Annotated in this window: 47 protein-coding genes; 21 read left to right on the plus strand and 26 right to left on the minus strand. The window is 47.0% G+C overall.

Annotation, left to right across the window (positions count from 1 at the left end; translation table 11 throughout):
• Positions 1–98: 98 nt before the first annotated feature.
• A complete protein-coding gene (locus tag ACEW9O_RS06190; RefSeq protein WP_373549267.1) occupies positions 99–746 on the plus strand; it encodes a DUF6498-containing protein in 648 nt (215 codons plus the stop codon).
• A 211-nt stretch (positions 747–957) separates the two neighbouring features.
• Here ACEW9O_RS06190 and ACEW9O_RS06195 read toward each other — a convergent pair whose 3' ends face one another.
• The 5 genes from ACEW9O_RS06195 to ubiE all read right to left on the minus strand — a co-directional run bounded on the left by ACEW9O_RS06195 (position 958) and on the right by ubiE (position 5,578).
• Positions 958–2,355 carry an NAD(P)(+) transhydrogenase (Re/Si-specific) subunit beta gene (locus ACEW9O_RS06195; protein WP_373549268.1) on the minus strand — a complete coding sequence of 466 codons (1,398 nt, stop codon included), beginning with the start codon at positions 2,353–2,355 and terminating at the stop codon, positions 958–960.
• 6 nt (positions 2,356–2,361) lie between these two features.
• Positions 2,362–2,664: an NAD(P) transhydrogenase subunit alpha gene (locus tag ACEW9O_RS06200; RefSeq protein WP_373549269.1), complete on the minus strand. Its 303-nt coding sequence runs from the start codon at positions 2,662–2,664 to the stop codon at positions 2,362–2,364.
• Between the two features lie 123 nt (positions 2,665–2,787).
• On the minus strand, positions 2,788–3,891 hold the full coding sequence (locus tag ACEW9O_RS06205) for a Re/Si-specific NAD(P)(+) transhydrogenase subunit alpha (protein ID WP_373549270.1): 1,104 nt from the start codon (positions 3,889–3,891) through the stop codon (positions 2,788–2,790).
• 278 nt (positions 3,892–4,169) lie between these two features.
• Positions 4,170–4,880: an outer membrane beta-barrel protein gene (locus ACEW9O_RS06210; protein WP_373549271.1), complete on the minus strand. Its 711-nt coding sequence runs from the start codon at positions 4,878–4,880 to the stop codon at positions 4,170–4,172.
• Positions 4,853–5,578, minus strand: coding sequence for a bifunctional demethylmenaquinone methyltransferase/2-methoxy-6-polyprenyl-1,4-benzoquinol methylase UbiE (gene ubiE, locus ACEW9O_RS06215; RefSeq protein ID WP_373549272.1), 726 nt, complete (start codon positions 5,576–5,578; stop codon positions 4,853–4,855). The genes ACEW9O_RS06210 and ubiE overlap by 28 nt, the downstream gene beginning before the upstream one ends.
• A gap of 140 nt (positions 5,579–5,718) precedes the next feature.
• Between ubiE and ACEW9O_RS06220 the strand changes: the two genes are divergently transcribed.
• Positions 5,719–7,347 (plus strand): CotH kinase family protein, encoded by a 1,629-nt coding sequence (locus tag ACEW9O_RS06220; RefSeq protein WP_373549273.1) that lies wholly within the window; start codon positions 5,719–5,721, stop codon positions 7,345–7,347.
• A gap of 140 nt (positions 7,348–7,487) precedes the next feature.
• A complete protein-coding gene (locus tag ACEW9O_RS06225) occupies positions 7,488–9,029 on the plus strand; it encodes a sulfatase (protein ID WP_373549274.1) in 1,542 nt (513 codons plus the stop codon).
• Positions 9,030–9,237: 208 nt separating this feature from the next.
• On the opposite strand, the gene ACEW9O_RS06230 is transcribed toward ACEW9O_RS06225, so the two are convergent.
• From ACEW9O_RS06230 to ACEW9O_RS06250, 5 genes are all read right to left on the minus strand, one after another.
• Positions 9,238–10,344, minus strand: coding sequence for an alkene reductase (locus ACEW9O_RS06230; protein WP_373549275.1), 1,107 nt, complete (start codon positions 10,342–10,344; stop codon positions 9,238–9,240).
• Positions 10,345–10,452: 108 nt separating this feature from the next.
• Positions 10,453–11,463 (minus strand): MlaD family protein, encoded by a 1,011-nt coding sequence (locus ACEW9O_RS06235; RefSeq protein ID WP_373549276.1) that lies wholly within the window; start codon positions 11,461–11,463, stop codon positions 10,453–10,455.
• Between the two features lie 3 nt (positions 11,464–11,466).
• Positions 11,467–12,246, minus strand: coding sequence for an ABC transporter ATP-binding protein (locus ACEW9O_RS06240; protein WP_373549277.1), 780 nt, complete (start codon positions 12,244–12,246; stop codon positions 11,467–11,469).
• Positions 12,247–12,250: 4 nt separating this feature from the next.
• Positions 12,251–13,045, minus strand: coding sequence for an MlaE family ABC transporter permease (locus tag ACEW9O_RS06245; protein WP_373549278.1), 795 nt, complete (start codon positions 13,043–13,045; stop codon positions 12,251–12,253).
• A complete protein-coding gene (locus tag ACEW9O_RS06250; RefSeq protein WP_373549279.1) occupies positions 13,038–13,661 on the minus strand; it encodes a heme-binding protein in 624 nt (207 codons plus the stop codon). The genes ACEW9O_RS06245 and ACEW9O_RS06250 overlap by 8 nt, the downstream gene beginning before the upstream one ends.
• A 385-nt stretch (positions 13,662–14,046) precedes the next feature.
• On the opposite strand from ACEW9O_RS06250, the gene dnaK reads away from it, so the two are divergent.
• A complete protein-coding gene (gene dnaK, locus ACEW9O_RS06255; RefSeq protein WP_373549280.1) occupies positions 14,047–15,963 on the plus strand; it encodes a molecular chaperone DnaK in 1,917 nt (638 codons plus the stop codon).
• 112 nt (positions 15,964–16,075) lie between these two features.
• On the opposite strand, the gene ACEW9O_RS06260 is transcribed toward dnaK, so the two are convergent.
• The 7 genes from ACEW9O_RS06260 to ACEW9O_RS06290 form a co-directional block, all read right to left on the minus strand.
• Positions 16,076–16,789: a polyprenol monophosphomannose synthase gene (locus ACEW9O_RS06260; protein WP_373549281.1), complete on the minus strand. Its 714-nt coding sequence runs from the start codon at positions 16,787–16,789 to the stop codon at positions 16,076–16,078.
• A gap of 169 nt (positions 16,790–16,958) precedes the next feature.
• Positions 16,959–17,369, minus strand: a complete 411-nt coding sequence (locus ACEW9O_RS06265; RefSeq protein WP_373549282.1) for a 2TM domain-containing protein — start codon at positions 17,367–17,369, stop codon at positions 16,959–16,961.
• Between the two features lie 107 nt (positions 17,370–17,476).
• On the minus strand, positions 17,477–17,848 hold the full coding sequence (locus ACEW9O_RS06270) for a 2TM domain-containing protein (protein WP_373549283.1): 372 nt from the start codon (positions 17,846–17,848) through the stop codon (positions 17,477–17,479).
• Between the two features lie 115 nt (positions 17,849–17,963).
• The gene (locus ACEW9O_RS06275; RefSeq protein ID WP_373549284.1) at positions 17,964–19,253 is read right to left on the minus strand and encodes a serine hydrolase; all 1,290 of its coding nucleotides are present in this window, start codon (positions 19,251–19,253) and stop codon (positions 17,964–17,966) included.
• An 80-nt stretch (positions 19,254–19,333) separates the two neighbouring features.
• Positions 19,334–20,296, minus strand: coding sequence for a ThuA domain-containing protein (locus ACEW9O_RS06280; protein ID WP_373549285.1), 963 nt, complete (start codon positions 20,294–20,296; stop codon positions 19,334–19,336).
• Between the two features lie 174 nt (positions 20,297–20,470).
• Positions 20,471–21,901 carry a Gfo/Idh/MocA family protein gene (locus ACEW9O_RS06285; RefSeq protein WP_373549286.1) on the minus strand — a complete coding sequence of 477 codons (1,431 nt, stop codon included), beginning with the start codon at positions 21,899–21,901 and terminating at the stop codon, positions 20,471–20,473.
• A 158-nt stretch (positions 21,902–22,059) separates the two neighbouring features.
• Positions 22,060–23,856 (minus strand): serine hydrolase, encoded by a 1,797-nt coding sequence (locus ACEW9O_RS06290; protein ID WP_373549287.1) that lies wholly within the window; start codon positions 23,854–23,856, stop codon positions 22,060–22,062.
• Positions 23,857–24,056: 200 nt separating this feature from the next.
• Between ACEW9O_RS06290 and ACEW9O_RS06295 the strand changes: the two genes are divergently transcribed.
• The 6 genes from ACEW9O_RS06295 (at position 24,057) to ACEW9O_RS06320 (ending at position 31,189) form a co-directional block, all read left to right on the plus strand.
• Entirely contained in the window at positions 24,057–25,355 is a 1,299-nt protein-coding gene (locus ACEW9O_RS06295) for an LVIVD repeat-containing protein (RefSeq protein WP_373549288.1), read from the plus strand.
• An 88-nt stretch (positions 25,356–25,443) separates the two neighbouring features.
• On the plus strand, positions 25,444–26,247 hold the full coding sequence (locus ACEW9O_RS06300) for a hypothetical protein (protein WP_373549289.1): 804 nt from the start codon (positions 25,444–25,446) through the stop codon (positions 26,245–26,247).
• A 67-nt stretch (positions 26,248–26,314) separates the two neighbouring features.
• On the plus strand, positions 26,315–26,884 hold the full coding sequence (locus ACEW9O_RS06305) for an RNA polymerase sigma factor (RefSeq protein ID WP_373549290.1): 570 nt from the start codon (positions 26,315–26,317) through the stop codon (positions 26,882–26,884).
• Positions 26,874–28,226: a hypothetical protein gene (locus ACEW9O_RS06310; RefSeq protein ID WP_373549291.1), complete on the plus strand. Its 1,353-nt coding sequence runs from the start codon at positions 26,874–26,876 to the stop codon at positions 28,224–28,226. Before ACEW9O_RS06305 ends, ACEW9O_RS06310 begins: the two co-directional genes overlap by 11 nt.
• Positions 28,227–28,484: 258 nt before the next feature.
• Positions 28,485–29,279 (plus strand): patatin-like phospholipase family protein, encoded by a 795-nt coding sequence (locus ACEW9O_RS06315; protein ID WP_373549292.1) that lies wholly within the window; start codon positions 28,485–28,487, stop codon positions 29,277–29,279.
• A gap of 80 nt (positions 29,280–29,359) precedes the next feature.
• On the plus strand, positions 29,360–31,189 hold the full coding sequence (locus tag ACEW9O_RS06320; protein ID WP_373549293.1) for a CocE/NonD family hydrolase: 1,830 nt from the start codon (positions 29,360–29,362) through the stop codon (positions 31,187–31,189).
• 74 nt (positions 31,190–31,263) lie between these two features.
• Here the strand turns inward: ACEW9O_RS06320 and ACEW9O_RS06325 are convergent, their stop codons facing one another.
• On the minus strand, positions 31,264–31,842 hold the full coding sequence (locus ACEW9O_RS06325; protein WP_373549294.1) for a Crp/Fnr family transcriptional regulator: 579 nt from the start codon (positions 31,840–31,842) through the stop codon (positions 31,264–31,266).
• Between the two features lie 179 nt (positions 31,843–32,021).
• Here ACEW9O_RS06325 and ACEW9O_RS06330 point away from each other — a divergent pair, with 179 nt between their 5' ends.
• Positions 32,022–34,901: a glycosyl hydrolase gene (locus tag ACEW9O_RS06330; RefSeq protein ID WP_373549295.1), complete on the plus strand. Its 2,880-nt coding sequence runs from the start codon at positions 32,022–32,024 to the stop codon at positions 34,899–34,901.
• 422 nt (positions 34,902–35,323) lie between these two features.
• The gene (locus tag ACEW9O_RS06335) at positions 35,324–35,563 is read left to right on the plus strand and encodes a hypothetical protein (RefSeq protein WP_373549296.1); all 240 of its coding nucleotides are present in this window, start codon (positions 35,324–35,326) and stop codon (positions 35,561–35,563) included.
• Positions 35,564–35,703: 140 nt separating this feature from the next.
• On the opposite strand, the gene leuB is transcribed toward ACEW9O_RS06335, so the two are convergent.
• Positions 35,704–36,816, minus strand: coding sequence for a 3-isopropylmalate dehydrogenase (gene leuB, locus ACEW9O_RS06340; RefSeq protein ID WP_373549297.1), 1,113 nt, complete (start codon positions 36,814–36,816; stop codon positions 35,704–35,706).
• A 345-nt stretch (positions 36,817–37,161) separates the two neighbouring features.
• Positions 37,162–38,331, minus strand: a complete 1,170-nt coding sequence (locus ACEW9O_RS06345; RefSeq protein WP_373549298.1) for a 2-isopropylmalate synthase — start codon at positions 38,329–38,331, stop codon at positions 37,162–37,164.
• Positions 38,332–38,480: 149 nt separating this feature from the next.
• Between ACEW9O_RS06345 and ACEW9O_RS06350 the strand changes: the two genes are divergently transcribed.
• Positions 38,481–40,031 carry a hypothetical protein gene (locus tag ACEW9O_RS06350; RefSeq protein WP_373549299.1) on the plus strand — a complete coding sequence of 517 codons (1,551 nt, stop codon included), beginning with the start codon at positions 38,481–38,483 and terminating at the stop codon, positions 40,029–40,031.
• 126 nt (positions 40,032–40,157) lie between these two features.
• Positions 40,158–40,796, plus strand: a complete 639-nt coding sequence (locus ACEW9O_RS06355; protein ID WP_373549300.1) for a TerB family tellurite resistance protein — start codon at positions 40,158–40,160, stop codon at positions 40,794–40,796.
• A 57-nt stretch (positions 40,797–40,853) separates the two neighbouring features.
• Here ACEW9O_RS06355 and ACEW9O_RS06360 read toward each other — a convergent pair whose 3' ends face one another.
• The gene (locus ACEW9O_RS06360; RefSeq protein ID WP_373549301.1) at positions 40,854–41,696 is read right to left on the minus strand and encodes an O-methyltransferase; all 843 of its coding nucleotides are present in this window, start codon (positions 41,694–41,696) and stop codon (positions 40,854–40,856) included.
• 104 nt (positions 41,697–41,800) lie between these two features.
• Here ACEW9O_RS06360 and ACEW9O_RS06365 point away from each other — a divergent pair, with 104 nt between their 5' ends.
• From ACEW9O_RS06365 to ACEW9O_RS06375, 3 genes are all read left to right on the plus strand, one after another.
• Positions 41,801–43,462, plus strand: a complete 1,662-nt coding sequence (locus ACEW9O_RS06365; protein ID WP_373549302.1) for a S8 family peptidase — start codon at positions 41,801–41,803, stop codon at positions 43,460–43,462.
• 285 nt (positions 43,463–43,747) lie between these two features.
• Positions 43,748–44,782 carry a sensor histidine kinase gene (locus ACEW9O_RS06370; protein ID WP_373549303.1) on the plus strand — a complete coding sequence of 345 codons (1,035 nt, stop codon included), beginning with the start codon at positions 43,748–43,750 and terminating at the stop codon, positions 44,780–44,782.
• On the plus strand, positions 44,779–45,534 hold the full coding sequence (locus ACEW9O_RS06375) for a LytR/AlgR family response regulator transcription factor (protein WP_373549304.1): 756 nt from the start codon (positions 44,779–44,781) through the stop codon (positions 45,532–45,534). The genes ACEW9O_RS06370 and ACEW9O_RS06375 overlap by 4 nt, the downstream gene beginning before the upstream one ends.
• 13 nt (positions 45,535–45,547) lie before the next feature.
• On the opposite strand, the gene ACEW9O_RS06380 is transcribed toward ACEW9O_RS06375, so the two are convergent.
• From ACEW9O_RS06380 to kdsB, 3 genes are all read right to left on the minus strand, one after another.
• A complete protein-coding gene (locus ACEW9O_RS06380) occupies positions 45,548–46,285 on the minus strand; it encodes a sulfite exporter TauE/SafE family protein (RefSeq protein WP_373549305.1) in 738 nt (245 codons plus the stop codon).
• Between the two features lie 163 nt (positions 46,286–46,448).
• Positions 46,449–47,594, minus strand: a complete 1,146-nt coding sequence (locus tag ACEW9O_RS06385; RefSeq protein WP_373549306.1) for a DUF2252 family protein — start codon at positions 47,592–47,594, stop codon at positions 46,449–46,451.
• Between the two features lie 127 nt (positions 47,595–47,721).
• On the minus strand, positions 47,722–48,462 hold the full coding sequence (gene kdsB, locus ACEW9O_RS06390; protein WP_373549307.1) for a 3-deoxy-manno-octulosonate cytidylyltransferase: 741 nt from the start codon (positions 48,460–48,462) through the stop codon (positions 47,722–47,724).
• 66 nt (positions 48,463–48,528) lie between these two features.
• Here kdsB and ACEW9O_RS06395 point away from each other — a divergent pair, with 66 nt between their 5' ends.
• Together ACEW9O_RS06395 and ACEW9O_RS06400 are read left to right on the plus strand one after the other, a co-directional pair.
• Entirely contained in the window at positions 48,529–49,377 is an 849-nt protein-coding gene (locus ACEW9O_RS06395; protein ID WP_373549308.1) for a LysM peptidoglycan-binding domain-containing protein, read from the plus strand.
• Between the two features lie 4 nt (positions 49,378–49,381).
• Complete coding sequence (locus ACEW9O_RS06400) at positions 49,382–50,740, plus strand: pyridoxal-phosphate dependent enzyme (protein WP_373549309.1); 1,359 nt, start codon at positions 49,382–49,384, stop codon at positions 50,738–50,740.
• 246 nt (positions 50,741–50,986) lie between these two features.
• Here ACEW9O_RS06400 and ACEW9O_RS06405 read toward each other — a convergent pair whose 3' ends face one another.
• Both ACEW9O_RS06405 and ACEW9O_RS06410 read right to left on the minus strand, forming a co-directional pair.
• The gene (locus ACEW9O_RS06405) at positions 50,987–53,092 is read right to left on the minus strand and encodes a heavy metal translocating P-type ATPase (protein WP_373549310.1); all 2,106 of its coding nucleotides are present in this window, start codon (positions 53,090–53,092) and stop codon (positions 50,987–50,989) included.
• 125 nt (positions 53,093–53,217) lie between these two features.
• Positions 53,218–53,958 (minus strand): superoxide dismutase, encoded by a 741-nt coding sequence (locus tag ACEW9O_RS06410; protein ID WP_373549311.1) that lies wholly within the window; start codon positions 53,956–53,958, stop codon positions 53,218–53,220.
• A gap of 234 nt (positions 53,959–54,192) precedes the next feature.
• On the opposite strand from ACEW9O_RS06410, the gene ACEW9O_RS06415 reads away from it, so the two are divergent.
• Together ACEW9O_RS06415 and nhaD are read left to right on the plus strand one after the other, a co-directional pair.
• Complete coding sequence (locus ACEW9O_RS06415; protein ID WP_373549312.1) at positions 54,193–54,627, plus strand: CBS domain-containing protein; 435 nt, start codon at positions 54,193–54,195, stop codon at positions 54,625–54,627.
• Positions 54,628–54,733: 106 nt separating this feature from the next.
• On the plus strand, positions 54,734–56,044 hold the full coding sequence (nhaD, locus tag ACEW9O_RS06420) for a sodium:proton antiporter NhaD (RefSeq protein ID WP_373549313.1): 1,311 nt from the start codon (positions 54,734–54,736) through the stop codon (positions 56,042–56,044).
• Positions 56,045–56,297 lie beyond the last annotated feature (253 nt).

Here is a 56,297-nt window from a genome sequence, read left to right on the forward strand (position 1 = left end):
GCTACCGCAGCGACTTGGACAATGCCCTTGTCTAAGTCGCTGCGGTAGCCTCAACCTCCCTCAACCTCCCCAACCTTCTCAACTTTCAAAGCTATCTTATGAAGGCAGAATTACACGACAAACCGTGGTTCAATACCCCCACTATGCACCCATTCTGGATGGGGGTGATTGGTTTTTTGGTCAATCTATTTGGCCTCTTTTTTCTAGGCTGGAAACTTCAGACGGTGATCTGGTTGTTGTGGTTTGAGGTGATTTTTATTTTGGCGGCCAGTTTGATTCGGGCCTTTTTTGCCTTACAGGGGCAGCCATTTTTCACGAATCTGCTTTTTCGGATTTTCTGGACGGGAGCGGGTGCCGCTATGGGCATTGCTTTTTTAATGCTCACGGTCACCTTTACCATCAATGGCATTGATACCGACAGCATAACTAGCAGCAGCATGGTAGGCTTACAGGCACAAATCATTGTGTTGTTGTTGAATCACCTGGCTGGGCTGGTGTTGAATTATTTCGCAAACGAGAGTTTTAAAACCGCTCACCCGACTGAGGAGTTGATGAAAACGTTTGTGTACCTACTGGTTTTGTTGGCCATTATTATGCCCGTGACCATGCATTTGTTGCCAAAATATCCGACCTGGTCGGATTCCAAGTGGGTAGGATTGGCAGTGGCTGGCGCAAAATTTTTGGTGGACATGGGCTTTAGCCGGGCTGGTAGGACGAAGGAAGTGCAAGTGAGCAATCAGAATTAATTCGATTCAAAGGTGGGTTGAAGCAGCTTCGCTGCTTGTTTTTAACACGACGACGGAACGACGACACGACGATTTGGCTACCGCCGCAACATGACGCAAAGCGTCATGTTCTTTAAGCGCGAAGCGCGAAAATCGTCGTGTCGTCGTTCCGTCGTGTCGTCGTGTTAAAAAAATTTGGCGAAGCCGAATCAAAAAACATCGTGTCGAAACCCTACGCCGAAGCCTTCAACTCATTCACCAATTCCGTCATCATCTTTTTAGCATCGCCAAAAAGCATCCGGGTTTTAGGGGAATAAAACAGCTCATTTTCAATGCCCGCATAACCCGAGCGCATACTCCGCTTCATGACGATGACATTCGCAGCATCTTCCACATCCAGGATCGGCATGCCGTAAATGGGCGAAGTAGGATCGGTTTTGGCCGCAGGATTCACCACGTCATTGGCACCCACTACGAGCACCACATCCGTCGTTTTGAACTCAGGATTGATCGACTCCATTTCCACCAATTTATCGTAACTCACATTGCTTTCTGCCAGCAAGATGTTCATGTGCCCTGGCATCCGCCCGGCTACTGGGTGAATGGCGTATTTGAGTTCTACACCTTCCGCTTCCAGACAGATTTCTAACTCATGGCAAACGTGCTGGGCTTGCGCCACCGCTAATCCATAACCCGGCACGACGATTACTTTTTTGCTGTACTTCATCAAAATCGCCGCATCCGAAGCGCTGACTTCTTTGATGGAACCCGTGATCGTTTTGCCCGCTGAGGCTGCCTTACTTCCGCTGCCAAAATTGCCCAACAGTACATTGGTCAGGGAGCGGTTCATGGCTTTGCACATCATGACAGTGAGCAAGGTACCCGCACTGCCGACCAGGATACCGCCAAAAAGCATCACCTTATTGTCGTACAAAAAGCCACCGAAGGCAGTTGCCACCCCGGTAAAGGAGTTTAAGAGCGAAATCACCACCGGCATGTCGGCACCCCCAATCGGAAACACGAACAACAAACCGTAAATCAAACTCAGGCCCAAAATCAGGTAAATGAAAGCAGGATTGCTCAAATAGCCTCCCGCCATCCCGACCTCCAGGCCGACAATGGCGAGCAAAACCACCATGTTGATCACTTGTTGAGCTGGCAGGTGTAAGTCTTTGATCTTTTCTTCCAGTTTGCCAAAGGCGATCATGGAACCCGAAAAAGACACCGAACCAATGATCAAACCCAGCAGCAAAATCACGATCCTGGCGGAATCGCTACTTGCAGTATGGTGCAAAAAATGATCGTATTCCACAATCGAAATCAAGGCCGCGCAGGCGCCCCCCATTCCGTTGAAAAAGGAGACCATTTGCGGCATCTGGGTCATTTGTACCCGTTTGGCCATCAAGGTTCCGATGATGGAGCCAAGAATCAAGGCCCCAAAAATCCAGGGATAGTTTTTTACCATCACCGATTCGTTGAGGAAAATGGTACCCACAATGGCGGCAGTCATCCCCACGGCAGCGATCGTGTTGCCTCGCCGAGCCGTGCTGGGTTTGCCCAACAGCTTGATGCCAAATACAAAGCTGAAGGCAGAAAGGATATAGATTAAATCAAGAATTGATAGTTTCACGGCGGCTTATTTTTTCTTTTTGAACATTTCCAACATGCGGTCGGTCACTACAAATCCTCCTACTACGTTGAGGGTACCCAGAAACACGGCAATGAAGCCCAGGATGGAGGCGAAGAGGTTTTCTGCTTGCCCCATCACAATGATGGATCCAATGATAATGACGCCGTGAATGGCATTGGCCCCACTCATCAGCGGGGTATGCAACACGGACGGAACTTTTCCGATGAGTTCAACGCCCACAAAAATCATCAGGACGATCAGGTAAATCATCAACTGGTGATCGGATATGAATTGAAAAATTGCTTGCATCTGATGTTTGTTTAGGTTGAGGGAGGTTGAGAAGGTTGAGAGAGGTTGAGGCTACCGCGAGCGTCATTGTCAAAACCGCTCGCGGTAGCCTCAACCTTCTCAACTTCCCTCAACCTTCTCAACTTATTTTAGAATTTGGCCATCGCGGCAAATGAGGGTTCCCGCCGTGATTTCATCGGTCATGTCCCATTTGAAGCCCTCATTGCTGGCCAAATGGGTCACAAACGCGTACACGTTTTTGGCATAACTTTCACTGGCGTTGGGCGCCAGCATGGACGGTAAATTGGAGTAACCGATAATTTTTACGCCGTGTTTCACCACTATTTTCCCCACTTCGCTCAGCTCACAGTTGCCACCCTGTTCTACGGCCATGTCCACGATGACAGAACCTAATTTCATCACCTTGACCATGTCTTCGGTAACCAAAACCGGTGCTTTGCGCCCGGGTACTTGTGCCGTGGTGATCACCACATCGGCGAGGGCGAGGTGCTTTTTGAGGATTTCCCGTTGGCGGGTCAGCACATCTTCGCCGGCTTCTTTGACGTAGCCCCCTTCGATTTTTACGCCATCTCCAGTATCAAAAGAAATGAACTTGCCCCCGAGGGATTCCACTTCTTCTTTGGTTTGGGGCCTAATGTCGGTCACTTCCACCACGGCACCCAAACGCCGGGCTGTACCGATGGCTTGCAGTCCGGCCACCCCAGCCCCAAAGATGAGCACTTTGGAAGGTGTAATGGTGCCCGCTGCAGTCATCAGCATTGGAAAAATTTTACCCGATTCGTTGGCGGCGATGGTTACGGCTTTGTATCCGGCGAGGTTGGCCTGGGAACTCAGGGCATCCATCGTTTGTGCGCGGGAGATGCGCGGGATGGCGTCCATGCTAAACAGGGCTACTTGGCGGACATTGATCTTTTCTACCAAGGCCTTATTGGTCATGTGGTAAACGAACGTGATCAGGACTGTACCTGCGCGGAGTTTTTCAATCTCCTCCTCGTTGGGAGGGTTTAGCTTACACAACACGTCTGCGGAACTGAATACTTCACTGGCAGAAGAAAGGATTGTTGCACCCGCTTCAACGTAGGCTTCGTCGGAAAAGAAGGAATTGAGCCCGGCACCACTTTCGATGACACATTCAAATCCGTTCTTAATCAATTGTTTGCACACAGTTGGCGATAGAGCAACCCTGTTTTCATCTGGCCTAGTTTCCTTAATGGCACCTATTTTCATAGAATTAAAAAAAGTTAGGTTAGGATCAGAGTTGAAATCAATTACAATGTTAGCATCTATATTGACAAATCCACATTTTTAGGGAAATAAAATTGGGCAAATTCGCGGCTTTTTGCTTGATTGTTTTATCAACGGTACAAAAGACCAATTTTGAGTAAATGTGAATTCAGATGCGAAAGCTAGGCCAATTTGTAGGGAGGAAAGATGAAAAAAAGAATGGGCCACGGTGACAAATTTCACCGTGGCCCATTCTTTTTTTACAGGCAGATAAAAACAGATCAGCCTTCGAAGTGAATCGATATGGTAAAGGTCCGGGAAAGTAACTTTTCCAGTACCGTTGATTCTTGCAGTGCAGGATTATAAATCAAGGTGTTGCCAATGCCTTGGGAAATCTTCAACTCGGGTGAAAAGATGAAGAAAGGGAAAAAGAACTGCATACCAGCCCCATATTCCAACTGAAAGTCGGAAGGGGAAATACGCACCAGCGTTTCGGCCTGTTTAGAACGGGAATCACTCGCCACGTCGAAAGAGTATTTAACGCCAGCAATCACAAACACCCGTTTGTCGTGAAAAGGCGCCGATTTGTACCGCACCTGAAAGGGCATTTCTACAAAAACAGATTCTACAGTGCGTTGGCTGAAATCGCGGAAACGGCTGGCTTTATCGTAATTGATGTTGCGCTCGGCAAAGGAGAGGGTTGGCAAAAAACGAAAATCGAAATAATCACCCATTTTCAGGTTGGTCACGATTCCGAGGTTGAAGCCAGGCCCGGTTACTGATTCCACAGTTTGAATGCTGTCGCTCATCAAAAACTGCTTGGAGCGAAAGGGTTTGAAATTGGAAGAGTTGATCCCCAGCGTAATACCGAAATAGTATGGTTTTTGATTGAAATCCAAAAAGTTGGGGTTGCCACGGTATTTCTGCGCTTGTAGGCTACCTACTGCCAAAACCACTACAACTATTACTTGAAACCCACGTAGATGGAACAAACGCCTAAAGTTAATACGGTGCATCGGTTCGATTTAAATCCAGTTTTCTCAAATATGTTCAGGAATGCATGACCTTCGGGGAATGCCTGCACGGATTCGTACAAGTAGGAATACGCCCTTTGATCATTGGAGGTAAAACGCCCAACCAGCGGCAACAGGTATTTGAAGTAGGCATTAAATATTTGTTTGAAGGGAAAAAGTTTGGGCCGAGAGAATTCCAATACGACAATTTTGCCGCCTGGTTTTAGCACGCGGAACATTTCGGAGAGCCCTAATTCCAGGTTTTCAAAGTTGCGCACACCAAAAGCGGCAGTGACGACATCGAATTGATCGTCTTGGAAATGAAGTTCTTGTGAGTCGCCGTCTTCCAGGCGGACAATTTTATTCAAGCCCTTGTCGCGCACTTTTATCCGACCGATTTCCAGCATCTTCGGGGCGATGTCTACCCCAATGACTTCAGCAGGTTTGATCTTCTCAGCCATAGCAATGGCTAAATCTGCGGTGCCCGTGGCAATGTCAAGGATGCGTTGAGGGTCATTTTGAGCGGCTTCCGCAATGGCTTTGCGCCGCCAACCCCGATCGATGCCCAAAGACAAAAAGTGGTTGAGAAAATCGTAATAGGGAGCAATCCGGTCAAACATGCGGGAAACCTGCTTGGTTTTGGATTCTTGCTCGTTGTAAGGGTTAATCTGACCCATGCTGGAAAAAAATTTGTGCAAAATTACATTAATGAAGCCAAAGAGTAACAGAAACCACCAATTTTAGTTCTAAATCAGTAAATGTTATTTAGGCGGCAGACTTTTTGGAGGCGATTCTCTATTTTCGGCTCTAAAAATGTATGAAACGACTTTTACCTGCATGGATTGCCATTTTTTCCCTTTGTTCAGCCTTCGGAGTCGCCCAAGTTAAATTGGAAAAATCCAGCCTTCCTATTTTTTCCGTCACCCTTGATCAAGGCGCTATCCTCAACCGCAATACGGATGTGCCCGCCAGCTACCAGTTGCGCGCCAATACAACTGGCAAAGACAATACGGTCAACGACCAGCCCAGTTTATCGGGCCGGCTAGGCATTCGTTACCGGGGCAAATCTTCCTTTGACCTCAGCGACAAAAAGCCTTATTCCATCGAGTTTTTGGACGCTAAAGGAGAAGAACAAGACGTAGCCATTTTAGGCATGCCCGGGCATAGCGATTGGGCGCTGATTGGTCCTTTTGCTGACAAGTCCTTGATTCGAGACGCCGTTTTGTACCGTATGGGCCAACAAATAATGCCCTGGGCTCCCAAATACCGGTTTGTGGATGTGCAGGTGAATGGGCAATACCAGGGCGTATTTATGCTCACCGAACGCATCAAACGCAACAAAGTACGGGTCAACATCAACAAGATCGGTACCAAAGACACCACAGGACAAAAAGTGACCGGCGGTTACATCATCGCTCTGGACAAACTGGATCCCGGTGACATCACTTTCCGCTCCGCTTTCAACATGCCGGGCAAAACCTACCCTCCAGATTACCGCGTGGTATACCCGAACGAGGATGATTTGCGGCCCGCCCAGTTGCAATACATCAAAGAGCACATGCGGGCTTTTGAACGGGTGATGGATTCTCCCACTTACAACGATCCCAAAGCAGGTTATGCCAAGTGGATCGATGTGCCTTCCTTTGTCGACATGGTTTTGTTGAATGAATTGTCCAAAAATGTAGACGGCTATCGTTTGAGTACCTATTTTTATAAAGACAATGATGCCACCAATTCTAAAATTTTTGCTGGCCCCCTCTGGGATTACAACCTCGCCTTTGGCAATGCCAATTATTGCAATGGCCAATACCCGGTGGGCTGGGCCTACGATTTTAATAAGGTTTGCCCGGAGGATTATTGGGTGATCCATTTTTGGTGGGATAAACTGGTCAACGACCCTGCTTTTCGGGTAAAAATGAAACAACGTTGGTTTGAATTGCGCAAAAATGTGTTCGCTACCGATCGGGTAATCGGCCATATTGACTCACTGGCCAATGTGATTGGCCCGGCGCAAGCGCTTAATTTTCAATTGTATCCGATCCTGAATAAAGCCGTGTGGCCGAATAGTTACGTGGGTGGTACCTACGCCAATGAAATAACCTATCTAAAAAACTGGACGCGGGACCGCATCACCTGGTTGGATGGTGCCATGGCGGAAATCCCCGATCGAGTTAGCAATGTGGCATTTGGTGAAGTGAAATTGTACCCCAATCCGGGCCGCGAATCGGTTACTTTTGAATACCGTTTGGCTGGTTTGGGTGAAACGGCAGAGTTGCTGATTGTGGATGCGAATGGGCGCGAAGTGTACAGTTTTTCCAAAAAATTCATCGGGAGTGGCCCACAAATATTGCCGCTTGATGTGTCGCGTTTTTCGCCGGGGATGTACTTTTATAAGCTGAAGCCGGGGAATGGAGCACCGATTACTGGGCGCTTGGTGCGGCAGTAAACCTTAGGTGAATCTTAAGTGTCTCAGGTTTCTTAGGTGGTGAAATAATGTGTTCTTTTCACCACCTAAGAAACCTAAGACACTTAAGGCACACCTAAGCAATGACAGATGATTTTTTAAGTCTATAAAATTGTGCTTTTATGTTCAAAAAAAACACCTTCACACCCTACGTAGCCTGGTTTTCATTGTTGTTCTTTCTGGGCAATTCCGCTTTGTTGCCGCCCACCGTTTTGCAAAAAACCGCCGCCCAACCCAATATCCTGATCATCTTCTCCGACGATCACGCTTTGAACGCCATCAGTGCTTACGGCAGCCCTTACATCCAGACACCCAACATTGACCGCATTGGCCGTGAAGGCGCCATCTTCCAGCATATGTTTTGCACCAATTCCTTGTGTGCACCCAGCCGTGCGGCCCTGCTCACTGGCAAACTGAGCCACATCAATGGCCACCGCGACAACCTCTCGCGCTTCAACGCCGGGCAAGACATGTTTCCCAAACGCCTCCAAGCCATTGGCTACCAAACCAGCTGGATCGGCAAATGGCACCTGGAAGCGACTCCGCAATATTTCGATTATTGGACTGTACTACCCGGTCAAGGCCAGTATTACAACCCCGATTTTATCGAAATGGATGGCCAAACCCGCCGCTACGAGGGTTACGCGACCACCATCACCACCGACAAGGCCATTCAATGGCTGGACAAAGACCGCGATAAAAACAAACCTTTTTGTATGGTGGTGGGGCAAAAAGCGCCCCATCGGAATTGGTTGCCTGACACCATGGATTTTCACGCGTTTGATGGGGTGAAATTCAAAATGCCACCCACTTTTTACGACGATTATGCGGGTCGGATTGCCGCCGGAAAACAGGAAATGAACGTTTACCGTGACCTGCGCATCCTGGAAGACCTCAAAGTAGACTATGACCTCAAACGTATGACCGAGGCCCAACGCCGCGCCTGGCAAGCCTACTATCAGCCCATGTCTGAGAACTTCAAACGGCAAAACTTAACAGGCAAGGCACTGGATGAATGGAAATTCCAGCGCTACATGAACGATTATCTAGGCTGTGTGCTTTCTCTGGATCGCAACATTGGCCGCTTGCTCGATTACCTCGATCAGCAAAAAATGCGTGAAAACACCGTGGTGATATACGCTTCGGATCAGGGCTTTTACCTGGGTGAACACGGCTGGTTCGACAAACGGTTCATGTACGAAGAATCGGAGCACATGCCTTTTTTGATGCGTTACCCCAAATTGATCAAACCGGGCACCGTGGTGAACGAATTGTTGATGGGCATTGATTTTGCGCCGACTTTTTTGGATTTGGCTGGTGCCACAATTCCCGCCGATATTCAAGGCAAATCCATCCTGCCTTTGCTCCGCAAAAAACGCAGCAAAGACTGGCGGCAACAGGTATACTACCATTATTATGAAAAGGCGGAGCACAACGTGATGAAACATTTTGGCATGCGGACTAAACGATATAAGCTAATCCGTTTTTACGGAGAGGGCGACTTTTGGGAGTTGTACGATTTGCAAAAAGACCCACAGGAGATGAAAAATGTGTACGCTGATCCGGCGAATCAGGAGCTGATTGTGGACTTGAAGCGGCAGTTGAAGGAAATGGCGGCGGGGTATCGGGATGCTGAGGCCTTAAGCCTAATGGATCAAAACTGATATTTGGAACCTATTTGACCGATTACTAAGCATATACAATCTAAGGTGCTCTAAGGTGTCTAAGGTGGTTCAATAAATATATCGCTTTGGTTTTCATTGCCTTGCTAGTTTTTATTGAACCACATTAGACACCTTAGGGCACCTTAGGAATGATACGCCTAAAAGCTTATGTAAACTAAACTAGAGATTCTCCGCTACGCCGTATTCCTTACCCGGCCAGCACCGGACTCTCCGCATGCGCCGGATAATCCGTATATCCCTTTTCACCTGCCGAATAAAACAAATCCATATTTAGCTCTGTTGACAAGGGCCAATTGTGTTCAAATCGATAAACCAGATCGGGATTGTTGATGAATGGCCGTCCAAATGCGATGAGGTCGGCTAGTCCACTTTGGATCTCGGCTTCGGCGCTTTCCAGGTTGTAGTTTCCACAAAGGATGAGTGCGTTTTTGAAATTGTTGCGGATGAGCTGTTTGATGGAAAGAGGCACTTTTGGTGCACCCATCCCGGAATGGTCTACAAGGTGGATATAGGCAATGTCAAGATCGTTGAGTTGTTTGGAAAGGTAATCGTAGGTATCCTCAATCTCCGGATAATGGGGCATGTCACTGGCCGTTCCGTATGGGGATAAACGAATGCCGGTTTTTTCTTTCCCAATGGCCTCTGCTACCGCAGTCACCACGTCGATCACAAACCGACAACGATTTTTGATGCTTCCACCGAAGTGATCTTTCCGGATGTTGCTGACTGGAGAAATAAATTGTTCCAGTAAATATCCATTCGCGCCATGCAGTTCGACGCCATCAAATCCAGCTTCAATCGCATTTTTAGCCGCATTGACGAATTCCGCTTTGGTTTGCCAAATGTCTTCGGCGGTCATTTCCTGGGGCACGATGAAATCTTGCAATTGTTTCGCATCCGTCCACATTTGTCCTGCTGCCTGGATGGGGGAGGGGGCAAAAATCCGGGAACTTTGGGGCATGTTGAGCGGATGGCTGATCCTGCCGGTATGCATCAACTGGACAAATATTTTACTACCAGCCTGGTGCACCGCCACGGTAGTTTTTTTCCAGCCTTCAATTTGTTTTTGGCTAAACATTCCAGGTATGCGGGCATAGCCAAGTCCGTTTGGTGAGGGTGAGGTACCTTCGGTGATGATCAAGCCAGCGCCGGAACGCTGCTCATAATAGGTCCTCATTAGGTCATTGGGAATGTTGGCAATGGCCCTGCAACGGGTCATCGGGGCCATTACGACGGCGTTTTTCAAAGGGATTGTGCCTAGTTTTTTTGGGTTCAGTAATTTGTAGTTTTGCATGTTTTTTGTTTATGGTGAATTTATTTGATAAGTAAGGGGGGACAAAAAAATAAGTGTTCCTTTTGCCAAAGGATTAGATAAATAAACGGTTGAATTAAAGTGCCTTAGCTAATTTTTTGGCAAAATAAATACTTGTTTTTGCGCCACTGCTAAAGAGTCTTGCTTCGCTTTTTTAGCCTTCTTTTTAAAAAAGCCGCGCAGCAAAAAATTGTGTTGCAATGCTTCCATACTTTCCTCCAATTTTTGTGAACTACCTTCCAGGTTGTCGATGATTCCTTTCATCTGGGTACCCGATTTTTCGTTCTGGATCATAACACCCAAGGGGGTATTGGGATTGCTACTTACGGCCTTAAGATTAGCCACCATGGCTGCGGCATTTTGGCTAGCTTGGTTCAATTGAAAAACCGAAGCTTTTACAGATTTGAACACCGTTGTGTCAGTTGTCAATTCAGATGCCAGGGTTCCTTTTTTATTGAGGCCCGAACTGAAATCTACCAGGGAGTTGACCAGTACCTCCGCCCTGGTCGAGGTGTTTTGTAGGGAAGCAGTAGTGGCATTTAGCTGCTCATACAAGGTGTTTTCGGTCAACAATTTTCCAATGGTGCCTTCGCCTTCCACTATTTTTTTACTGATTTTTTTAAAATCAGAGGTGATGGCCAACACGTTTTTATTGTTTTCCTGGAACATGTTGAGGATTTCCTCTGAGGAAAAAGTTTTTTCAACCAACAAGGTGTCACCTTCTTCCACTGCTCCAGAGCGGGTGGTGCCTCCAACGATCACCAATAGTTTGTTGCCAATGAGCCCATCGGCACTGATTTTGATTCTGGAATCCTTTTTAATGTATTGTCGGTGTTTTGTGTCAATTTTGATGCCCACAGCAACCTGGGATTTGCCATAAAAAGCCAGGCTGCTTACCGTCCCGATTTTCACCCCTGAAAACCAGATGTTGTTGCCCTCTTCCAAGCCGTTTACATCGTCAAAAAGGGAAACAAGTTCTATTTTTCTTTTAAAGGTATCGTGGATGTCGCCGACCATAAAGATAGCGACGACGAGTAGTAAGAGCCCTGCTAAAACAAAGACTCCCACCATTACTGCGTGTTTATTTTGTGGATCTTGCATGGTCTATTGGATGAAATTGTAATTGAAAAAATCTTTAACCTGTTGGTTATCGGTTTTAAATAGTTCTTCAAATTTCCCACTTGGTAAAAATTGACCTTCAACCAGCATGACGATGCGATTGCAAGTATTTTTGGCACAAGTAAGGTCGTGAGTAATGATGATGGAACTGGTATTGTATTTTTCCTGCACTTCGTTGATCAACTCATTGATTTCGGCAGAAGTAATCGGGTCTAAGCCAGCAGTAGGTTCATCGTACAACATGATTTCCGGTTTCAAAATTAAAGCGCGGGCGATGCCGATTCTTTTCCGTTGGCCACCTGACAACTCAGCGGGCATTCGCTCCGCTTTGTCTTTCAAACCCACCGCTTCCAGCGCTTCTTCCACGGCATCTGCTACTTCCTTTTTAGTGAGATGTTTCACATTCATGATCAAGGGAAAGGCCAGGTTTTGGAATACACTCATGCTGTCGTACAAGGCACTGCCTTGAAAGGAAAAACCGATGCGCAAGCGCAGTTCATCCAGCTCTTTTCCGTTCAATTGTTCAACTTCCTTTTCCAGCACATTTAAAGTACCTTTATCTGGCTTCAGCAAACCCACAATAATTTTGATTAGCACCGACTTTCCGGAGCCGGATTTACCGAGTACGGCTACATTTTCGCCTTTGCAAACGGTCAAATCAATGCCTTTTAAAACATCTAGTGTACCAAAAGATTTATAGAGCCCTTGGATGGAGATCACTGGTTCTCCTTTGTTTTTATCCGGTTTACATTTGGTTTTTTCCATGGTTTTAAAAGTAACGTATCCAGTTGGATACCTGAACAATGATCACTTCTTCCAGAAAAACAAGGAACATGGCCAAAACCACCGCTTCATTGGCTGCTTTGCCCACGCCGTGGGTTCCTTTGGTGGCATTGAATCCTTTGTAAGAGCCAATGATGCCAATCGTAAACCCATACACGGTTGCTTTGGCTGTGGCTGCAAATAGATCTACAAAAGTGATGCTCGAAAAGGCGTCCTTAAAAAAAGTGGTGAAGCTGGTCGTTTCTGCAGCGTGTACGTTGATGTAAGAACCCATCAGTCCAATAAAAACACAATACATCGCCAACAAGGGAACCATGATGGTGGCCGCAACTACGCGGGTAACGACCAGATACTTAAAGGGATTGATGGCCGAAACTTCCATGGCTTCAATTTGCTCGGTAACTTTCATTGAGCTCAATTCGGCCCCAATGCTCGACCCCACTTTTCCGGCACAAATGAGCGCAGTCAGGACTGGTCCCAAAGCTCTAATGATGGCAATTCCCACCAAATTGGGCAACCAGGACGCTGCACCAAAATCTTCGAGAGAAGGACGCGATTGTTTGGTAAAAACGATACCAATGATGAAGCCTGTGACAGAAATGAGTGCAAGCGATTTGATGCCAATTTCGTAAGACTGGGTAATGATGGCGCGTAAGTGAAAAGGAGGTACAAATACTTCTTTAAAAAAGCGGAGTACAAATTTATAGGCGCTATAAACGCCTATAAAATATTCGTCAATGCGCTCCGAAAATACAGCTTTTTTGGTTTGGTCTTTAATCATTTGATGCTTGGTCAACTTGTTGATGCCCCCAATTCACATTTACGATGATCTCATTTTTTCTACCCGAGAGTTGATAGGGAGGATTGTATCCCAGAAAGCGGAAACTTCCATAATAGGCAATTGATGCTGCTTTGAGGGCTTTTTCCAACTTGCGGGTGTTTATTTTGATGTCATCTTCGGAAGCAAAGCCACCAAACCCAACAGCAGCTACGAATTCATCGCCTATGGTTTCGAGGATGACTTCCGTGTTGATGGGTTTTGGTAAATTTTCTTGTACATATTTGGCGGGCATCACAAAACTCATCGACGAGGTAAAGTCATTGATGTCCATGTGTACAGGGGAGGTCATGGCAATGCGCAAATTGCGTTCATTCCCTCCAAAAATGTAATTGGCCAGTTTCCCAAATCCAGAACTGCCCAACTCCTGGTAAGTCTTTGCGGATGAAATGACTGTAGCCATGGCCACTGCAGGGTAAAAACGAATTTCAAAGCCTTTGCCCTTAAAAACCATTTGATAATTTTGGGTTGCTGAGATGGCGGAGACTACCCGCAGATACAATTGAAAAAGCAGTAGGGAAGCAATCAGAAGTAGGCTGAGGATTAAAAAAATTTTCATGGGATGAGAGACTGCATTGTAAACGAGTTTTCACAATTCACAAAGATGGCTTGTTTCAAGAGGGAATGTGTTACACAATTGAAAGGGATTGTTGCACAATTCACAGGTAGCTGATGCCACTACCGAATTCAAGCATGCAACCAAAGATTTACCATACATCATTTGATTTGTGCCATTTTGGCCTGCGTTATTTAATGAATTGACCCTTTTGGCCGATTTTTTCGATCAAGGCCATTTCCTTCTGCCTAAATGTCATTCCTGTCCTGCCACTTCCCCCTTTGGCACATCCCTTGCTATCCATTGCTCGTAAACAAGAATTTCTGAGTTCAATCCTGCAACACAATGCAAGAACGAGCTCTTCATAAACAACATAAAGTACAAGAACATGGGAAAAATTATCGGAATTGACCTTGGTACCACTAACTCATGTGTGGCGGTAATGGAAGGGAACGAACCGGTGGTAATTCCGAACGATGAAGGTCGGCGGACTACGCCATCTGTTGTTGGTTTTCAAGACAATGGAGAACGTAAAATTGGTGACCCTGCCAAACGCCAGGCCATTACGAACCCTAGGCGCACAATTGCTTCCATCAAGCGCTTCATGGGTCGTCGCGCTTCGGAAGTACAAGGTGAAATCAGCCGCATGGCCTACACCATTGCGAAAGGCGACAACGACACCCTGCGTGTCGACATCGACGGCCGCATGTATACCCCCCAGGAAATTTCTGCAATGGTACTGCAGAAAATGAAAAAAATTGCTGAGGATTACCTCGGTCAGGAAGTAACTGAAGCGGTAGTTACCGTTCCCGCTTACTTCAACGACTCGCAACGTCAGGCAACCAAAGAAGCAGGTGAAATTGCTGGCCTCAAAATCAGCCGGATCATCAATGAGCCTACGGCAGCTGCCTTGGCTTATGGCCTCGACAAGCGTAACAAAGACATGACCATCGCCGTATACGACTTGGGTGGTGGTACCTTTGATATCTCGATCTTGGACATGGGCGAAGGTTTGTTCGAAGTAAAATCGACCAACGGTGATACTCACCTGGGTGGCGACGACTTCGACGGTGTGATCATTGACTGGTTGGCTGAACTGTTCAAACAACAAGAAAACATCGATTTGCGCAAGGACCCAATGGCCCTGCAACGTCTGAAAGACGCGGCTGAAAAAGCAAAAATCGATTTGTCTTCCTCAACCGAAACGGACATTACCCTACCTTACATCACCGCAGTAGACGGTGTGCCCAAACACTTGACCACCAAGTTGACCCGCGCACAGTTTGAAAAGATGATCGATGTACTGGTACAACGTTCACTGGAGCCCTGCCGCAAAGCTTTGCAAGATGCTGGGTTGACCAAAAACGACATCGATGAGGTCATCCTCGTAGGTGGTTCTACCCGTATCCCGCGCATCCAGCAAGCTGTTGAAGATTTCTTTGGCAAAAAACCAAACAAAGGGGTGAACCCCGATGAAGTAGTGGCCATTGGTGCTTCTATTCAGGGTGGTGTATTGAGCGGTGACGTGAAAGACGTACTCTTGCTCGACGTAACACCGCTGTCATTGGGTATCGAAACCATGGGCAATATGTACGACGTAGTCATCGAGTCCAATACCACGATTCCTACTAAGAAGTCGAAAGTGTATTCTACTGCATCGGACAATCAGCCCAGCGTAGAAATCCATGTATTGCAAGGCGAGCGCCCGATGGCGAAAGACAACCGTACGGTTGGTCGCTTCATCCTCGGTGACATTCCACCCGCTCCACGTGGTCTGCCACAAATTGAAGTAATTTTCGACATCGATGCCAACGGTATTCTAAGTGTAACTGCACGCGACAAAGGCACGGGCAAAGAGCAAAGTGTGCGTATCGAAGCTTCTACTGGTCTCGACCAAAAAGAAATCGAACGGATGCGCGCCGAAGCTGCAGCCAACGCTGATACTGACCGGAAGGCTCGCGAACGTGCTGAAAAGTTGAACCAAGCCGACGGTTTAGTCTTCAACACAGAAAAACAGCTTAAAGAATACGGCGACAAGATTCCAGCGGACAAAAAAGCTGCCATTGAGTCAGCCCTAAGCGAACTCAACGAAGCCCACAAAGCCCAGGATCTGGATGCCATCGACAATGCTACGCAAAAGTTGAATACTGCATGGCAGGCGGCCAGCCAAGACTTGTACCAGGCCTCCAATGAAGCTGGTGTAGATGACAATGCACCAAACGCGAACGAGGCAGGTGGTTCCAGCAAAACTGGAGGCGCTGATGATGTGACCGATGTTGAATACGAAGAAGTAGATAAGAAATAACCGTACGGGCAATCCTACGTGATTGCCCTTTCACGCGATAAATATTGTAATGGCAACCCTTTCGGTTGCCATTTTTTTTGAAACTTTTAAGGGCAACCACGCAGGGTTGCCCCTACCGTTTTTGCCACCGCATCTGAAACACCCCCACAATTGCTTCCTGAATAATATTGGCTGACATTTTTGACACGCCCGCCACCCGATCCACAAAGGTAATGGGCACCTCCACGATTTTGAAACCCAAGAGATGGGCCGCATATTTCATTTCAATCTGGAACGCATACCCCACAAAGCGGATATTGTCCAAATCAATACTTTCCAACACTTTCCGCCGGTAACAAATAAAGCCAGCAGTAGGATCTTTCACGGGCATCCAGGTCATCAGGCGCACATACATGGAAGCACCATACGACAACACAATGCGATCCCAGGACCAATTGCTGACTTTACCTCCCTTAGTGTACCGAGAACCCACCGCCAAATCAGCACCTTTTTGGGCACAAGCCTCATACAAACGGGGCAAATCCTGCGGATTATGGGAAAAATCAGCATCCATTTCAAAGATGTATTCGTACCCATGCCCCAAGCCCCACTTGAAGCCTGCAATGTAAGCCGTACCCAGCCCCAGTTTTCCACTTCGTTCCAGCAAGTGCAATTGACCAGGATAAACTTGTTGTAAATTCTTGACAATCTGACCAGTGCCGTCTGGCGAACCATCGTCGACGATCAATACGTGAAAAGCACGCGGCAAAGAAAATACCGTATTGAGCATGCGCTCAATGTTTTCTAGCTCATTATAGGTAGGGATAATAACCAGACTATCTGACAAAACCTTAAATTTGGGTGATGAACAATGTTCTTGATGGAACGCTAAACGGATTGATTTAGGTTCGGCAAAGATAAGCTTATTCAATAAATGACGAATTTTTCGAATGACGAATGACGAATTTTAAGGCTACTCCTAAAATTCGTCATTCGTCATTCGAAAAATTCGTCATTTAAACGAGTTCATTATCGTCCCAGGATTCGCGCTTGCGCTTTTCTATCTCCTTGAGTTCTAGCGGAGGCTCTTCCTTGGGCGTAGGGCGAGAAATATCCATTCCTTTTTTCTCCAAGCGGCGTAGTTCAGCTTGGATTTGTTTTTCTTCCCATTCCGGCGACATTTCTTCAATGATGCCGGGGATGCCAAAAATATTCACATAATGAAAGGCAAGTCCAACACCCCAGACTAACATTGGCCAATAAAACCACCACTCGCCAGGGCTGACCAAATAATTGAACATGTAAAAAAAGAGACCAATCACCACGTATGAAGAAAGGTGGCGATAAAACTTCTTTTTTTCTTCTACCCGTTGTTTGGCAATTTCAAATGCCGTAAGTGGCTCTTTGTTTTTACGATTTCTTCCCATGGGTTCTACGGTTCGCGAGTGATAGGGCTGGCTGGGGCGGTGTACCTCAGCTCAGCTGGCCGCAAATTTACGCAGATAAGTTGACATCTGAATCCAAAAAAAGGATCTTAAACCAAGTCTTTATCTGACCAGTTTGGCCCTTTATCTTCGGGTTCATCATCCATGTCATCATCCTGATCTGGCTTATTGGGTTTTTGCTCATTTGGCCACCCAAACACGGAGAAGTAATGAATGGCCACCCCAATCCCCCAAAAGAAAGCAATCGGAAAGAAGCTAAATACATTGCCATGGTTTTTGTACAAAAAGAAACCCATAATGGCCATGTACCAGGTCAAGTGTTTGTAAAACTTGGACTCAGGACTTTCTTGTTTGCGTTTGTACCGTCGAAACTCGCGCCACTCCTTTTCGTTGATGGGGCCACGGTTGAAAAATTCGGATTTTTCGTCGTAGCGGTCTTTATAGCGTGATTGTCCACACATAGCTATTGATTTTATACTGAATTGATTTAACAAACTCTTAGTCCAAAAGTCTCTTCAATTCGGACAAGGATCAATTTTTATAGACGAGTTTCTCGTAAAGATCGGTCAATACACTTCAACTTTTAAGAATGACCACTTTTGCGGTGCCCCAAGCAGATTGTAGAAAATAAAGCCCCGGTGGCAAATGTTGCACATCCAAGCCTTGTTTGAGGGTTTCCAGGTTAAAGCGCATCACTACCCGGCCCATCGCATTGACCAAAGTAGCTGGCCCGCTTTTCACTGTTTGGCTATACAACTGACCTGTACGAACCGGATTGGGAAAAACAGGAATATTTTCCTTTGATCGGATATCCACGGTGCTCGTGGTCAGACTTACCGCATCGCGAATGGCATCCACAATCTGGAAAGTGGCATTGCGGGTGATGGCGCCAAGGGATAAAGTAAAAATGACCCCCGTAAGCCCGCGCACCCGATCGACCCAGAAATAGGTACCAAAGGCACCCGCTCCACTGATTTGCTCCTGGTACTGGGTAGTTGGGTTGTAAATGTCTTGCCAGGTGCCGATGCCATAATAGATGGTTTGAGCGCCGTAGGGGTTATTGTATTTGGGGCTATCAGGATAAGGCGATGCAAGTTGAGGGGCTTTATTGGTCTGGTCTTTCCACAATTCCTCCATGGTATTGGCGCTGATGATTTGTTTGCCCTGGTGTTTGCCCTTGTTGAGGATAAATTCAGCTAGGATCATCAGGTCTTTGGGCGAAGTACAAGCTCCTCCGGCGATACGTGGATTGCTGGCGCTATTGAGGCAAAAAATGGTTTGAGTCAAGCCAAGGGGATCTGCCAAATATTCACGAAAGGCCTGATTCCAGGACTTGCCCGTTACCACCTCCGCAATTCTACCTGCGATTTGCATGGACACCCCGCCGTAGGCAAATCCCTTGCCTGGCTCGTAGTCAAAGTTTTCTGTTTGAGCAATGGTATTCGCTACCTCTTCCAAGGTCATCGTTCGACTGGTCAAATAATCCTCCGTTTCGCTGCCTGGAAAGCCACTACTGTGGGAAAACAATTGCCGGATAGTCGGTTTACCTTTGCCGTATTGGGTGAAAATGGGCAGGTGTTTGCCCAGGGTATCGTCCAGGCTGAGGAGCCCTTTGTCGGCCAGAGCCAGGATCAAAATTCCACTAAAGGTTTTGCTCACCGAAGCTACTGCCGCCACCGATAGAGAGTCATAATCCCCCAAACCCCGGTAGTAGATAGGCTTGCTCTGCTGGTTGACCATCACACATACGTCATTGCGGTACAGACCGAGGCTTTTTTGCAGAATGGCGTCAACTTCGCTAAAGTTCTGAGCCTGGCACAGGTACGCGCCCAACAAAAACGGAAACAAGAAGTAAGTATATTTCATAAAACAGGCTTTTGGCGTTGGACTGCCAAAAGCCTGTTAGGTTTATTTCTGCTGTGCAAGTGAGGAGCTTTTTTATGGGCTTATTCCTTAAAAGCCCTGACTTTCAACTCTTTCTCCGTTGGGAAATCTTTCGGAATTGGAATCGTCACCTTACCAGTAGCAGCCCATTGTGCGCCACGCTGCAAGCAGGTGATGAAGCCTACACACTCAACCGAATAATCCGCATGCCCCAGCGGAGTATGGAAAACCCTGCCTTTGCCGTATTTGATGGTCATCAGCATGGGTTCGTGGTGATCGGTGCCCCGATTGGATTTTGGGGAAAAAGCGGTAGCCAGTACTTGCATATTTTCAGCTGGGCCACGCAGACGATCGTACATTTCATCCTTGCTGTGCATCCATTGGAGGGGCATACCTTTTGTGATGGGGTGTTTGCTGTCGCGGACGGTGATCATGAATTCGGCTTGGGCACCGTGGGAACCCGCTCGGCCCGGGACCATGTCGCGTACCAACTGGCCTTTGTCGTCGTAATACACGTAAGGGCCATCTTTTTCGGTGCGGTCGCCCCAACCACCCAGGCCAATCATTTGGTTGTAAGCGGGCCAGTTGGGAAAGGAGTTGTCGGCAGCGTGAATGACTACTAGGCCGCCACCTTTTTTCATAAAGGCATCAAAATTGGCTTGGGTAGTCTCGGGCCAGGGGGCGGCATTCCAGCCAAAATTGCAAATCACGAGGTCATACTTGGAAAAGTCAATGAGGTAGCTGGAGTCTGCACGCGACTTGGTCAATTCCACGGTGCTGCGCAAACCAGCGATGGGGTATTTCTGGATATATTCCCCACCGTTCCAGGTGTAGTAACTGCGCTGCACATCGACGGAGAATTTACCCGTTTCCTCCAGGTATTTTTTCATCATGTAGCTGATCTTGGCCCATTGGTTGTGGTTGTTTTGGCCATCGACGATCAGGGTTTTGATGGTCTTTTGGGCAAAAATTGTACTGCTCAATAAAAGCAGGCAGAAGCCAAGCAGGAGTTGCTTTTTGTACATTGGATCTAATGTTTTTGTTGTTTGTGTAAAAATAGAATACAAAGTTAGCTGAGGTGGCCCTTCAGTGTCTCAGGTTTCTTAGGTGGTGAAATTAATACCTTGCTCCGCAAGGATTTTTTCTTTTTCACCACCTAAGAAACCTAAGACACCCAAGGAAGCACCCAAGAATACACTTCAACCCTTTGCAGCAGCTCGCACTTCGGTGGTTGCTCCGCCGTCCAGCGTCAAACTCACCGGTTTGTTTTGCTGCCAGGCACCACGGGTGAAATCAGGCACATCGATCGATTTACCCCGTTTTGCCACCGATTGTTCACTCAATGGTGCAACCGCACTCCAGCTGGCCGCATCGTACACATCCTGATCCAATGGCAGGCCATTGCGCAGGCAATCGATCAAACGCCAGTCCATGATGAAGTCCATCCCCCCGTGTCCACCCACTTTTTTGGCAATCTCACCAATGTGTTTGACCAGAGGCGTACTGTATTTTGCTTCCAAATCCTGCATTTCCCGTTCGTTCAGCCATTCTTCACCAATAGCAATTTTGGCGGGTGTGGGCCATTTTTGTGCCACCCCTTTTGTGCCACTCAGTACGTGGATTCGGGAGTAGGGGCGGGTAGAGGTCACATCGTGCTGGAGCATGACCGTTTTGCCTTTTTGGGTGCGGATGATGGTGGTATTCATGTTGCCCCGGAAACTTTTGCCTACATATTCCTGGTAAAAAGTATCGCTCTTGGCTTTTTCCTGGGCCAATTTACCCATTTGGAAATCGTTGCTGGAAATGGCCACAAGGTGGTCAAAACGGTCGCCGCGGTTGATGTCCAGGCATTGGGCAATTGGCCCCAGACCGTGGGTAGGGTAGAGATTGCCGTTGCGAAGGTTTTCATTGAGACGCCACATGTCAGAGTAAGAGGCCTTATTGAAGTTCATCTCCAGCAGATTGTGGATGTAGGCACCTTCGGCGTGGACGAGTTCACCGAACATGCCGTTACGCACCATATTCAGGGTCAGTTGTTCGAAAAAATCGTAACAACAATTTTCCAACATCATACAATGGCGCTTCGTTTTTTCGGAAGTTTCTACCAGTTGCCAACACTCATCAATGGTTTTGGCGGCGGGTACCTCCGTGGCCGTGTGTTTGCCCTGCTGCATGGCGTAAACGGCCATGGGAGTGTGCAAACTCCAGGGTGTAGCAATGTAGACCAGGTCGATGTCGTCGCTTTCACACATGGCCTTCCAGCCGTCGTTACCGCTGTATTCGCGTGCTTTGGGGCGGCCAGCTTTTTCCACGATGCTTTGGGCTTTGCTGGCCCGGTTGGGATCTTTGTCGCACAAGGCCACAATTTCCACACCTTCAATGCGGCTCATGCGGCCAACTGCACCAGGGCCCCGGTTGTCCAGCCCGATGAAGCCGATGCGTACTTTATCAAGCTTGGGGGCGGCGAAGCCACACATGTTGAATTGTTGTTTGCCCAGATCCAGCTGGAGGGCATCGGCCTGTTCGGCATTGGATGTAGTAGGCTTGGCTTGCACCAATTGTGGGATTCCCAGTGAGGCGAAACCTGCGCCCCAGGTGATGTTTTTGAGGAAATTTCTGCGATTGTGCATGTGTTAAGGTTTTAAAATGGTAGAGGATTGGGGAAAGTTATAAGATTTTCAGGAATTGAACCTGATTTCAGTTTTAAGAGGCAGGTTTTTACCAGCGGGTATTTGGTGAGTGATGTATAGTGGAAAGACAAGCCCAAACTGATTTGCTTACTCCCTAATTATTTCCGCTTCGCCGTAAACTTCCCATTTGGTTGATCAAAAGTGGCTGTGATAATCTTCCCATTTTCCTCAGCGAAAACGAGTTGATACCCCTTGGCAATTTTTAGGTCAAACCTGAGCGGCGCGACTGGCACCAATTCGTAGTCGGTTTGCCCCGGAACATTGACAAATAAAACATCACCCTTCAGGAAACATTTTACCGTAGCGCCCATTAAATCGTAATCCCCTACAAATTTTTGCAGGTCACTTTGGGTCGTTTTTAACGCTTCGTTGAAGCGTTCGAAGCGGATGGGTTTTACGCCGCCTTGCAGTTCAATTTCAAGGGCTTCAATGTCACCCCGCAGGTTGCTGAATACATTAAAATTCGTGTTTAAGACCCCTTCACTGAGCGAGAATACGTCGTAGTGATAGTGGCTAACTTTGACTTCTAACTCGTTGAATTTCCCGGCCAGGGTATCGCCGCTGGCTTTGATTTCGAATACCCCGTAAGCCTCATTTTTGTATTTGCCAACGTAATCGCTAATCGGGTGGCTGGGTTTGGTGCCTTTTTTGCGGGTATCTTCCACTTTTTGAGCGGCTTCTTCACCAACTTTTAAGGCTTTTTTGAGAGCGGTCAGTTGTTTGTCGCTCCAATCGACCATTGCCAAACCGAGCAACTTGTCGGCTACATAATTGCGCACTACGGAAGGCAAACCCGTACCGTTCATGTTGGTCAAAACGATGATGCCCAGGGAGTCGCGTGGATACAAGGCCACATTGGCCGAAAATCCATCAATGTTGCCACCATGGTCGTGGCGGAGGTGCCCCCGGTAATCGGTGATGAACCAGCCCATGCCATACAAACTATGGAAGGTATAATAGCTGGAATCCAATTCAGTAGAGGCGATGCTGCGCGGTTTAAACAGTTCTTTGTGCAGCTCTGGCGACAGTAGGGTTTGGCCTTCGTATTGGCCTTGCCGAAGCAACATGGTCACCCATTTGGCCATTTCATTTGGGCTGGAATTGATGGAACCTGCCGGGCCCATGGCGTCGATGTTGCGGAAATCCAGTTTTTTGACCTTGCCCATTGGTTTGTCTTCCCAGCCATAGGGTAGGGCATAGTCGGCGCTTTTTTGCATGTCAACTACTGAAAAATTACTTTCTTTCATGCCCAAGGGATCCAATATTTTGGCTTTGGTGTAGGCTTCCCAGGTTTGGCCTGATAGTTTTTCGACCAGATAACCCGCGGTCATGAACATAAAATTGTTGTATTGCCACTGCTGCCGGAAACTCACGGTAGGTTCAAACAAAGGAATGGCTTGATACAATGCCTCCCGGTTGCGCGCCGAGCCATACCAAGCCAAATCATGGCGTGGCAGCCCCGAAACATGACTGAGCATGTCAATGGCCGTCAATTTTTCACCCGCGTATTCATCGTGGAGTTTGAAGTCGGGTAGGTAAGTCTTCAGCGGAAGTCCCAAATTCAATTTCCCATCCTGCGACAATTGGCATACGCCAAAGGAGGTGAAAGCTTTGGTGCAAGAGCCGATGGCAAACTGCGTATTGGCGGAAACGGGCGTTTTTTGCTCCACATCTTTATAGCCGAAACCTTTGGCATAAATCACTTTTCCATTGCGCACCACGGCTAGTCCTATTCCTGGCACTTGCCAGTCATTGCGGGCTTTTTCAATGTAGCTTTCAATGTCTTTAAACGGATCTGTAACGACTGCCGTTTTTGTCTTTTTTTGTGCGAACAAGGCAGACGGTACAAGGGCTGTACAGCAGAATAGAAGAAGAATAAAGCTTAGGTTTTTCATAAAATGTGTTTTAGCTTTGGCTAAGAAAATGATAAATAAGCGGATTGGCGCAAAAAAATCTACAATTTACCAACCTCTTTCTAAGAAGGCCCGTCTTCCGAATTTAAAGTAGCTGCTTTTTATTTCTAATTCCTGATAACTCTTTGGCTTTGGATTTCAAATGAATCACCCGAAATCCAAATCCGAACAAAAAACCTGACATGATGCTACGTAAACATTTTCTCACTGGACTATTAGGGCTGCTGCTGACGACCGTGCTGACCAGTTGTTTGAAGGATTCTTGTGAAACCTCTACAACCTACATTCGTTATGATCCGCAATACATCAATGGCAAGGAGCTGCGCAAAGACATTTTACCAGAAGCACCCAGACCGATCAAAGATGCGGGCAAGATATACGTCTACGAAGGTTACCTGATCATCAATGAGCCAGAAGAAGGGCTGCACATTGTAGACAATCGTAACCCCAAAGCACCCGTACCGGTGGCATTTGTACCCATTCCGGGGAATGTCGACATGGCGGTGCGCAACAACATCCTCTACGCAGACAGTTGGGTAGATTTGGTCATGATCAATATTGAAGACCCAGGAAATCCCAAATTTGCAGGCCGGGTCAAAGATGCATTTCCCAATTATGGCATTGATCCAGAAAAAGGTTATTTGGTGACCTATAAAGAAACCGAAACCACCGAAAGTGTTCCTTCTTGTGACCAGGGTGGGATCATTTTTTTTCGGGGCCAAGAAATGTGGTTGCAGGCTGATGCGGCAATCAGAACCTTTTCGAACAGCTCATCTAGTGGCTCTAAAGTAGGCGCGCCCGGAGGGACTACCGTTGGTATTGGAGGCTCAACGGCAAGATTCACCATCACCGAAAACCATTTGTACACTGTAGATCGTTCTAACTTGCGGGTGTTCAATCTGCTGAATGCAACTGAACCGAAAATGGCCAGTAACGTGAGTATCGGTTGGGACATTGAAACCATCTTTCCATACGATGACAAACTCTTTATTGGTGGCATGGCGGGCATGCAAATTTTTGATGCAACTGACCCCGAAGCACCCAAATTTTTGGCCAATTTCCAGCACGCCAGAGCCTGCGACCCGGTAGTGGCCCAAGGCAACCGGGCGTACGTCACCTTGCGCGAAGGCACCGTTTGTCAGGGCTTCAACAACCAGTTGGATGTGTTGGACATTACGGAGATCACCCAACCCAAGTTGATCAAAACCTACCCTCTGCACAAACCCATTGGCTTGTCCATCACCGGTGATGTGCTGATGATTTGTGAAAGCGATCAAGGCCTTAAGGTGTTTGATGCCAAAGACGATTTGACGATAGACAAAAACCAATTGTCTCACTTGGACGACTTTGACGCCTATGATGTGATCGCACTGGAAAAAGAAGGCCTGGCGATCATTACCGGGAAAAACGGAATTTATCAGTACGATTATTCCAATCCAAAGAAACTGGTGCGTTTGAGCGTGTTGAATGTTTCGAAGTAATGAATTGTAGCCACAAAGACACGAAGAGACAAAGCGTTTTTGACAGCTACGTTGAGCCTGCGTGTCTTTGTTGTAAAAAATAAATTCAATGAAGTTCATCTACCTTTTTTCGCTACTTGTTTTGATGATTTCAAGTGTTAAGGGGCAAAACGACGCTCAGGTTGAGGGCAACAAGAAGGGCCCTAAGCAAGACCTGATCGTGTTGAAAACCGGGAAAAGGATGTGGGGTGAAATCCAGTCGTACGAGCTGGGTAAAGACATGCTGTTCCGCACGCAGGAAGGAAATTTGATGAAAATTCCCTTTGAACTCTTGGACAAATTTGTAGCCGGAGCGCACACTACCAATGTGGAGCACTTTTTGAAACCTGAAAAACCGGAAAAGCCTTTTTTACAAGCGGGAAGTTTTTACAACAACTTTGCCCTGTTTTTCCCATTTGGGGTCGAAACTACGGCGAATAGTAGAACCGGTTTGGGCTTTGAATATAGCTTTGGCACGCAACTTACGCCAAGATTGGGCGTTGGTCTAGGTACTGGGATGAACTTTATGTTCGGCGGAATCTCGGACCGACTAGTTCCCATTGTGGCCGAAGTCCGGTATTATAATAACCCCAATCGACGCCACCGTGCCTATGCCTTGCTTGATTCGGGCTATAGTCTCGGCTGGTCGGCTGATAAACAAAACGAAGCTTACTTCTTCAAAGGAGGTTGGCGCATCCACCCGGCGCTTGGAGTAGCCTGGAACAATAAAAAAACCACCCGCTTGACTACCGAACTGGGCTACTGGCACCAACGGGCCACTTTGGTTGAAGATTGGTGGGAAACCAGCCGCTGGCGCAGAGAAAATGACTACAAATTGAATCGTTGGGTGTTAAAAATGGGTCTACTGTTTTGATCAGAGCGGTCACTGAGCGAAGTCGAAGTGCCGATCAGATCAAAACACCAGACCAAGGACTACAAATATGGCGCAAAACCCGCAACAACATACCGAACAAGAGATCGTAGCAGGCTGTGTGGCCAATAGCCGTTACTATCAAGAACTCCTCTACCGGAAGTATTTCCCGGTGATGTTGAGGATGTGTATGCGCTATACAGAAGACCGCGATGTAGCCTTGGAAATCATCAACAATGGCTTCTTGAAGGTTTTTCAAAAAATCGATACCTATACCTTTAGTGGTTCGCTGGAAGGTTGGATTCGCCGCGTGGTGTTTCACTGTTTGTCCGACTATTTTCGGCAAAATAGCACCCGCAAATTCGACTTTTTAGAGTTGGACGGTAGAGATGCACCAACACGTTCTTCAGCACTGTCCAATTTGTACCTGGAAGACATTTTAAGCCTAGTGGATCGATTGCCAGCTGTGAGTCAAAAGGTGTTTCGACTGTACGCGATTGAAGGATATACCCATGCTGAAATTGGCGAATTACTGAGCATGAGTGAAGGGACCTCCAAATGGTACCTTTCCATTGCACGAAAAGAACTGAAAGAGATGATCAATCGTCAACTCAATAATCAACGGAACTATGCAGGATAATTTACACGAGGATTTGTTTGCCGATCACGCTTGGCAGGAAATGCACAAGCTACTAGATCGGGAAATGCCGGAGCGTAAGCGTCGGGGTGCCTTTTGGTTGTGGTTCCTGCCTGCGTTCGGTTTGTGTGTGTTGTTGGGCCGTGATACCTCATTGGATGTCAAAATCCCGGTTGCCGTAGAAAAACCACAACAAAACCAGCCTGCGATTGCGCAGGTAGAAGGACACAGTGTACCAAATGCTCATAAAAACAGCAAAACCAGCCCCGAAGAGCCAATATCAGCGCCTGTGTCAAAAGCTGACAACAAGGTCGAAGTTATTGCTGCACAAGTACTTACTCCTGGAGTAGGAAATTTGCAAAAAACTGGAAAAACCAAGCTGGCTAAGGACAAGCAAGATCAGCAAAATATTCCAGCAATAGCGGCATTGACGCCTGCATCAAGTGATCTATTGCCGCCTGAGAATGGGTTGAACAACCAGGTCTCAACTAATCCTCCTGCAACGCAAGAGGAAGTTGTAAGCATTTCTACCCCTAATGTAGAGGAGTCAGTTCGCCCCTCAAGTGAGGAAACTTCAGTTGAAAGATGGCGCACCAGCCAAGTCTTGGCTACCCGTGAAGCAAACTTGAATCTCTTTGTAGCGGAACTGGAAAAACCCAGCATCAAACCCCAACGAGCCAAACAAAAGCTGGAATGGTTGGCTGAAACGGGTACCCAATTAGCGTCAGGTACAACAGGTTTGAGTGGCTATAGGGTGGGGCTTTTGAACGCAATACCGATTGGAAGAATGCGCCTGCAAACGGGTCTGGCTTACGAAAAAACGGAGGTAGGCTTTCAGAGCATTCAACGCGATGCTGCGGGCAAGGAAAATTTGACGGATGTTAAGTTGGCCGACGTAGACAAGCCTGCGCTGGGTACCTCGGTAGGCCGGGGCAATGATCAATCGGTATCCAGCATTACTTTACAATTCGTCAATTTGAATGTGTCTTTGTACCATCCGATTGGCAAACGATTGGGCATTGCCTTGGGCGGAAACTTACATTATCTGGGAGGCATCAAGTTGGGTGAAAATTACCTGCGCAGCACCCTGTTTGACAAAGCAGAAAATAGCTACCAGTTTACTACAAACAATGGCAATTTTTTGATTCCTCAAAGCGGCGACTTGTCCAAGGCTAGTTTTCAAGATTTTGGGTTTTCGGCACAAGGCGCTGTGTCGTACCGCATTGCTACGCGCTGGAGCGCTAGCCTGGGTTACCGCCAATCCTTGCAACCTTTCACCAAAACGAGTGATTTATTGTTGAAACCGAGTTGGGTGGATTTGGGGGTACGGTTTCGGATAAAGTAAGCGTTTGATTTCACAATATAACCTTACCAAAGCGGCATTTTTTAAGCACAAAGGACACAAGGGCAGCACAAAAGACACAAAGTTAGACGTTGACGACGCTTTACTTGGTGTCCTTTGTGCTGCCCTTGTGTCCTTTGTGCTAATGCTTTGGGATTGTTTTTTTGAAAAAAATCACCCTTTACGTTACGCACATACTTGCTTTCCATCTTAAAATCGTTTAACTTCTCTCACAATTCAATCATCTAAAACTTGCCCACTATGTTAAACACAGGCCTTGTATTATCGGGAGGAGGCATCAAAGGAATGGCCCATTTGGGACTGATCAAAGCCCTTAGAGAACATGAAATAAACTTCGATTGTATAGCGGGTTCTAGTGCAGGTGCCCTCACTGGAGCGCTGATTGCTGCAGGCCACAGCCCCGAAGAAAGTTTGGAGTTTTTTAAAGCTACCCCGCTGTTCAGCATTTATTATTACTCCACGTCCAAACCTGGTCTGCTCGATTCTGAAAAATTCCGGCCTATTTTTGAAAAATACTTCCCGGACGACGCTTTTGAAGTGTTGCACGAGCCATTGTTTGTGACCACCACCAATTTAGAAATAGGGGACTGGGAAGTACATGACAGTGGGCCACTCATCAATGTCTTATTGGCTTCGGCTTCTTTGCCACCCGTATTTTCGCCCATGTTGATCGATGGTGCCATGCACGCCGATGGCGGTATTATGAACAACTTCCCACTGGAACCGCTGCAAGAGCGTTGTGATTTTTTGATTGGCAGCTATGTGCACCCCATTTCACCCATCAAAGGAAGTGACGTAAAAAGCTCGATGCAGGTAGCGATGCGGGCGATGGATCTATCGCGTTTTGCCATTGTACAACCCAAGTTGGCCTCATGCGATTTCCTGTTTGCTCCTCCTGGCATCGAAGCGATTGGGATGCTCGACCGCAAAGCCATCGATAAATCCTTCAACCTGGGCTATGAAAATGCTTGTAAAGAAATGCCGAAATTGCAGAAATTATTTAAAAAAGAATGGGAAGCAGCCTTTGATTATTGAGAATTGGTAAGGCAGCATTGGGTTTGGACAGATTTTTTTATATTGAGCTTGTTTAAGCTCTTTGATCAAATTCAACACCAATGAAACCTTATTTACTTCTCGCTATTTCCTGGCTTATTGGTTTAACCATTTGGGCTCAGGAATCCATCCCTGAATCCCGCTACGAAAAAAAATCCGTCATGATCACCATGCGTGACGGGGTCAAATTGCATACAGTCATCTTTGTGCCCAAAGAAAGCCAGGAACCCTTGCCTTTTTTGCTCAGCCGTACGCCCTATGGAGTAGCCGATGCTGCTTTTCCTGAGCGGAGCCAGCCTGAACTGGCCAAAGAAGGCTTCATTTTTGTCAAGCAGGACATTCGGGGGCGTTATTTGTCGGAGGGTAAATTTGAAATGTTGCGCATGACCCGCGACCCCAAAGTGCCCAACAGCATCGATGAAAGCACCGATACCTACGACACCATCGATTGGTTGTTGAAAAACATCGCAAACAACAACGGCAAAGCGGGGATTTTTGGTGTTTCTTATGATGGTTGGACCAGCATGATGGCGCTGATCGATCCCCACCCTGCCCTGAAAGCAGTCTCCGAACAAGCCACTCCCGCTGACTGGTTCATCAACGACGACATGCACCACAACGGTGCCTTTCGCCTCAGCTACGGCTTCGACTACGCCTTCATGGAAGAGGCGGGTAAAACCGATACCCTGTTTCCTTTCGATACCTACGACAATTATGATTGGTACCTGCGCCTGGGGCCATTGTCCAACGTGAACACCAAATATTTTAAAAACAGCATTCCGACCTGGACCAATTTCGTCAATCATCCGAACTACGACGCTTTTTGGAAAAAACAATCATTGCTGTACCGCTTTGAAAACAGACCCTTGACCGTACCCACCCAACACGTGGCGGGATGGTATGACCAGGAAGATTTTGCCGGGCCACTGTTCATGTACGAGTTGTTGGAAAAAAAGGATCAAAACAACTTGAATCACATTGTGATCGGCCCCTGGAACCACGGTGGTTGGTCGCGAGGAGAAGGGAGTTCGCTGGGCAATTTGCAATTCGGTGTGCCTACTTCCAAAAACTTTCGGGAAACCATCCAATTGCCCTGGTTCAATTACCATTTGAAAGGCAAAGGAGATGGGCAATTTGCTGAAGCGACCATTTTCCAGACCGGAGCGAACCAATGGAAAAGCTACAATTCCTGGACACCTAAACAAGCCGCCGCGCAGGCTTTGTACTTCCACCCGAATGGGAAATTGTCGTTTGAAAAGCCTGCTAGTATGACAACTAGTCTTTTCGATGCGTTCATCTCCGATCCGGCCAACCCGGTTCCCTACCGCAGTCGCCCGATCGAACAAACCTATGGCCCTGGCTCGCGCTGGCGCACCTGGATGACGGAAGACCAGCGTTTTGTCCATCACCGCCCTGATGTGCTGAGTTGGGAAACAGAAGTGCTGGAGAATGATGTGACCATTTCGGGGAAAGTACTAGCCCAACTCTATGCTTCTACCTCCGCCTCTGACGCAGACTGGATCGTCAAACTCATCGATGTCCACCCCGCCATGGATGAAAAAAACCTGCGGATGAGTGGCTACCAACAAATGGTGACTGCCGATGTGCTACGGGGCCGCTTCCGCAAGGGATTTGAAACGCCACTACCTGTCAAACCTACTGAAGTCACTGCCTATACTGTGGACTTGCTGCAGGCGGATCATGTGTTCAAAAAAGGCCATAAAATTATGGTGCAGGTACAAAGCACCTGGTTCCCGCTGATCGACCGCAACCCGCAAAAGTTTGTACCGAATATCTTTTTGGCCAAGGCGAGTGATTATGTGAAGGCGGAGCATCGGGTGTATCGGAGTGGGGGGTACGCGTCAAGGGTGGAGGTGATGGTGGTGAGGTAGGGTAGTATTCAAATGGACTGTCTCGCTGTCTCGCCCTAAAATTGCTTCACACCAAATAACCTATAACCCATTATTCATCGCCCCTTAAGTAAACGCGAACGCATTTTGCTAAAAAATTCAGGGGTAACTCCAATATAAGAAGCAATCTCCTTTTGGGGAAGCGTTTGAACCAAGCTGGGGTATTTTTCACAAAAATGCCGGTAGCGGTCTTCCGCGCTCAGACTCAGGTTGTCTACCACTCTTTGCTGGGAGGCAACCAGGGAATTTTCGGTGAGAATGCGGAAAAAACGTTCAAATTTTGGCACTTCTCGGTACAGGTTATCCTGATTGGTTTTAGACAACAGCAATACTTCACTTGGGCTTGAGGCCTGGATGTTCAACTGACCAGGTTGTTGGGTAATCAGGCTATACATGTCGGCGATCCACCAACCCGTGGTGGCAAAACTGAGGATGTGTTCAAAACCGTTTTTGTCTATTGTAAATCCTTTTAAGCAGCCGCTCAGCACGAAGGTGCTGTACTTACAAATCTTGCCTTCCTCCAGGAGCAATTGTTTGGATTTGAGGCTACGTGGTTCCAACAAGCTCAAAAAAAACTCGATCTCTGTTGAATTGAGCTGAATGTGTCTGGCAACGTTTTGTAAGATTGGTTCCATCCCAGGTGATATTTTGCCAATGATCTATCGATTATGGTCACAAGTGCCCAAAATACGACTATTCAACATTAGATAAGCTGCTTTTATCTTCAATTTGAGCTAGGCTCTTGGGCGATCCTGCAAGAATCCCTATTTTCACCCATCACTTCACGGATTAGTTTAAACAAGCACATTCATCAATGAAACCATTTTTACCCATACTCCTTCTCTCCGCGAGTATTGCCCTGCAAGCACAGCCCTCGGCTACACCCGCAGCGCAACGGATGCAGAGCATGTTGCAACAACGCAAAGCTTTAGAAACCAATTCCCTGGTCAATGGTGTCGAATTCCGCAACATCGGCCCAACTGTACACAGCGGGCGCATCGTAGATGTAGACGTGCGGGAAGATGACCCCAGCCATTTCTATGCAGCTTTTGCTTCCGGTGGCCTTTGGAAAACCACCAATAACGGCATTAGCTTCGAACCCCTTTTTGACAAGGAAGCCGTGATGACCATCGGGGATGTGGCCGTCAACTGGAAAAGCAACATCATTTGGTTGGGCACAGGGGAAAACAACTCCAGCCGTTCCTCCTACGCAGGTTCAGGAATGTACAAAAGTACCGATGGGGGCAAAAGTTGGCAATACCTGGGGCTAGAAGAAAGCCACCACATCAGCCGCATCATTTTGCACCCTACCGATCCGAATACCGCTTGGGTGGCCGTACTGGGTCACTTGTATAGCCCGAACAAGGAACGGGGAGTATACAAAACCACCGATGGAGGCAAAACCTGGAAACTGACCCTCTTTGCCAATGAAAACGCGGGTGCTGCCGATCTGGTCATCGATCCACAAAACCCGAACATCCTCTACGCCGCTACCTGGCACCGCGAGCGCCGGGCCTGGAATTTTGTGGAGGCTGGGGTAGGAACCGGGTTGTACAAAAGTACCGACGGTGGCAACAAATGGACTTTACTCAGTACCCCGACCGCTGGTTTCCCCACTGGTGAAGGAGCTGGCCGGATTGGTTTGGCCATTGTGCGTTCCGGGGGGAAAGCAGTATTGTATGCAGCCATTGACAACTACAACCGCCGTGCACCCGAAACGCCCGAAGTGCCTGATGCGCTTACCAACGCTCAACTGCGTACCATGAGCAAGGACCAGTTTTTGGCTTTGAAAAAATACCAGATCAAAGAATATCTGGCAGGCAATCGTTTTCCGGCGGATCTAACGGTGGAAAAAGTGACCGAAATGATCAAATCGGACAAAGCGAAACCAGCTAGTTTGGTTGAATTCACCGAAGATGCCAATTCACTGTTGTTTGAAACCGATGTGGTAGGCCTGGAGATATACCGCTCCGATGACGAAGGCAAGTCCTGGAAACGTACCCACAAAGATTACCTCGATCAGGTGTACAGCAGTTACGGCTACTACTTTGGTCAGGTACGTGTAGCTCCGAATGACCCCAATAAAGTTTACGTTTACGGAGTGCCTGTTTTGCGCTCCAACGACGGTGGAAAAACCTTCCGCAGCATCGATGATGACAACGTACATAGCGATCACCACGCCTTGTGGATCAATGGCAAACGCCCCGGGCACCTCATTCTGGGGAACGACGGGGGCATCAACATTTCTTACGACGATGGAGAAAACTGGGTGCATTGCAACACGCCTGCCGTGGGCCAGTTTTATTACATCAACGTGGACATGGCCACCCCCTACAATGTCTACGGTGGGTTGCAGGACAACGGCGTTTGGATGGGCCCCAGCACTTATCAAGCTGGAAGTGGCTGGTATTCCAGTGGTCAATATCCTTACAAACGCATCGGCGGCGGTGACGGGATGCAGGTAATGGTGGACACTCGTGACAATGCCACGGTGTATTCAGGGTCACAATTTGGTAGTTATACCCGCCAGAACACCCGCACGGGTGAGCGCAAGTTCATTACCCCTCGCCATAAATTTGGAGAACGCCCCTTGCGTTGGAACTGGCAGGCACCGATCCATTTGTCGGTACACAACCAGGACATCCTGTACATGGCTTCGAATAAACTGCATCGTTCCTTCAACAAGGGCGACAATTTTGAAGCAATCTCCGACGACTTGACCCAAGGGGGTAAAAAAGGGGATGTTCCCTTTGGTACATTGAGCTGCATCCATGAATCTCCGCTCAAATTTGGCTTGCTCTACACGGGTTCTGACGATGGTTTGATTCACGTTAGCCGCGATGGTGGGGTGAGCTGGAAACTTATCACCAATGGCTTGCCGAAAGACCTGTGGGTGGCGCGGATTCAAGCTTCCAATACAGTGGAAGGCCGGGTTTATGTGGCCCTGAATGGTTACCGTTACGACGATTTTGCGCCTTATCTCTATATGTCGGACAACTTTGGCGAAACCTGGACTGCGATTGGCAAGGACTTGCCGATGGAACCGCTCAACGTCGTGAAAGAAGACCCGGTGAACCCTGATCTATTGTACGTTGGTTCTGATCACGGCTTGTACATTTCACTGGATCGGGGCAAAAGTTTCCAATTGATGAACAACGGTTTGCCCGCTACTCCGATACACGATGTGGTGATCCACCCACGTGAACGCGAGATCGTGGTAGGTACGCATGGCCGCTCCCTGTACATCGGCGAAGCCAAAGAAATGCAACAACTCAAGGCAGATGTGCTGGCTAGCACGATTAAAGCTTTTGAACCCGATGCACCGCGTTGGTCACCACGTTGGGGAGCCGTATTTGCAGTTTGGGCCGATACGGGCAAAGCGGAGATGAAGTTCCCCGTGTACGTCAATGCAACGGGTAAGGTGAAGATCAGCATCAAATCGGACGATGTGGTGCTCAAAACTTTTGAGGCTGACGCCAAAAAAGGCTTGAACTACCTGAGCTACAACCTGACCATGGATGCGGACAAAGCTTCAGTCATGGATCAAAAGCTCAACAAGGCGCGCAAAGACGATGAGCGGCCTACTACCTTAAAAGCTGCGAAAGATGGCAAAATGTATTTGCCGCGTGGGGATTATAAGGTGGTGCTGAGTAAGGATGGAAAGGAGAGTGAGGTGAAATTGAGCTTGAAGTAATTCGCTTGGTTTTTATTTTCACAAAGGGCACAAAGGCAGCACAAAGGACACAAAGTTAGACGTTGACGACGTTCTCACTTGGTGTTTTTTGTGCTGCCTTTTCAATTTTAAAGATGGACTATGATAAAATACTCCAGATCCTATTGGCTTTTAATGATTGCATTGTTCATTCTTCCTGCTTGCCAAAAGAACAAATGCGGCTTACACGAATTCAAAAATGTGAGAGCCATAAAGTTCTCCTTGGACAAGTGGCATGGCTTAAATTTGTCAAAAGAATTGAAAGTAGAAGATCCATACACTTTTGAGGCCCTTCAGTTGGAGCAAAGAGAACAAATGTTATGTGACTCCGGTGTTCAATAATTAAACTCGAAAAACTTGACAAATAGTTTAGAGAAACGTATTTTTGTTAAAAATGCTTAAACATGAACATTCTGGAAATTAAGGGCACATTCGTGAGCATGATAGCGCAAGTTGATGATGAAAAACTACTTCAAGAAATGTTACAAAATTGTCTTGAGTTGCTAAAAAAAGAGGACAACTTGTCGGATTTGCCTCCAGAAATATTGCAGGATTTAGAAGAAGCAAATGCCGATAATGACATGAGCGATGTGATTCCTAACGATGCAGTATTTCAACAATTTAAATCATGGCAAAAGCAATAGTTTGGAAGCCTATTTTATAAAATTCAAGGAAACTTTATTGTGATTCACTTCGTTTGGGATAGTCGACAAGATCCCCGAAAAAATCCTTATCTGTAAATTTTTAGCTGCAAAGGAGTTTCCCTTGCAGCTAAAAACATCAATTAAATAATTGTCGCCACCCTCTCACCCATCACACTAATGCTGTGCGCCAGGTCGTAATGGTCGGTAATCAGGTGTTCGATCATATCGCCCATTTGTGAGCAGGAGTATACTGTATCCAGATGTAATTCAGCCGTACCAATCCCTTTCTCCAGCGCGTTGCGCACTTTGTGGCGCACCACGGATGCTTCTTCGTACAACTTAAAATGGTCCAACATCATCGCTACCGAAAGAATGGTCGCGATGGGGTTGGCAATGTCTTCACCCGCTGCCCGCGGAAAAGAACCGTGGATGGGTTCAAATAGGGGAGTGCCGTCACCCACCGATGCCGAAGGTAACAAACCAATTGAGCCCGTGATGGCACTAGCCTCATCCGAAAGAATATCTCCAATCAAGTTATCGGATAAGATGACGTCGAATTCTTTGGGATTCAATACAATTTGCATGGCTGCGTTGTCGGCGTTCAGGAACTCCAGTTTTACAGTTGGATAATTTTTGGCCATTTTGCTCACCGTCTCCCGCCACAATAAGGAAGTTTCAAGCACACTAGCTTTACCAACCAAGGTCAATTTACCCCGCCGCTTACTCGCTTGTTTAAACGCCAGGCGGGCAATTCGTTCGATTTCACGGGGGTGATAAGTGGTGACATCGTAAGCACTACCATCGGCATTGCGGCCTTTTTCTCCAAAATAAATGCCACCGGTCAATTCCCGGTAAATGATGAAATCTACGTTTTTGATCCGTTCTTTTTTGAGGGGAGAAAGGTGCAGCAGCGAATTGACGGTACGCACCGGGCGGATGTTGGCAAACAAGCCCAGTTTTTTGCGCAATTGCAACAATCCTTGCTCCGGGCGGGTTTGCACCGTGGTTTGATCATCGTATTTAGGATCCCCGACGGCCCCAAACAGAATAGCGTCACAACATTGTACGCCGGCTAGGGTATGGGCGGGTAGGGGAGTACCATATTTTTCAATGGCGGCGGCTCCAACATCAAAATAGTGCAATTGGAATTGGTGATGGAATCGGTCAGCAATGGCTTCCAGCACTTTGACGCCTTGTTCAACTACTTCCTGGCCGATGCCATCGCCGGGAAGTATGGCAATTTTCTTTTCCATGGGATACTAATAATTTGTCAGTAAAGGACTGTTGTCTTTTGGGGTTAGCGTTTGTTTAAGTATTGGGACCGGGCTGCAAACGGTCCAATTTCGCCCAAATTTCGTTCCAAAAATACTCATTTAGCGCTGCTAAACTCCGCTTTTTGTGCCTCATTTGGGCGAAATTGGCCTCGTTTTCGCCTTCGCCCCCAATACTTAAACAAACGTTTAATCATTAGACGTAATAAAATAGAAAAAGGTTTCCTTTTTGGCAACACCAAAATGGGAAACCTTTCTCTTTCCTAAAGAACGAACGAAAAGCTGACAATGCGTCTTAAGGCAAAGTAAAATTTTGGTAATATTTAGTTAAATAACTGTTGCCAATTCTCTGGCTTCGGCAATAATGTGCTCCAGATCGTTGTCGTCGATCTCTTTTTTGCGGTCAGCCCATTCCAAAAACTTGCCGTAAGTGACGTCTAATTCGTCTTTGGTCAGGTTCTGGCCAATTTCTTTGGCGCGGAAAGCCAGGGCGGCACGACCACTACGGGCGGTCAATACAATTTTGGATTGATCCACACCTACTTCCAGCGGATCGATGATTTCGTAGGTTTCGCGCTGCTTGATCACCCCGTCCTGGTGGATACCGGAAGAGTGGGCAAATGCATTGGCACCTACAATGGCCTTATTGGGCTGTACGGGCATACCCATCCGATCGCTGACCAATTGGCTGGTAGGGTTAAGCAACTTGGAGTTGATGCCCGTGGTGAAGCCCAGATAAGGGTGTTGGCGCAGAATCATCACGACTTCTTCCAGAGAAGTGTTACCAGCGCGTTCCCCAATCCCATTGATGGTACATTCGACCTGACGGGCCCCATTTTGCACACCCGCAATCGAGTTGGCAGTGGCCAGCCCGAGGTCGTTGTGACAGTGGGTGGAAAGGGTACACTTGTGAATACCTTTTACGTTCTCGTAGAGGTATTTGATTTTGAGGCCATATTCCTCTGGCAGGCAATACCCAGTGGTGTCTGGGATGTTCAAAACCGTGGCACCGGCAGCCACAACGGCTTCGATGACTCTGGCGAGGTACTCATTATCGGTACGTCCTGCATCTTCCGCATAAAACTCTACATCCTCAACGAAGGATTTAGCGTATTTTACGGCGGCTACGGCGCGTTCGATGATTTCTTCGCGGGTGGCTTTGAATTTGTGGAGGATGTGCGAGTCTGAAGTGCCAATGCCCGTGTGGATACGGGGGCGTTTGGCGTATTTCAAAGCCTCGGCGGCAGTTTTGATGTCTTTTTCCACCGATCGTGAAAGCCCACAAACTATGGGGTCTTTCACGGCTTTACAAACGGCTTCCACCGATGCAAAGTCACCGGGACTGGAAATAGGAAAACCCGCCTCGATCACATCAACGCCTAGTTTTTCCAGGGCCAAAGCCAACTCAACTTTCTGTTCGGTGTTCAACTTACACCCTGGAACCTGTTCCCCATCCCTTAAGGTGGTATCAAATATGTAAATCCTGTTGCTACTCATTGATGCGGATTTTGTATGTTTGCTGTCTTCAAAGATATTTTGTTGCTTAAGCGGCTTAAAATCAAAATCAAAAATTAGTACAAGTCGGTAAGCAACATTATGTTCCAAAAGTTGTTGACACTTAGTCGATTAATAAAATCGAATTTACAATGCCTAAACAAAAAACTGATGACCTTGTGGCGTTGATCCGCTCCCTTACGCGGGCCGAAAAGAGGCATTTTCGCTTGTTTGTGAAACGCAATCAGTCTTCCGAAGACATTCTGTTCCTGCAACTTTTTGATTTTTTGGAAAAACGAGGCGAGTACGAAGAGGATGTAATTCTGAAAAAAATTCCCGAAGTTAAAAAGAGCCAACTCTCCAACCTCAAAGCCCATTTGTACAAACAACTACTGACCAGTTTACGGCTGCTGAGTACCAAAAATGCCAACGACATTCAAATCCGCGAAATGGTGGATTACGCACGGGTGCTCTACAACAAGGGCTTGTACCGCCAGTCTCTGGATATGTTGGAAAAGGCCAAGGGGCGAGCAAAAACTGGCAATTACCACGCCTTGGCACTGGAGATTCTAGAATTTGAAAAACACATCGAAGGCCAATACATCACCCGAAGCATTGAAGGCAGAGCCGATTTGTTGGCAGCGGAAACCCTGGAATTGACGCATATCATTGAGCAGACCCATGCTTTTTCCAATCTGGCCTTGCAGTTGTACGGCTTGTATTTAAAAGTGGGCTATGTGCGCAATGAAAAGGATGCCCAAGATGTAAAACAGTTTTTTTACTCCAAATTGCCCAATGCGGAGTATAAAAACCTTGATTTTATGGGCAAGTTGTACCACAACCAAGCCTACATGTGGTATTATCACATGAATCAGGAGTTCACTTCTTGCTACCGCTACGCCCAGCGTTGGGTCGATTTGTACAAAGAGGAGCCCGAAATGCTGGAATTGCATACACCTTTGTACCTCAAGGGTTTGCACAATCTGCTGAGCACTTTGTACAACATGCTGCATTTCAAACGTTATGCCGAAGTTTTTGACGATTTGATGAGCTTTCCGGAGCGCTTCGACATGGCCGACGACAACAACATTGAAGGCCTTTACTTTTTGTTCAAGTACATTCACGCCATTCAGAAACACTTCATTGAGGGGACCTTTAGCGAGGGCATTGCTTTGATCCCCGAACTGATGGAGATCATTGAGAGTGATCGCTACAACTGGGACCACCACCGCATCTTGGTGTTTTATTACCGGATTGCCTGCCTATATTTCGGCAGCGGCGACAACGACAATGCCATCACTTACCTCAACCTGATCATCAACCAAAAGAACCCCGATTACCGCGCCGATATCCAGGTTTTTGCCCGTATACTCAACCTCATTGCACACTTTGAAATGGGCAATGCCCAGTTGGTGGAGTACCAGGTGAAATCGGTTTATCGCTTTTTGTCCAAAATGGAGGACATTGGGGCGGTACACCGGGAAGTCTTCCGTTTTTTGCGTCGCATCCCGCGGATGCGTGAGCAAGAATTGCGCAACGAATTCATCTCCCTGCGCGACAAGCTGGTCAAGCTCGAAAACGATCCCTTTGAACGCCGGCCTTTTATGTACCTGGATATTATTTCCTGGTTGGAGAGTAAAATTGAGGACAAGGAGGTGCAGGATGTGATTCGGGCGAAGTTTGTGGGGCGGAGGCAGCGGTAGTTTTATTATTTGTATACGATTGGAACTATATTTTTCTGAAAATTGTAGGAAGCATTGCCAATAAACGCTTTGCTTTAAGATGGTACACACATAAAACTTTAATTATTAACCCTATAATTTATTTCAATGATCATTTTTGGAACCCGGGGTGTAACCCTAACCTCAGAAAAAGGAGACTTTCATTGCCCTCAATGTGCCTCCGAACAAGCCTACAAACACAAAAAAGTACGGCGATTTTTCACCTTGTACTTCATTCCCATCATTCCCCTCGATCTTTTAGGTGAGTATGTAGAATGCCAAAGCTGCCGGGGAACTTTTGTGCCCGATGTATTGGATTATGATCCTGAAGCTGAGCATAACGAATTTATGGCTGAGTACGAGAGAGCTATTCGACATTCGATGGTGCTGATGCTTTTGGCAGATGGGGTAATCGAAGAGCAGGAAAAAATTACTGTTCTGAACATCATCAACCAAACGGGACATCACGATATGTCTATGGCGCAGCTAGAAGCCTACATTCAAAAAGTTCAGCAAGAAAGACAGCCAGTTTCTACGTATCTGAAAACAGTTGCGCCAGGATTAAACAACCATGGCAAAGAGATGATCATCAAATGTGCCTATTCTGTTTCAATGGCCGATGGTCACATGGCTGATGAAGAATTCCGTTTGATTCAAGATATGGCCAAATCCATGGATATGACCTCGGCGCATCTGAATGGTGTCATTCAGGAAGTTCAAAAAGAGAAAGTTTTTTCTGCTAATTAACTCCAGTGCCCATTTCTGAAGCAGTGTCTTTGGAAATGGGGCTTCTTTTATCCCTAGTTACTTCCTCCCAAACACCCCCAACCTCCAAGGCTTCCACTTCCACTTCAACAAACTCAAATGCTGCTCCTCCCGAATGGCATCATCAAAAAACAAAACCCCGATCTGCAACAAATCAATCGACAACTTCACTTGTGGATGTTTCCTTACCTTCTCCCAACAGCCCTCCATCTCCTTCGACCAATGGATATCCGCCAACACAATCACCGATTTGGCATGGATTTTGGGTAAAGCCCATTCAAAGTATTGCTCTGCCCTACCGGCGCGATGATCCCCGTCAATGAACAAAAGATCCAATTGCGTTATTTCATTAAGGATTTGCGGGAAGGTTTTTTGAAAATCCCCCAAAAGGAGTGAAATGTTCGAAAATTCGAGCCTTTGGAAGTTCATTTGCGCCACATCCGCAATATCGGGGCAACCTTCCAGCGTTGTGACCTGTCCATTAGGGGCAGCAGCAGCCAGGTACATGGTGGATAAACCCAGGGAGGTGCCCAGCTCTATGATCTGTTTGGGCTTGTAATGAGCGACCAGGCGGAACAATTGTTGGCCAGTAGCTTCAGAGACTGCGCTGTACCGCACGATGTTGCGTACGCTGCGTACTTTGGCTCGATTGGCTTTGGAGCCAGCGCCGAGGTCGACGATTTCCAGCGGAAAATTGTTGCGATTGAGGCGGGCACGCATGCGCTCAATGAAGGGAAAAGCGTAGAAAAGACGCTCGTCTTCCACAACATAATCCACAAAGTCGGCAACAAAAGGCGAATGAACATCGTATTTAGTAGCGGCTTGAAAATAAAATCGCAAGCAACGAAAGCAGAACCGCAGGTAAAAAAGGAATAACATCATGCAAATTCAGTTCAACGCGAAAGATATAATTTGCTTTGGTCTTTGAATACCTTGCGGATAGTCTATTTTTGTTTTTATTCTATTTTGATCAAATAAACCTTGAAATGAAGCGCAAATTTTGCACAATTGTAGCATTCCTGATTGGGATGATGGCTAGCAACTTGATGGCTCAAGCGCCACAGAACTGGTTCCACTTGGATCCTTCCAAAGACGGTGTCCCGGGTATGGCCACTGAATCGATCTACAAACGTTTGCCCAAAACCAAAAAAGGCAAAACCGTAATTGTAGCCGTGATTGATTCCGGTGTCGATTACAAGCACGAGGACCTGAAAGAGGTGATGTGGGTCAACGAAGATGAAATCCCCAACAATGGCATCGATGACGACAAAAACGGCTATATCGACGACATCCACGGCTGGAGCTTCCTGGGCAATGCCAAGGGCGAAAACGTGGTACACGATAACCTAGAAGTAACGCGCCTTTATGCTACCTTGAAAAAGAAATTCGACGGCAAAGACCCGGCGACTTTGAGCAAAAAGGAAAAAGTTGAGTACGCCAAATACGAAGAGTACAAAGCTGTAGTGGAAAAAGGCCGCCAGAGTGCTGAAGGCAACCTTAAGCAATTTGCTATGGTCAAAGAAATGTACGATCAGTTGGTGAAAGGTTTGGGAACGGACAATCCTTCGCTCAATGACCTTAAAAAATTCAAAACCACCGATCAACGCTTAAACGGCATCAAAGGGATTTTTGTCCAGGGTATCGAAGCTGGCGAGACTTTTAAAAGTATGGCCGGCCAAATCCTGGAAGCCTACGACCACTATTACGGCCAGTTGAATTACAACTACAATCCAGATTACAATCCTCGTACCATTGTAGGTGACAATTACGCCGATGTCAATGAGCGTTTTTACGGCAACAACGATGTAAAAGGTCCTGATTCCAAGCACGGCACTCACGTTGCTGGCATCATTGGTGCCAAACGTGGCAACAACATCGGGATGGACGGTGTAGCCGATAACGTTCGCATCATGTCGGTTCGCACCGTACCTGATGGCGACGAGCGCGACAAAGACGTGGCCAACGCCATTCGTTACGCGGTAGACAATGGTGCTACCGTGATCAACATGAGTTTCGGCAAAGGTTATTCTCCCCAAAAAGCGGCTGTAGACGCTGCCGTGAAATACGCTCAGGATAAAGATGTACTACTCATCCACGCAGCGGGTAACGATGGAAAAAACCTGGATTTGACCAACAATTACCCCAACGACCATTTTGAGAAAAAAGGCAAACCTGGTAAAAAATCAGCGACCAACTGGGTTGAAGTAGGTGCTTTGAACGCAGATTTGGGTGAACACATGGCAGCAGAATTTTCCAACTACAATCCCGAATATGTTGATGTATTTGCCCCCGGCGCTGAAATTTACGCCACTACGCCTGAAAATACTTACGAAAACCTCCAGGGTACCAGTATGGCTGCGCCGATGGTTGCAGGCGTTGCGGCAATCCTCCGCTCATACTTCCCTGACCTCACTGCTGATCAGGTGAAAGAGGTGCTGATTGCTTCTTCGGTTAAACAAAACCGCAAGGTGATCAAACCCGGTACGGAAGATGAAAAGGTTGACTTTAGCACCCTCGGCAAAAGCGGTGGTATTGTCAACGTGGAAAAAGCAGTAGAATTGGCCATCAAAACAGTTGGCAAAAAGAAAGGGGTTCAACGGATTTTGGTAGCAGGAGATTTGGCTCCAGCACCGAAGGTGATTCCTTAACTTGGAGTGATGAATGATAAGTGATGAGTGATGAATTGCTGCCGCAGCGACATTTGTATAAGACACTGCGGATGCCATTCATCACTCATCATTCATCACAACTCACTTATTAGCACCATCTTCGCCCCATCTCACTTGACTAAAGCATCTATTAGTTTGCCAAAATGGTCAAGTGAACACCCCTTTTTGCAGAGTAGACAAGCCGTTCACCGAAGCATATCCATTTTACACCACGATTAATTGTAATTTTGAAAGTATTTTGGTGAATATGGAAACGCAAAACTGATGCAAAACTTCATACAAAAGCAGCGGGTCTTTTTGATCCACTTCTGCTTCTGGTGCTTTTATTTTTTTACCTTTTGTTACCAGTTAAGGGATCACAAAGATGTGCATGAGACTTGGTTTGGCATCATTAACAATGCCCTTTTACAGGTAGCTTATTTGATGTCGGTGGCTTACGCCAATTATTTTCTCTTTTTGCCCCGTTTTTTCAAGCACAAAAAATGGTGGAAATTCGCCTTGGAATTATTGCTGACGGTGGTGGTTGCCACCTGGATTTTCTTGATTCTTAAACGCTATCTTGTTGATGGGTACACCTACCAGGTTCGTTTCGCTTACAGCAATCGTTTTGCCATCACGGTATCCATGTCTGCCATTTTTATCGCGTCGTTCATTGCCATGCTCAAGTTTTTAGAGGACTGGTTTCAACTGGAAGCGAGCAAGCGAGAAATGGTAAATGAAAATCTCAGTGCAGAATTGCGCTTCCTCAAAGCCCAGATCAACCCGCACTTCTTGTTCAATACCCTCAATAATTTGTACTACCTGGCCTATACCCAATCTCCGAATACCACGGAGGTGATTGCCAAGTTGTCACAAATGATGCGCTACATGATTTACGATTCGAATCACCAGCGCGTGCCGATGAACAAAGAATTGGAATACATGCAGAACTACATCAGCCTGGAGAATTTGCGCCTCAACGATCAAATCCCCATCAAATTTGACGTAGAGGGGAACCCCGAGCAAGTATTGATTACGCCACTGATTTTGATTACCTTTCTGGAAAATGCCTTTAAACATGGCGTGGGGAACAACAATCCCAATGCCTGGGTGAACATCAGTCTTAAAATTGACCAAAATTCTTGTATTTATAGTGTAGAAAATAGCAAATTGCCTACTCAAACTACGGGCGAAAAATCGGGTATTGGCCTGCAAAATGTTCGCCGCCGATTGGAATTGAGCTACCCCGCAAAGTATGAACTGATCGAGGAAGATCGTAAAGACAGTTATTTTGTACAACTTAAATTGGATTTGTCATGAACAATACGCTGAATTGCTTGATCGTAGACGATGAACCACTGGCGCGCAAACTCCTCAGTGATTATGTTCAAAAAGTGCCCTACCTCAAGCTTTTGCGCACTTGTTCCGACCCGATGGAGGCTCTGGATTTTTTGCGGGATAACCCGGTCGATTTGTTGTTTTTGGACATTCAAATGCCCGAAATCACCGGGCTTACCCTGTTGAAGATTTTGCAAAAAAAGCCCTGGGTAATCCTGACCACGGCATATTCCGAATATGCGCTGGAAAGTTATGACTTGGATGTGGTAGATTATTTGTTGAAACCCATCACTCTGGAGCGCTTTTTGAAGGCGATGGAAAAAATCAACCAAAGGATGCAGCGCATCGTCAATCAACAATTGCCCTCTGAGGAGTTAGCGTCGCTACCAGTTGCTGCAGAAACAGGCCCTGCGTATATCTTCGTCAAAGATGGGACCAAGCTGGTCAAGGTGAAATTGAGTGAAATCATGTACGTGGAGGGAATGAAAGATTATGTGGCCATCCATACCCCTCAGCAGCGAATTGTTACCTTACAAAGGTTGAAAGCGATGGAAGAACAGTTGCCGGAAAGCCAGTTTATCCGCATCCACAACTCCTACATTGTAGCCCTGGAATGGCTGGACTCCATCCACAAGGAGAAAGTCAAGGTCGGCAGCGCTTTGCTCCCAATTAGTGATTCTTACCGCAAATCATTCAAGGATTTCATCGAAAAGAACCACATTAAAATGGACTAATACCCCGAGAGGGTTAATTCAACCAATGCCGTAGTACATCCAGCCACATGCCCAATGCTATAATGGCCAGCAAGATCCGATTCCATTGATTGAAACGCTGTTGAGAGATTTTTCCCATCAACCACCGACCAATAAAGGTGCCCAGGATAGTGGCTGTACACAAGATCAACAAGAGCCATTGGTACTGCCCAAAATCAAAACCTACGGAAAACAAAAACACCCCAGTTTTGACGATCTGCGTCAAGGCCTGACATATCGATTTGGTAGCGATCAACTCTTCCTTGGCAATGTTGTTTAGTACAAAAAAGGAAGCAATAAAGGGCCCGGTAACGGCTACAATCATCCCTAAAAAACTAGACAGAAAACCTAGTACAACAAACATCCAGGGCCGCGTAGCGGGCATTTTGCCTTCAGGAATAAAAATGCTGATCAGGATAAAAGCACCCACCAAAAACTCCAACAGGATTGGGTCAAAATAGTTGAACAACAAACCGCCCAGCCAAGCACCAGGCAGGAGTAAAATGGAAAAATAGCCTACAACCCTCCATTTGATGAAACGCCAAAATGCCGTAAAGCGAGCCAAATTACCCACCACTTGAACGGCACTGTGCAAGGGAATGGCTTGTTTGGCATCTAGTCCCCAACTCAGCATCGCAAAGACGAGGGTACCTCCCGCTAAGCCAAATATGGCAGATACAATCGATGCAAGGACTACCCCTAGCGCCAAAATAATGTAAATTCCTGGACCCAATTTCTCTAATTATACTGTGGCTTAGGTGCTTCTTTAGTGTCTTAGGTTTCTTAGGTGGTGAAATTATACCTTGCTTCGCAAGGCCTTTTCTTTTTTCACCACCTAAGAAACCTAAGACACTAAAGAAGCACCTAAGTATTTGCATCGAAGATGCTTATTTACCTTAAACCAACTCTAGCCCCAAGCCAGGATCTTCGATCAATTGGCTCGGGCTGTATTTGTTGTGGTACAGCTCCACATATTTTTGATGCCCCAGAATCAACTCCTGGTTCATCTGAATGCCCAAGGCAACGAACAAGTCGTAATGCTGTTGGAAATGCTTCAACAGCACATCCGGCTTTACGTCTTTTTGTAAAGATTTGCGATGAGCCCGCCCCAATTGGGTAGCAACGGAATACGCAATGTCTACTTGTTCAAACTCATTGAGCGCATCCTTGATTTTGGCACTGCGATGGGGAATCTGACGCCCCCAGTATTCTTGCCCTTTGTAGGTCGTATAACCTAAGCCTTGCTCCACCAGGGGGGCATACAATTGTGAAGCCTTGATCATGCGCAAACCATGATGTTTGAAGGGGTTGTAATAGTGCTCCGTGTCAGGATCCTCATAGACGGTTTTGAGTTCCAGCAGGATTTTATCCTTGGTCTGGTTCTTTTTTGGCCGCAAAACCACCAAAACCCGCTTGTTGCCAAAGGTGCCTTTGGCTTTGCCTGCCTCTTCTATCTCGTATTCCTTGAGCAAATTTTCCTCTTTACGGCTTTTGAGGTAGCCTTCCAGTATTTTGATCAAGACCTTGTTGTCGACACTCAAGGGAGTTTTACGCATTTCTTTGGCCCATTTGACTTCTGCATCCAGGTAATCACGAGTGGAGTTGTACCAGACGTCAAAATTGGCTCTATCGGTGGATTTAGACGCTTCCTTGTAAGGAGTCTTATGTAATTCAAAGCCCCGAATGTAACCCTCTCGAAAATATTCCAATACCGTGGCGTTCAAAAAGGGCGCACCAGTGTCGGCACGTTTAAGGGAAAGAGAGCACAAAAAACGGGTAATATCCCATGCGTAAGCGCCAATCCTTGAACGGTCGAAATCGGCCATACCTGCACCCTGGTCAGTAATCAGGTAGTTTTCGGTATGGGGGTTCCCGTGGATGAACACCTTGGGAATTTTTTCGTGTGGAATCAGGGTCGTAAAATGGGCTTGCATGCGCATGCACATGTGGCGGAAGTAAAAAAATAAACCCTTGTCTGGATGCAAATAGCTGCGGATCAATTTGTCCTGATCAAACTCAGGCGTTTTAAGGTATATCTTCATTGCACAAAATCCGGGTGTTAAAAGATGAGTACGCTATCCCGAATCACAAAGATACGATTTTACATTTAATTTACAAAAAATTAACCTTGAATTAACATTGAACCAGCCTCTGCTAAAGATGAATATTTTAAAGATTCAAAAAGGTTTTGGCTTTCTCCAAATCTTCAGGCGTGTCTACCCCCACGATAGCCTGGTCTGTCAATTCTACATAGATGGATTTGCCATGGTACAACCATCGCAGTTGCTCCAAAGCTTCCAACTTTTCTAATTCCGCCAAGGGAAGTGGTGCGATTTCCAATAAAGTGGAACGCAGATAACCATACAGCCCAATGTGTCGATAATGGGCTCCCTGGGCCAACCATTCTTCTTGGGGAAAATTACGCAGATAGGGAATGGTGCTTCGACTAAAGCACAGCGCCAGTTTTTGAGCATTAAATACCACTTTGACCACATTAGGGTTGAACAATTCTGCTTCATCACGGATGGGCATGGCCAACGTAGCAATTTGCGCCAGACCCCGCCGCAGCGGATTGGCTACTTTTTCAATTTGCTCATAGTCTAAAAAGGGTTCATCTCCTTGGACGTTGAGTACTACTTCACAATCGGGAAAAGAAAGGGCTACTTCGGCACAACGGTCGGTACCGCTTTGGTGGGTTTCACTGGTCATGTGTACCTTTCCTCCAAATGCCAGTACGTGATCAAAAATCCGTTGATCATCAGTTGCTACTACCACTTCATCCAATGCAGGGGCAGCCATTACTCTTTCGTACACACGCTGGATGAGCGACTTGCCGTTGAGATCTGCCAGGGGTTTACCCGGGAAGCGGGTTGACGCATATCGAGCCGGGATAATACCAAGAGTTTTCATACCTTTGCAAGGGTTTAAAAGCCTGTAAAAATGGTAATTTATTAAACTCCAAACATACTGAAAACTATGTGGAAAATCTTATTGCTCTTGTTGCCCGGCTACCTTTTTGCAACCGGGGATAGCCTGCGTTATTTGACCCCGAGAGATACCATTGTCTTGAGCATCAGTGGCAGTGAAGAAAAAATATTTGAACATAAGATTGTCAAAGGACAAACAATTTTTTCGCTGGCGAAGTTCTACGGACTAAAGATGGATGACCTGCGTCACCTCAATCCAAGCCTAAATTTTGACGTGGTGAACCCCAATCAAAGCATCAAAGTCGTGATCCCCAACCGGGCGATCATCCGCTATCGGGAGCCAAAATTCAACCCCCGGATTTACACTCCAGTGTATTACCGCGTAAAAAAAGGGGACAACCTCTTCCGCCTGAGCAAGGTTTATTTTCGCATGCCTGAAGACACGATTAAGGCCCGAGCAAAACTAAAGCAAGGGACCTTACAGCCCGGTCAACTGATCCACATTGGCTGGGTGAGCCCACAGGCAATCCCGGCGGAATGGCAATCCCGACCAGCTTTACCTCCCTCGTTAAAAAAAGTAGCGGATCTCAAAAAAACATTTGATGCGTACGCTGTAGATAAGAAGAAAAAAACCACGGCCCAGCAGGGCATTGCGGTATGGCAAAAAGAAGCACCCGCAGCCCGGAATTATTACGCCTTGCACGACAAAGCTGGCAAAGGTTCTATCATCGAACTACACAACCCAGTGACCAAAAGAACCGTTTATGCAGAAGTGTTGGGTAAAATTCCCGCCACTGCCTATTCTACCAACGTTGTGGCAATCCTTTCACCCAATACTGCAAAGCTATTGGGTGCCAAGGATTCGAACTTTTTTGTAAAAATTAAATACTACAAATAAAGGTATGGACTTCCACCAAAACATCCTTTCCACCATCGGCAATACGCCCATGGTTCAACTGCACAAAGTTGTGGCGGAACTGCCCGCCCTGGTATTGATGAAAGTAGAAACCTTCAACCCCGGACATTCCATCAAAGACCGCATGGCCCTAAAAATGGTACTCGACGCAGAGGCGAGTGGAGATTTGAAGCCAGGTGGAACCATCATTGAATGTACCTCCGGCAATACCGGGATGGGGCTCGCCATTGCAGCGGCAGTCAAAGGCTACAAGTGTATTTTCACCACCACGGATAAACAATCCAAGGAAAAAATGGATTTGTTGCGGGCCCTGGGCGCCGAGGTCATCGTATGCCCCACCAATGTAGAATCGGATGATCCTCGTTCGTACTACTCGGTAGCGTCACGGTTGAGCAAGGAAATTCCCAATAGCTACTGGTGCAACCAGTACGACAATCTCTCCAACCGCCAGGCACATTACGAAAGTACAGGGCCCGAAATTTGGAAACAAACCGATGGCCTGATCACCCACATGATCACTGGTGTAGGTACAGGTGGAACCATTTCTGGCACCGGTCGCTATTTGAAGGAGCAAAACCCTAATGTTAAAATTTGGGGCATCGATACTTACGGTTCGGTATTAAAAAAATACCACGAAACCCGCGTGTTTGATGAAAAGGAAATTTATCCCTACATCACCGAAGGGATAGGGGAGGACATCATTCCCAAAAACATCGATTTTGACATCATCGACCACCTGGAAAAGGTAACGGATAAGGATGGAGCCCTGATGGCGCGTCGTCTGGCTCGGGAAGAAGGCATCATGTTGGGGTATTCAGCGGGCTCAGCGATAGCTGGTTTGTTGCAACTAAAAGACCAACTTACAGCCGATGACATCGTGGTAGTGGTCATTCACGACCACGGAAGCCGCTACGTAGGCAAAATTTACAACGACGACTGGATGCGGGAACGGGGCTTTTTGGATACCGAACTTCGGGTGAAAGACATCATCACCCGCAAACAGGAAAAGTCTTTTTACACCGTCCGTCAGAACGATACGGTACGTTTTGCTTTTGATTTGATGAAGAGCCACGACATCTCGCAGTTGCCTGTTGTGGATGGGGAAGCCATCGTTGGTTCTCTTTCCGAAAGCGCGGTGCTCAACTTTTTGCTGGAAAATCCCTTGCGCAATGGTGATCGCCCCGTAGCTGATATCATGGCGGAACCGCTGCCTGTGGTGGATGAATACCTGCCTTTCAGTCAATTGAGGAATTACATCAGCAAGCAGATTCCTGCGGTTTTGGCACGGGATAAGGCGGGGATTTACCACATCATTACGCAGTACGATATGATCCAGACGGTTTGATGAAACACCTCTAATCTTAGAAGCAACCCACATGAATTGCCTCCAGCTTTAGCTGGTGGATAGTTGGTAAGCTCTTTCAATGGGCTTTAGCCCAAGTATTCAACATGGCACCTGGGGCTAAACCCCAAACAAGAGCGCCCACGTCAACCACCAGCTAAAGCTGGAGGCAATTCATGTGGGTTGTATCCGAAGGTTAAAATTGTACTAAAAGAAAAAATTAATATTAAAGAGCTGATGGTTAATTTTTTACGAGATTTTTTTGTACTTCAACCGAATCGCATTGCCAATCACCACCACATCCGAGAAGGCCATAAACAGTGCGCCCCACATCGGATTCAGGTAGCCCATTGCGGCCATGGGTATGGCAACGATGTTGTAGGCAAAAGCCCAATACAAACTTTGTTTGATGGTCAGTACCGTATGCGCGCTGATGGCGAGCGCCTGCGGCAAACGTTCCAAACTGCCATTGAGCAGCACAATTTGTGCGGACTGGATGGCTGCCTGGGAGCCATTGCTTAAAGAAATACCTATCGTTGCCTTGGCCAGGGCTGGCGCATCGTTGATGCCATCGCCTACCATAGCGGTTGGTGCTTCCTGGCTCAATTGGGCAATCCGTTCCAGTTTTTGGCTGGGAACTTGCTCCGCAAAAAAGTGCTCAATGCCCAATGCCTGTGCCACTACTTCCGTTTTATGGGTCTTATCCCCACTCAAAATATAGGGCCGAATGTTTTTGGATTTGAGGTAGTCGATGCAAGCTTTGGCCTCGGGTTTGATTTGGTCACTGAGGCTGAGTGTGGCCAGTTGTTCGCCGTTTTTGCGCAGCACCAGGTGGCCTTGCCCATTTTCGGATGCCCCCAAACTGTAAGTATTGCCTGTGTCATCATAGCCCAACATGCCTTTGCCTTTTTCTTCCTCCACCCGATTCAGGGAAATGGGGCCAAATCTCTGTCCATTGAAGATGATTTTACCCTCTAGTTCATTCACCAGTGATTTGGCAATGGGGTGCGAGGAATGGGACTCCAGGTCATAAATGAGGTTTTGCACTTCGGCAGGCTCTACTCCAGGGGCATAGTCAATACTTTCGATGGTAAACTGCCCAGTAGTCAGGGTTCCGGTTTTGTCAAAAACGATGTTGCGGATTTTGGCAAAAATCTCCAGGGTTTTGCCGCCTTTAACCAGGATACCATTGCGTGCCAGACGACCTACTCCAACCATAACAGCGGTTGGTGTGGCCAAGCCCATGGCACAAGGACAAGAAATGACCAGCACTGCGATGGCGTTCATCAGCGCATTTTTGAACGCGATGTCGAACAAAAAATAGCTGAGTACAAAAGTCAGGGCTGAAATGCCCAGTACCGCGGGTACAAAAATGGCACTGATTTTATCCGCCAGCCGTTGGATGTCCGGTTTGTCCTGCTGGGCAGTTTTGACCAGTTCGATCATTTGCCCCAGCACCGATTTTTTACCCACCGCTCCTACGGTCAATTGGAAATTGCCACTTAGGACCAAAGCGCCACCGATAACCTGATCACCCCAGGTTTTGTTGATCGGCAAACTTTCACCCGTCAGCATGGATTCGTCGATACTGGCTTGGCCCATAAAAATCTCACCATCCGCAGGCACCTTATCACCTTCGTTGACTTGTAAAATGTAACCGGGCTGAATTTCCGGGTAATGGATGCTGATGATGGTGCCCGAAGGCATGATCCGACGGGCGTGTTCTACCTGCAATTTACTCAGCTCGGAAATGGCGGTAGTGGTTTGGGCTACGGCGCGTTTTTCGATCCAATTGCCCAATAAAACCAGGGTAAAAATGGTGGCACAGGTTTCGTAAAAAATGTATTGCGCTTCACCACTGAGGGTGCCCACAAGGCTGTAAACAAAGGCAGCTGTGCCACCAATAAAAATGAGCACATCCATATTGGGCATCCCATTGAGCACCGAGTTCCAGGCGCTTTTGCCAAAATGCCAGGCCCCTAAAATGAATACAGGCAAACAAATAAAAAACTGCAACCAGGCATTGTGCATCAACGACCAATGGATACCTGCCGACATGAGCAAGTGCCCAACCAGCAGTGGCGTTGTAAAAATTGCACCAATGAGCAATTTGCGCTCCAGGGTCCAAAATTCAGGCTTTTGTTCCGGTTCCACTACCGTATAGCCGAGTTTGCGGATACCTCCTTTGGCCTCGTCTACACTGAAATCTTCGTCGACCAGGCGAAAACGTACTTCTTTGGTTTGGAAATTGACGTAGACGTCTTCCAAACCCTTACGCTCCAAGTAGCGGGTTATGCCTGCGGCGCAGTTGGCGCAGTCCATTCCATCTACGGTCAGCTCGACTAGTTTTTTCATTTTTCGATCAATTGTGTAGAGACGCACGGCTGTGCGTCTCTATGATTTTGTTGCATCAGTTTAGACGCACAACCGTGCGTCTCTACACAATTTGGGCGCATGGTCAGACGCACAGCCGTGCGTCTCTACAACGCCGCGTTGTAACGTTTTTCAACTTCGGCCCAATTCAGTACATTCCAAAAGGCCTTGATGTAATCGGCGCGTTTGTTTTGGTACTTGAGGTAATAGGCGTGTTCCCACACGTCCAAACCCAGAATGGGGGCTCCCGCTTGTTTCTTAACAATTTTAGTCATCAGGGGGTTGTCCTGGTTAGGGGTAGAGCTGATGAAAAGTTCACCCTTGCTGTTTACACTTAGCCATGCCCAGCCAGAACCAAAACGTCCGGTTGCCTCCGTGGCAAAGGTTTCTTTGAATTTGTCAAAACTACCAAATTTGGCCTCAATGGCTTTGGCTACGTTGCCAGTGGGTGCGCCACCCCCTTGAGGAGAAAGCAAAGACCAAAACAAGGTATGGTTGAAATGACCGCCGCCATTGTTGCGGATGGCGGGTTGTTTGCTGGTTACCGTACTCAACACTTGCTCGATGCCCATGGTCGCGAAAGCAGTACCAGTTACAGCTTTGTTGAGGTTGGTGACGTAGCCATTGTGGTGGCGATCGTGGTGGATCTCCATGGTCATTTTGTCGATATGGGGTTCCAGTGCATCATTCGCAAATGGGAGTGGTGCCAGGGTAAATGGCCCAGTTTGTTCTTCACCAGGTAAATCCAGGTCGTTTTCTAATGCGGATTCAGCCCAAAGGTTGCGAGGCTTGAGCAAGGAGGCGGCAGCTACAAACAAACCGGTACGCAGGAAATTTCGCTTATTCATTGGTTTCTTTTTTGGATAAAACAGTCTCCAACGGAGTGGAGTTCGATTTGGGGTTAAATATAAAGCGCTTCCAGATTTTATTAGATTTTTAAAGTATTGTGCGCTAAAATTTCACTGTAGTTTCTTTTTTAAGCGATTAATTTTACAAAATCAAAAAGAATCATTATTATTAGGAATCAAAATTGGATTAGGCCAAATTTAATCCAATATTTTCCTAATCAAATTCTCTCTGCCATGCTTTCAGTAAGTCGTCTGCTAAACAATAAGAAAAATGACTCGGTTTGGAGCGTCACTCCCAACCATATGGTGATTGACGCCCTCAACCTCATGTCTGAAAAAGGCATTGGGGCCGTATTGGTGATGGATGGAGATCACCTGGCTGGGATTTTTTCTGAAAGAGACTATGCACGCAAGGGTATCATCGCCGGGCGAAAAGCCAAGAGCACCCCGGTGACTGAGGTGATGACGCCCAATGTGTTTACCGTATCGTCCGATATGGACATTGAGGATTGTATGAACTTATTTTCTGAAAAGCGCATTCGTCACCTCCCGGTGATGGACAATCAGCAAGTGATTGGCATGCTGAGCATTGGCGACATCGTAAGCGCCATCATGCAAGCGCAAGATCAACAAATCAAATACCTGGAAGCCTACATCACTGGCCAATGATTGCAAGTGCCTAAGCTTTCCTCATCATTCGCCTCAAGTGCCTTAATTGTGCATTTGGGGCTTAGTGCTTGTTTCATTCATCTATCAATCCTCAACACCTACACCTATGGCCACACTCCTGATTATTGTTTTTGTTGTTGGTTATGCGTTGATTGCCCTGGAACATCCATTGAAGCTGGATAAGGCAGCTTCGGCAATGTTGACTGGCGTTTGTTGCTGGCTAGTTCTAGCCTATGGCTACGACTCCATGCCAGCGGGTGCAGAGGCTACTGGAAATGTAAGCGAAATTTTGGATGATTCCCTGTTTGAACACCTCGGAGAAATAGCTGGAATCCTCTTTTTTCTCCTGGGTGCGATGACCATCGTCGAACTTGTGGATGCGCACGATGGCTTCCGGGTCATCACCGACCGCATCACGACTACGGATCGCATTAAGTTGTTGTGGATCATTTCCTGGGTTTCTTTTTTCTTGTCGGCGGGCTTAGACAACATGACTACATCCATCATCATGTGCGCCTTGATTCGGCGGCTGGTGAAAAAACAGGAAAACGTTTGGTTGTTGGGTGGTTTTGTGATCATTGCTGCCAATGCCGGGGGGGCCTGGTCCCCGATTGGAGACGTTACGACCATCATGTTGTGGATTGGGGGACAAGTATCGACGGTGAATATCATGCAGTCTTTGATTATTCCTTCGGTGATTAGTTTATTGGTACCACTGTTGGTCGCCAGCTTTTTCCTGCGTGGGAAACTGGAAACTAAGGACACGTCGCAAGAAAACATGAATATTAGCCGGGTTTTATCTCCCTGGGAAAAACAATTGATGTTTGTGCTGGGGGGCGTAGCATTGCTTTGGGTGCCAGTATTTAAATATTTTACCCATTTCCCGCCTTACATGGGCATCTTAATGTCGGTCGGGGTGCTTTGGTATGTGACCGAGTTTTTACACCGGGGTAAAGAAGAAGAAGTCCAACGGGAGTTCTCGGTGGGAGCCATGTTGCGGCGCATTGATACGACCAGCATCTTATTTTTCTTGGGGATATTACTGGCGGTAGGGGCTTTGGATACTTCCGGGCACCTGGAGTTGGCAGCCAATTTTCTCAATGAATCCATTGGAAACATTTACCTGATCAATACGGTCATAGGTTTACTTTCGGCTATTGTGGACAACGTACCGCTTGTAGCAGCGGCAATGGGTATGTACGACCTGACGACCTATGGCATCGATCACCCATTTTGGGAATCCCTGGCTTATTGTGCAGGCACGGGCGGGAGCATTCTGATTATTGGTTCAGCCGCAGGGGTAGCCTCAATGGGTATCCTGAAGATCGACTTCTTGTGGTACATGCGCAATATTTCTCTTTACGCGCTGATTGGGTATTTGAGCGGGATTGGAGTTTATTATTTGTTGAGCCAGTGAAAAGTGAAAAGTGAAAAGTGAAAAGTGAAAAGTGAAAAGTGAAAAGTGAAAAGTGAAAAGTGAAAAGTGAAAAGTGAAAAGTGAAAAGTGAAAAGTGAAAAGTGAAAAGTGAAAAAAATACACTCCCCTTTTCATTCCAAATTTTTAAGCAAAAAAAATGTATAAAGCAGTTGAAAGGCTGCTGGTATACAGCTTTTCACTTTTCACTTTTCACTTTATTCCCCTCCTTCCACCAACTGCCTGCCCGCTTGAG

The sequence above is a fragment of the Haliscomenobacter sp. genome (assembly GCF_041740695.1).
GTDB lineage: Bacteria > Bacteroidota > Bacteroidia > Chitinophagales > Saprospiraceae > Haliscomenobacter.

What these genes read in the sequence shown, in the direction of transcription:
- ACEW9O_RS06190 (WP_373549267.1), top strand. Translation starts at nt 99, where the DNA reads ATGAAGGCAGAATTACACGACAAACCGTGGTTCAATACCCCCACTATG.
- ACEW9O_RS06200 (WP_373549269.1), bottom strand. Translation starts at nt 2,664, where the DNA reads ATGCAAGCAATTTTTCAATTCATATCCGATCACCAGTTGATGATTTAC.
- ACEW9O_RS06205 (WP_373549270.1), bottom strand. Translation starts at nt 3,891, where the DNA reads ATGAAAATAGGTGCCATTAAGGAAACTAGGCCAGATGAAAACAGGGTT.
- ubiE (WP_373549272.1), bottom strand. Translation starts at nt 5,578, where the DNA reads ATGGGTCAGATTAACCCTTACAACGAGCAAGAATCCAAAACCAAGCAG.
- ACEW9O_RS06220 (WP_373549273.1), top strand. Translation starts at nt 5,719, where the DNA reads ATGAAACGACTTTTACCTGCATGGATTGCCATTTTTTCCCTTTGTTCA.
- ACEW9O_RS06225 (WP_373549274.1), top strand. Translation starts at nt 7,488, where the DNA reads ATGTTCAAAAAAAACACCTTCACACCCTACGTAGCCTGGTTTTCATTG.
- ACEW9O_RS06230 (WP_373549275.1), bottom strand. Translation starts at nt 10,344, where the DNA reads ATGCAAAACTACAAATTACTGAACCCAAAAAAACTAGGCACAATCCCT.
- ACEW9O_RS06235 (WP_373549276.1), bottom strand. Translation starts at nt 11,463, where the DNA reads ATGCAAGATCCACAAAATAAACACGCAGTAATGGTGGGAGTCTTTGTT.
- ACEW9O_RS06240 (WP_373549277.1), bottom strand. Translation starts at nt 12,246, where the DNA reads ATGGAAAAAACCAAATGTAAACCGGATAAAAACAAAGGAGAACCAGTG.
- ACEW9O_RS06245 (WP_373549278.1), bottom strand. Translation starts at nt 13,045, where the DNA reads ATGATTAAAGACCAAACCAAAAAAGCTGTATTTTCGGAGCGCATTGAC.
- ACEW9O_RS06250 (WP_373549279.1), bottom strand. Translation starts at nt 13,661, where the DNA reads ATGAAAATTTTTTTAATCCTCAGCCTACTTCTGATTGCTTCCCTACTG.
- dnaK (WP_373549280.1), top strand. Translation starts at nt 14,047, where the DNA reads ATGGGAAAAATTATCGGAATTGACCTTGGTACCACTAACTCATGTGTG.
- ACEW9O_RS06265 (WP_373549282.1), bottom strand. Translation starts at nt 17,369, where the DNA reads ATGGGAAGAAATCGTAAAAACAAAGAGCCACTTACGGCATTTGAAATT.
- ACEW9O_RS06270 (WP_373549283.1), bottom strand. Translation starts at nt 17,848, where the DNA reads ATGTGTGGACAATCACGCTATAAAGACCGCTACGACGAAAAATCCGAA.
- ACEW9O_RS06275 (WP_373549284.1), bottom strand. Translation starts at nt 19,253, where the DNA reads ATGAAATATACTTACTTCTTGTTTCCGTTTTTGTTGGGCGCGTACCTG.
- ACEW9O_RS06280 (WP_373549285.1), bottom strand. Translation starts at nt 20,296, where the DNA reads ATGTACAAAAAGCAACTCCTGCTTGGCTTCTGCCTGCTTTTATTGAGC.
- ACEW9O_RS06285 (WP_373549286.1), bottom strand. Translation starts at nt 21,901, where the DNA reads ATGCACAATCGCAGAAATTTCCTCAAAAACATCACCTGGGGCGCAGGT.
- ACEW9O_RS06290 (WP_373549287.1), bottom strand. Translation starts at nt 23,856, where the DNA reads ATGAAAAACCTAAGCTTTATTCTTCTTCTATTCTGCTGTACAGCCCTT.
- ACEW9O_RS06295 (WP_373549288.1), top strand. Translation starts at nt 24,057, where the DNA reads ATGATGCTACGTAAACATTTTCTCACTGGACTATTAGGGCTGCTGCTG.
- ACEW9O_RS06300 (WP_373549289.1), top strand. Translation starts at nt 25,444, where the DNA reads ATGAAGTTCATCTACCTTTTTTCGCTACTTGTTTTGATGATTTCAAGT.
- ACEW9O_RS06305 (WP_373549290.1), top strand. Translation starts at nt 26,315, where the DNA reads ATGGCGCAAAACCCGCAACAACATACCGAACAAGAGATCGTAGCAGGC.
- ACEW9O_RS06310 (WP_373549291.1), top strand. Translation starts at nt 26,874, where the DNA reads ATGCAGGATAATTTACACGAGGATTTGTTTGCCGATCACGCTTGGCAG.
- ACEW9O_RS06315 (WP_373549292.1), top strand. Translation starts at nt 28,485, where the DNA reads ATGTTAAACACAGGCCTTGTATTATCGGGAGGAGGCATCAAAGGAATG.
- ACEW9O_RS06320 (WP_373549293.1), top strand. Translation starts at nt 29,360, where the DNA reads ATGAAACCTTATTTACTTCTCGCTATTTCCTGGCTTATTGGTTTAACC.
- ACEW9O_RS06325 (WP_373549294.1), bottom strand. Translation starts at nt 31,842, where the DNA reads ATGGAACCAATCTTACAAAACGTTGCCAGACACATTCAGCTCAATTCA.
- ACEW9O_RS06330 (WP_373549295.1), top strand. Translation starts at nt 32,022, where the DNA reads ATGAAACCATTTTTACCCATACTCCTTCTCTCCGCGAGTATTGCCCTG.
- ACEW9O_RS06335 (WP_373549296.1), top strand. Translation starts at nt 35,324, where the DNA reads ATGAACATTCTGGAAATTAAGGGCACATTCGTGAGCATGATAGCGCAA.
- leuB (WP_373549297.1), bottom strand. Translation starts at nt 36,816, where the DNA reads ATGGAAAAGAAAATTGCCATACTTCCCGGCGATGGCATCGGCCAGGAA.
- ACEW9O_RS06345 (WP_373549298.1), bottom strand. Translation starts at nt 38,331, where the DNA reads ATGAGTAGCAACAGGATTTACATATTTGATACCACCTTAAGGGATGGG.
- ACEW9O_RS06350 (WP_373549299.1), top strand. Translation starts at nt 38,481, where the DNA reads ATGCCTAAACAAAAAACTGATGACCTTGTGGCGTTGATCCGCTCCCTT.
- ACEW9O_RS06355 (WP_373549300.1), top strand. Translation starts at nt 40,158, where the DNA reads ATGATCATTTTTGGAACCCGGGGTGTAACCCTAACCTCAGAAAAAGGA.
- ACEW9O_RS06360 (WP_373549301.1), bottom strand. Translation starts at nt 41,696, where the DNA reads ATGATGTTATTCCTTTTTTACCTGCGGTTCTGCTTTCGTTGCTTGCGA.
- ACEW9O_RS06365 (WP_373549302.1), top strand. Translation starts at nt 41,801, where the DNA reads ATGAAGCGCAAATTTTGCACAATTGTAGCATTCCTGATTGGGATGATG.
- ACEW9O_RS06370 (WP_373549303.1), top strand. Translation starts at nt 43,748, where the DNA reads ATGCAAAACTTCATACAAAAGCAGCGGGTCTTTTTGATCCACTTCTGC.
- ACEW9O_RS06375 (WP_373549304.1), top strand. Translation starts at nt 44,779, where the DNA reads ATGAACAATACGCTGAATTGCTTGATCGTAGACGATGAACCACTGGCG.
- ACEW9O_RS06385 (WP_373549306.1), bottom strand. Translation starts at nt 47,594, where the DNA reads ATGAAGATATACCTTAAAACGCCTGAGTTTGATCAGGACAAATTGATC.
- kdsB (WP_373549307.1), bottom strand. Translation starts at nt 48,462, where the DNA reads ATGAAAACTCTTGGTATTATCCCGGCTCGATATGCGTCAACCCGCTTC.
- ACEW9O_RS06395 (WP_373549308.1), top strand. Translation starts at nt 48,529, where the DNA reads ATGTGGAAAATCTTATTGCTCTTGTTGCCCGGCTACCTTTTTGCAACC.
- ACEW9O_RS06400 (WP_373549309.1), top strand. Translation starts at nt 49,382, where the DNA reads ATGGACTTCCACCAAAACATCCTTTCCACCATCGGCAATACGCCCATG.
- ACEW9O_RS06405 (WP_373549310.1), bottom strand. Translation starts at nt 53,092, where the DNA reads ATGAAAAAACTAGTCGAGCTGACCGTAGATGGAATGGACTGCGCCAAC.
- ACEW9O_RS06410 (WP_373549311.1), bottom strand. Translation starts at nt 53,958, where the DNA reads ATGAATAAGCGAAATTTCCTGCGTACCGGTTTGTTTGTAGCTGCCGCC.
- ACEW9O_RS06415 (WP_373549312.1), top strand. Translation starts at nt 54,193, where the DNA reads ATGCTTTCAGTAAGTCGTCTGCTAAACAATAAGAAAAATGACTCGGTT.
- nhaD (WP_373549313.1), top strand. Translation starts at nt 54,734, where the DNA reads ATGGCCACACTCCTGATTATTGTTTTTGTTGTTGGTTATGCGTTGATT.